At 69.7% G+C, this 49343-nt stretch carries 52 protein-coding genes; 17 read left to right on the top strand and 35 right to left on the bottom strand.

Features of this window, described 5'->3' with window-relative positions:
- Positions 1 to 98 precede the first annotated feature (98 nt).
- The 3 genes from glnK to C9J49_RS12000 form a co-directional block, all read right to left on the bottom strand.
- The gene (gene glnK / locus C9J49_RS12010; RefSeq protein ID WP_107182183.1) at positions 99 to 437 is read right to left on the bottom strand and encodes a P-II family nitrogen regulator; all 339 of its coding nucleotides are present in this window, start codon (positions 435 to 437) and stop codon (positions 99 to 101) included.
- Between the two features lie 146 nt (positions 438 to 583).
- Positions 584 to 1906, bottom strand: a complete 1323-nt coding sequence (locus tag C9J49_RS12005) for an ammonium transporter (RefSeq protein ID WP_107182182.1) — start codon at positions 1904 to 1906, stop codon at positions 584 to 586.
- A gap of 39 nt (positions 1907 to 1945) precedes the next feature.
- On the bottom strand, positions 1946 to 2284 hold the full coding sequence (locus tag C9J49_RS12000; RefSeq protein WP_016855902.1) for a P-II family nitrogen regulator: 339 nt from the start codon (positions 2282 to 2284) through the stop codon (positions 1946 to 1948).
- Positions 2285 to 2600: 316 nt separating this feature from the next.
- Between C9J49_RS12000 and C9J49_RS11995 the strand changes: the two genes are divergently transcribed.
- Both C9J49_RS11995 and C9J49_RS11990 read left to right on the top strand, forming a co-directional pair.
- Positions 2601 to 2960 carry an accessory factor UbiK family protein gene (locus C9J49_RS11995; protein WP_046078812.1) on the top strand — a complete coding sequence of 120 codons (360 nt, stop codon included), beginning with the start codon at positions 2601 to 2603 and terminating at the stop codon, positions 2958 to 2960.
- A gap of 85 nt (positions 2961 to 3045) precedes the next feature.
- On the top strand, positions 3046 to 4551 hold the full coding sequence (locus tag C9J49_RS11990) for a YifB family Mg chelatase-like AAA ATPase (protein ID WP_046078811.1): 1506 nt from the start codon (positions 3046 to 3048) through the stop codon (positions 4549 to 4551).
- Between the two features lie 19 nt (positions 4552 to 4570).
- On the opposite strand, the gene C9J49_RS11985 is transcribed toward C9J49_RS11990, so the two are convergent.
- Positions 4571 to 5071, bottom strand: coding sequence for a hypothetical protein (locus C9J49_RS11985; protein ID WP_046078810.1), 501 nt, complete (start codon positions 5069 to 5071; stop codon positions 4571 to 4573).
- The gene (locus tag C9J49_RS11980; RefSeq protein WP_035595179.1) at positions 5068 to 6051 is read right to left on the bottom strand and encodes an alpha/beta hydrolase; all 984 of its coding nucleotides are present in this window, start codon (positions 6049 to 6051) and stop codon (positions 5068 to 5070) included. The genes C9J49_RS11985 and C9J49_RS11980 overlap by 4 nt, the downstream gene beginning before the upstream one ends.
- Positions 6052 to 6280: 229 nt before the next feature.
- Between C9J49_RS11980 and C9J49_RS11975 the strand changes: the two genes are divergently transcribed.
- Together C9J49_RS11975 and C9J49_RS11970 are read left to right on the top strand one after the other, a co-directional pair.
- Positions 6281 to 8455, top strand: coding sequence for a malate synthase G (locus C9J49_RS11975; protein ID WP_107182181.1), 2175 nt, complete (start codon positions 6281 to 6283; stop codon positions 8453 to 8455).
- A 158-nt stretch (positions 8456 to 8613) separates the two neighbouring features.
- A complete protein-coding gene (locus tag C9J49_RS11970; protein ID WP_035595012.1) occupies positions 8614 to 9027 on the top strand; it encodes a PaaI family thioesterase in 414 nt (137 codons plus the stop codon).
- On the opposite strand, the gene C9J49_RS11965 is transcribed toward C9J49_RS11970, so the two are convergent.
- A complete protein-coding gene (locus tag C9J49_RS11965) occupies positions 9003 to 9395 on the bottom strand; it encodes a DUF423 domain-containing protein (protein ID WP_107182180.1) in 393 nt (130 codons plus the stop codon). The genes C9J49_RS11970 and C9J49_RS11965 overlap by 25 nt on opposite strands.
- Before the next feature lie 233 nt (positions 9396 to 9628).
- On the opposite strand from C9J49_RS11965, the gene thiS reads away from it, so the two are divergent.
- The 3 genes from thiS to trmB are packed head-to-tail and all read left to right on the top strand — an operon-like array spanning position 9629 to position 11444.
- Complete coding sequence (thiS, locus tag C9J49_RS11960; RefSeq protein WP_016855894.1) at positions 9629 to 9829, top strand: sulfur carrier protein ThiS; 201 nt, start codon at positions 9629 to 9631, stop codon at positions 9827 to 9829.
- Between the two features lie 33 nt (positions 9830 to 9862).
- The gene (locus C9J49_RS11955; RefSeq protein ID WP_035595017.1) at positions 9863 to 10660 is read left to right on the top strand and encodes a thiazole synthase; all 798 of its coding nucleotides are present in this window, start codon (positions 9863 to 9865) and stop codon (positions 10658 to 10660) included.
- 37 nt (positions 10661 to 10697) lie between these two features.
- A complete protein-coding gene (gene trmB / locus C9J49_RS11950) occupies positions 10698 to 11444 on the top strand; it encodes a tRNA (guanosine(46)-N7)-methyltransferase TrmB (RefSeq protein ID WP_107182179.1) in 747 nt (248 codons plus the stop codon).
- 15 nt (positions 11445 to 11459) lie between these two features.
- Here the strand turns inward: trmB and C9J49_RS11945 are convergent, their stop codons facing one another.
- Positions 11460 to 12488: a DMT family transporter gene (locus tag C9J49_RS11945; protein ID WP_082090854.1), complete on the bottom strand. Its 1029-nt coding sequence runs from the start codon at positions 12486 to 12488 to the stop codon at positions 11460 to 11462.
- Positions 12489 to 12576: 88 nt separating this feature from the next.
- Here C9J49_RS11945 and C9J49_RS11940 point away from each other — a divergent pair, with 88 nt between their 5' ends.
- Positions 12577 to 13461, top strand: a complete 885-nt coding sequence (locus C9J49_RS11940; protein WP_046078806.1) for a LysR substrate-binding domain-containing protein — start codon at positions 12577 to 12579, stop codon at positions 13459 to 13461.
- Between the two features lie 257 nt (positions 13462 to 13718).
- Here C9J49_RS11940 and C9J49_RS11935 read toward each other — a convergent pair whose 3' ends face one another.
- From C9J49_RS11935 to C9J49_RS11905, 7 genes are all read right to left on the bottom strand, one after another.
- Positions 13719 to 14633, bottom strand: a complete 915-nt coding sequence (locus C9J49_RS11935) for an AEC family transporter (protein ID WP_046078805.1) — start codon at positions 14631 to 14633, stop codon at positions 13719 to 13721.
- Positions 14634 to 14755: 122 nt separating this feature from the next.
- Positions 14756 to 15454, bottom strand: a complete 699-nt coding sequence (locus C9J49_RS11930; protein WP_046078804.1) for an FKBP-type peptidyl-prolyl cis-trans isomerase — start codon at positions 15452 to 15454, stop codon at positions 14756 to 14758.
- Positions 15455 to 15586: 132 nt separating this feature from the next.
- Positions 15587 to 16030, bottom strand: a complete 444-nt coding sequence (locus C9J49_RS11925; RefSeq protein WP_035595181.1) for a universal stress protein — start codon at positions 16028 to 16030, stop codon at positions 15587 to 15589.
- 24 nt (positions 16031 to 16054) lie between these two features.
- Complete coding sequence (locus C9J49_RS11920) at positions 16055 to 17341, bottom strand: TRAP transporter large permease (protein WP_046078803.1); 1287 nt, start codon at positions 17339 to 17341, stop codon at positions 16055 to 16057.
- Between the two features lie 28 nt (positions 17342 to 17369).
- On the bottom strand, positions 17370 to 17948 hold the full coding sequence (locus C9J49_RS11915) for a TRAP transporter small permease (RefSeq protein ID WP_046078802.1): 579 nt from the start codon (positions 17946 to 17948) through the stop codon (positions 17370 to 17372).
- Positions 17949 to 18130: 182 nt separating this feature from the next.
- Positions 18131 to 19153, bottom strand: coding sequence for a TRAP transporter substrate-binding protein DctP (gene dctP, locus C9J49_RS11910; protein WP_046078801.1), 1023 nt, complete (start codon positions 19151 to 19153; stop codon positions 18131 to 18133).
- Positions 19154 to 19254: 101 nt separating this feature from the next.
- Positions 19255 to 19770 carry a TIGR02444 family protein gene (locus tag C9J49_RS11905; RefSeq protein ID WP_107182178.1) on the bottom strand — a complete coding sequence of 172 codons (516 nt, stop codon included), beginning with the start codon at positions 19768 to 19770 and terminating at the stop codon, positions 19255 to 19257.
- 50 nt (positions 19771 to 19820) lie between these two features.
- Between C9J49_RS11905 and C9J49_RS11900 the strand changes: the two genes are divergently transcribed.
- A complete protein-coding gene (locus C9J49_RS11900; RefSeq protein ID WP_107182177.1) occupies positions 19821 to 21767 on the top strand; it encodes an ABC-F family ATP-binding cassette domain-containing protein in 1947 nt (648 codons plus the stop codon).
- Between the two features lie 9 nt (positions 21768 to 21776).
- Here C9J49_RS11900 and dtd read toward each other — a convergent pair whose 3' ends face one another.
- The 4 genes from dtd to thiD all read right to left on the bottom strand — a co-directional run bounded on the left by dtd (position 21777) and on the right by thiD (position 24713).
- A complete protein-coding gene (gene dtd / locus C9J49_RS11895) occupies positions 21777 to 22214 on the bottom strand; it encodes a D-aminoacyl-tRNA deacylase (protein ID WP_107182176.1) in 438 nt (145 codons plus the stop codon).
- A 65-nt stretch (positions 22215 to 22279) separates the two neighbouring features.
- The gene (locus C9J49_RS11890; RefSeq protein ID WP_035595050.1) at positions 22280 to 22858 is read right to left on the bottom strand and encodes a chalcone isomerase family protein; all 579 of its coding nucleotides are present in this window, start codon (positions 22856 to 22858) and stop codon (positions 22280 to 22282) included.
- An 88-nt stretch (positions 22859 to 22946) separates the two neighbouring features.
- A complete protein-coding gene (locus tag C9J49_RS11885; RefSeq protein ID WP_107182175.1) occupies positions 22947 to 23792 on the bottom strand; it encodes a universal stress protein in 846 nt (281 codons plus the stop codon).
- A 99-nt stretch (positions 23793 to 23891) separates the two neighbouring features.
- On the bottom strand, positions 23892 to 24713 hold the full coding sequence (gene thiD, locus C9J49_RS11880) for a bifunctional hydroxymethylpyrimidine kinase/phosphomethylpyrimidine kinase (protein WP_035595052.1): 822 nt from the start codon (positions 24711 to 24713) through the stop codon (positions 23892 to 23894).
- Between the two features lie 62 nt (positions 24714 to 24775).
- Between thiD and C9J49_RS11875 the strand changes: the two genes are divergently transcribed.
- Complete coding sequence (locus C9J49_RS11875; RefSeq protein WP_046078796.1) at positions 24776 to 25207, top strand: YqaA family protein; 432 nt, start codon at positions 24776 to 24778, stop codon at positions 25205 to 25207.
- Between the two features lie 299 nt (positions 25208 to 25506).
- On the opposite strand, the gene C9J49_RS11870 is transcribed toward C9J49_RS11875, so the two are convergent.
- From C9J49_RS11870 to C9J49_RS11845, 6 genes are all read right to left on the bottom strand, one after another.
- The gene (locus tag C9J49_RS11870; protein WP_107182174.1) at positions 25507 to 26610 is read right to left on the bottom strand and encodes a TRAP transporter substrate-binding protein; all 1104 of its coding nucleotides are present in this window, start codon (positions 26608 to 26610) and stop codon (positions 25507 to 25509) included.
- A gap of 180 nt (positions 26611 to 26790) precedes the next feature.
- Complete coding sequence (locus tag C9J49_RS11865; protein ID WP_046078794.1) at positions 26791 to 28194, bottom strand: TRAP transporter large permease subunit; 1404 nt, start codon at positions 28192 to 28194, stop codon at positions 26791 to 26793.
- On the bottom strand, positions 28194 to 28754 hold the full coding sequence (locus C9J49_RS11860; protein ID WP_035595067.1) for a TRAP transporter small permease subunit: 561 nt from the start codon (positions 28752 to 28754) through the stop codon (positions 28194 to 28196). Before C9J49_RS11860 ends, C9J49_RS11865 begins: the two co-directional genes overlap by 1 nt.
- Before the next feature lie 142 nt (positions 28755 to 28896).
- Complete coding sequence (locus C9J49_RS11855; protein ID WP_107182173.1) at positions 28897 to 29703, bottom strand: endonuclease/exonuclease/phosphatase family protein; 807 nt, start codon at positions 29701 to 29703, stop codon at positions 28897 to 28899.
- A gap of 1 nt (position 29704) precedes the next feature.
- Positions 29705 to 30334, bottom strand: coding sequence for a thiol:disulfide interchange protein DsbA/DsbL (locus tag C9J49_RS11850; RefSeq protein ID WP_035595074.1), 630 nt, complete (start codon positions 30332 to 30334; stop codon positions 29705 to 29707).
- 123 nt (positions 30335 to 30457) lie between these two features.
- Complete coding sequence (locus C9J49_RS11845; RefSeq protein WP_046078793.1) at positions 30458 to 31078, bottom strand: cytochrome c; 621 nt, start codon at positions 31076 to 31078, stop codon at positions 30458 to 30460.
- Between the two features lie 178 nt (positions 31079 to 31256).
- On the opposite strand from C9J49_RS11845, the gene yihA reads away from it, so the two are divergent.
- On the top strand, positions 31257 to 31871 hold the full coding sequence (gene yihA, locus C9J49_RS11840) for a ribosome biogenesis GTP-binding protein YihA/YsxC (protein ID WP_046078792.1): 615 nt from the start codon (positions 31257 to 31259) through the stop codon (positions 31869 to 31871).
- 195 nt (positions 31872 to 32066) lie between these two features.
- Here yihA and C9J49_RS11835 read toward each other — a convergent pair whose 3' ends face one another.
- The 7 genes from C9J49_RS11835 to argH are packed head-to-tail and all read right to left on the bottom strand — an operon-like array spanning position 32067 to position 38280.
- Positions 32067 to 32852, bottom strand: coding sequence for an HAD family hydrolase (locus tag C9J49_RS11835; RefSeq protein ID WP_107182172.1), 786 nt, complete (start codon positions 32850 to 32852; stop codon positions 32067 to 32069).
- Complete coding sequence (locus C9J49_RS11830; protein WP_107182171.1) at positions 32849 to 33769, bottom strand: tyrosine recombinase XerC; 921 nt, start codon at positions 33767 to 33769, stop codon at positions 32849 to 32851. The genes C9J49_RS11835 and C9J49_RS11830 overlap by 4 nt, the downstream gene beginning before the upstream one ends.
- Entirely contained in the window at positions 33762 to 34481 is a 720-nt protein-coding gene (locus tag C9J49_RS11825) for a DUF484 family protein (RefSeq protein ID WP_107182170.1), read from the bottom strand. Before C9J49_RS11825 ends, C9J49_RS11830 begins: the two co-directional genes overlap by 8 nt.
- Positions 34482 to 34524: 43 nt before the next feature.
- The gene (gene dapF, locus C9J49_RS11820; protein WP_046079329.1) at positions 34525 to 35358 is read right to left on the bottom strand and encodes a diaminopimelate epimerase; all 834 of its coding nucleotides are present in this window, start codon (positions 35356 to 35358) and stop codon (positions 34525 to 34527) included.
- A complete protein-coding gene (lysA, locus tag C9J49_RS11815) occupies positions 35358 to 36638 on the bottom strand; it encodes a diaminopimelate decarboxylase (protein WP_107182169.1) in 1281 nt (426 codons plus the stop codon). The genes dapF and lysA overlap by 1 nt, the downstream gene beginning before the upstream one ends.
- Positions 36638 to 36844 (bottom strand): lipoprotein, encoded by a 207-nt coding sequence (locus C9J49_RS11810; protein ID WP_046079331.1) that lies wholly within the window; start codon positions 36842 to 36844, stop codon positions 36638 to 36640. The genes lysA and C9J49_RS11810 overlap by 1 nt, the downstream gene beginning before the upstream one ends.
- Complete coding sequence (gene argH / locus C9J49_RS11805; protein WP_107182168.1) at positions 36844 to 38280, bottom strand: argininosuccinate lyase; 1437 nt, start codon at positions 38278 to 38280, stop codon at positions 36844 to 36846. The genes C9J49_RS11810 and argH overlap by 1 nt, the downstream gene beginning before the upstream one ends.
- 302 nt (positions 38281 to 38582) lie before the next feature.
- Here argH and hemC point away from each other — a divergent pair, with 302 nt between their 5' ends.
- The 4 genes from hemC to C9J49_RS11785 are packed head-to-tail and all read left to right on the top strand — an operon-like array spanning position 38583 to position 42987.
- Positions 38583 to 39515, top strand: coding sequence for a hydroxymethylbilane synthase (gene hemC, locus C9J49_RS11800; RefSeq protein WP_375700492.1), 933 nt, complete (start codon positions 38583 to 38585; stop codon positions 39513 to 39515).
- Entirely contained in the window at positions 39515 to 40303 is a 789-nt protein-coding gene (locus C9J49_RS11795) for a uroporphyrinogen-III synthase (protein WP_046079334.1), read from the top strand. The genes hemC and C9J49_RS11795 overlap by 1 nt, the downstream gene beginning before the upstream one ends.
- 6 nt (positions 40304 to 40309) lie before the next feature.
- Positions 40310 to 41734 (top strand): uroporphyrinogen-III C-methyltransferase, encoded by a 1425-nt coding sequence (locus C9J49_RS11790; protein WP_046079335.1) that lies wholly within the window; start codon positions 40310 to 40312, stop codon positions 41732 to 41734.
- A complete protein-coding gene (locus tag C9J49_RS11785; protein ID WP_035599865.1) occupies positions 41731 to 42987 on the top strand; it encodes a heme biosynthesis HemY N-terminal domain-containing protein in 1257 nt (418 codons plus the stop codon). The genes C9J49_RS11790 and C9J49_RS11785 overlap by 4 nt, the downstream gene beginning before the upstream one ends.
- Before the next feature lie 163 nt (positions 42988 to 43150).
- Here C9J49_RS11785 and ybiO read toward each other — a convergent pair whose 3' ends face one another.
- A complete protein-coding gene (gene ybiO, locus C9J49_RS11780; protein WP_107182167.1) occupies positions 43151 to 45448 on the bottom strand; it encodes a mechanosensitive channel protein in 2298 nt (765 codons plus the stop codon).
- A gap of 273 nt (positions 45449 to 45721) precedes the next feature.
- On the opposite strand from ybiO, the gene crcB reads away from it, so the two are divergent.
- Both crcB and C9J49_RS11770 read left to right on the top strand, forming a co-directional pair.
- Entirely contained in the window at positions 45722 to 46108 is a 387-nt protein-coding gene (gene crcB, locus C9J49_RS11775; protein WP_046079337.1) for a fluoride efflux transporter CrcB, read from the top strand.
- Positions 46105 to 46494: a CrcB family protein gene (locus tag C9J49_RS11770; RefSeq protein ID WP_107182166.1), complete on the top strand. Its 390-nt coding sequence runs from the start codon at positions 46105 to 46107 to the stop codon at positions 46492 to 46494. Before crcB ends, C9J49_RS11770 begins: the two co-directional genes overlap by 4 nt.
- A 118-nt stretch (positions 46495 to 46612) precedes the next feature.
- Here C9J49_RS11770 and pgi read toward each other — a convergent pair whose 3' ends face one another.
- From pgi to C9J49_RS11755, 3 genes are all read right to left on the bottom strand, one after another.
- Positions 46613 to 48280: a glucose-6-phosphate isomerase gene (gene pgi, locus C9J49_RS11765; RefSeq protein WP_107182165.1), complete on the bottom strand. Its 1668-nt coding sequence runs from the start codon at positions 48278 to 48280 to the stop codon at positions 46613 to 46615.
- A gap of 48 nt (positions 48281 to 48328) precedes the next feature.
- Positions 48329 to 48805, bottom strand: a complete 477-nt coding sequence (locus tag C9J49_RS11760) for a methylglyoxal synthase (protein ID WP_107182164.1) — start codon at positions 48803 to 48805, stop codon at positions 48329 to 48331.
- A partial coding sequence (locus C9J49_RS11755; RefSeq protein ID WP_258394048.1) for a pyruvate kinase occupies positions 48798 to 49343 on the bottom strand: 546 nt, incomplete at its 5' end. The genes C9J49_RS11755 and C9J49_RS11760, both read right to left, overlap by 8 nt.

Raw genomic sequence — 49343 nt, 5'->3', positions numbered from 1 at the left:
GCCGTCACCCCGTCACGAATCCGGATGACCTGCTCCAGGGCGGTGACGAAGATCTTGCCGTCGCCGATCTTGCTGCAGGGTCAGCGCGACCTGGGTGATCAGACGGCGTCCTTATCCGTCTCGCCGGTGCGAATCCGGATGACCTGCTCCAGGGCGGTGACGAAGATCTTGCCGTCGCCGATCTTGCCGGTGTTGGCGACCTGGGTGATGGCGTCGATCACCTGCTCGGCCATGGCCTCGTCCACGGCGACCTCGAGCTTCACCTTGGGCAGGAAGTCGACCACGTACTCGGCGCCGCGATAGAGCTCGGTGTGGCCCTTCTGGCGGCCGAAGCCCTTGACCTCGGTGACGGTGATGCCCTGGACGCCGATGTCCGAGAGCGCCTCGCGGACGTCGTCGAGCTTGAATGGCTTGATGATGGCGGTCACCAGCTTCATGGGTCTCTCCTCGCGTTGTTCGTGTCCGATGGCGCCACTCGCCATCCCTGACGGAGTCATTGTGCCAGAGCATACACCCACGGAGAGAAGAACGAAAAAATGGCCCCGCGAGGGGGCCATGTCGTGTTGCCGGCAGGGCGGGGCGATCAGGAGCGGGCGGCTGCCTGGGCCTGGCTCGCGCCCTCGCTGCGGGTACGGCCGGAGGCGCCACCACCACCGTGCACCTTGGAGACGGTGAACTCGGGGTAGGCCTCGAGGCCACACTCGGCCAGGTCCACGCCCTCGTATTCCTCTTCCTCGCTGACACGCACGCCCATGATCGCCTTGATGATCAGCCACACCACCAGGCTGGCGATGAAGACCCAGGCGAAGATGCCGATGATGCCGATGATCTGCGGGCCGAAGGAGGCACCGTCGTTGGACAGCGGCACCGCGAGCACGCCCCAGATGCCGACCACGCCGTGGGCGGAGATGGCACCGACCGGGTCATCGAGCTTCAGCTTGTCGAGGCCGACGATGGAGATCACCACCAGCAGGCCGCCGAAGGCGCCGATCAGGGTGGCGCCCAGGGCGCTGGGCGACAGCGGGTCGGCGGTGATGGACACCAGGCCGGCGATGGCGCCGTTCAGGGCCATGGTCAGGTCGGCCTTGCGGAACCAGGCCTTGGCCAGGATCAGTGCGGCGATCACGCCACCGGCGGCCGCGGCGTTGGTGTTCACCAGCACCTGGGCCATGTTGTTGGCGGAGCTCACGTCGGAGACCTTCAGCTCGGAGCCGCCGTTGAAGCCGAACCAGCCCATCCACAGGATGAAGGTACCCAGGGTGGCCAGCGGCATGTTGGCGCCGGGGATGGCGAAGATGCTGCCGTCCTTGCCGTACTTGCCCTTGCGCGGACCGAGCACCAGCACGCCGGCCAGGGCCGCGGCCGCGCCGGCCATGTGCACGATGCCGGAACCGGCATAGTCGGAGAAGCCGACCTCGGCCAGCCAGCCGCCGCCCCAGGTCCAGTAGCCGGAGACCGGATAGATGACGCCGGTCATCACCACGGCGAAGGCCAGGAAGGCCCACAGCTTCATGCGCTCGGCCACGGCACCGGAGACGATGGACATGGCGGTGGCCACGAACACCACCTGGAAGAAGAAATCGGCGCGCATGGAGTAGTAGGGCGCATCGTCGCTGCCCGCGGTCACCGCGGCCACGGTATTGTCGTCGCCCAGCAGGAAGCCCAGGTTGGGCAGGATGCCGCCGGCGTCGCCGGAGTACATCAGGTAGTAGCCCAGCAGCAGGTACATGGTGCAGGCGATGGCGAACAGGGCGATGTTCTTGGTCAGGATCTCGGCGGTGTTCTTGGACCGCACCAGGCCGGCCTCGAGCATCGAGAAGCCCGCGGCCATCCACATCACCAGGACGCCGCAGATCAGGAAGTAGAAGGTATCGAGCGCGTAGCTCAGCTCGGTCAACTCGTTCATGGCTGTCACTCCAGAAGGAAAGGGAGAGAGACGGTCGGCTTAGACGGCGTCGGCGCCGCGCTCGCCGGTACGGATGCGGATGACGTCCTCGAGGGGGGTCACGAAGACCTTGCCGTCGCCGATCTTGCCGCTGTTGGCGGCGCTGCAGATGGCGTCCAGCACGGTATCGAGGCGACCGTCGTCCACGGCGATCTCGACCTTGACCTTGGGCAGAAAGTCGACGACGTACTCGGCGCCACGATACAGCTCGGTGTGGCCCTTCTGGCGGCCGAAGCCCTTGACTTCGGTGACGGTGATGCCCTGGACCCCGTTGTCGGCGAGCGCTTCGCGCACGTCGTCGAGCTTGAACGGCTTGATGATGGCGGTAATCAGCTTCATCCCGGATCTCCCCATTGGATGAGCGCGGGCTGCTCCGCGCGGTGTGTGTGCAGGTTTCCCTGCATCTGCTTAAACCGTGCCATCGAACTGGATTTGCCATATTTTTCAGGGCGTTGATTGCCAATAGCGCCCCGGCAGAGAGAGGCTGGTGCAGGCGTGAATGGACGCCGTGCACTGAATTGATGCTGGTGAGCGAGCGCTTCGCACCATCCGAGGGCGAGGCCCGCGCCACCCGGGAATGCGCCCGCCGGGCGGCTTGCGTATCCTTGGAGTCAGCCCTATTCCCCTAAGGCCCATTCCACTCAGGAGAGACATCATGGTCAGCCAAGACCGCATCGGCCGCCTGGCCCAGCAGATCGGCGAGCGCCTGCAGGGCGCCTCCCAGGCGCCGGAAGACGTGCAGAAAGGCATTCAGCAGGTGGTGCGCGGCGCCTTCGACCGGCTCGAGCTGGTGTCGCGGGAGGACTTCGACATCCTGATGGACGTGCTACAGCGCACCCGCGGCCGGGTCGAGGCGCTGGAGAAGCAGGTCGCCGCGCTGGAAGAGGCCCTAGACGCCAACCGCGCGGGCGGCGAGGTGCCGGCCGTGGCGGATGAGGCCTCGGTCGATGCGGCCGCCGAGGCGCAGTCGTCCACCCCTGAGGAAGATGCCGGCGCCGGCGAGACCGGGCGCTGATTCCGAACCGTCACCGAGCGGGGCTCGTCGCGCTGAACTAGCTTTAGGACTTACCTGAGGAAAGGAACCGCGCGAGGGACCGCCGATGACCCTGTCGATCGTTCGCACCCGGGCCGGCCTCGGCCTCGAGGCTCCCGAGGTGCTGGTGGAAGTGCATCTGGCCAACGGCCTGCCCGGCATCACCCTGGTCGGGCTGCCGGAGACCGCCGTTCGGGAGAGCCGCGAGCGGGTCCGCAGCGCGCTGGTCAACGCCGGCTTCGACTTCCCGATGCGTCGCATCACCCTCAACCTGGCGCCCGCCGACCTGCCCAAGGAAGGCGGGCGCTTCGATCTGCCCATCGCCCTGGGGTTGCTGGTGGCCTCGGGCCAGATCGCCGCCGAGGCGCTGGCCGAGATCGAATGCGCGGGCGAGCTCGCCCTGGACGGCGCGCTGCGTCCGGTGCCCGGGATGCTGCCGCTGGCGCTGGCCACCCGCGGGGCCGGGCGGCGTCTGATCGTGCCCCGGGCCAACGCCGACGAGGCGGCGCTCGCGGGCGATCTCGAGGTGCTGCCCGCCGATCACCTGCTCGAGGTGGTCGCACACCTGCTGGGCCAGACGCCGATCGAGCCCCATCGGGCGTCGCGCCCCGCCGAGGCGCTGACGACGGGTGCCGATCTCGCCGAGGTACGTGGCCAGCACCAGGCGCGGCGCGCCCTGGAGGTCGCCGCCAGCGGTGGCCACAATCTCCTGCTGGCCGGTCCTCCAGGCACCGGCAAGACCATGCTGGCCAGCCGCCTGCCCGGGATCCTGCCGCCGCTGACCGAGAACGAGGCCCTGGAGGTGGCGGCGGTGCGTTCGGTGTGTGGCCTGCCGCTCGACGAGGACTGGGGGCGGCGCCCCTTCCGCTCGCCCCACCACACCGCCAGCGCGGTGGCGCTGGTCGGCGGTGGCTCGCGGCCCAGGCCCGGCGAGATCTCGCTGGCCCATCGGGGCGTGCTGTTCCTCGACGAGTTGCCCGAGTTTCCCCGCCAGGTGCTCGAGGTGATGCGCGAGCCCATGGAATCCGGGCGCATCCACATCGCCCGCGCCAGCCACGAGCGGCGCTATCCGGCGAGCTTCCAGCTGGTGGCGGCGATGAATCCCTGCCCCTGCGGCCATCTCGGTGACCCTCGCCGGGCCTGCCACTGCACCGCCGCCCAGATCCAGCGCTATCAGGCGCGGCTTTCCGGACCGCTGCTCGACCGTATCGACCTGCAGGTGGAGGTGCCGGCGCTGGCGCCGGAGCAGCTGACCGCCCGGGAGAGCGGAGAGCCCTCGGCGGCGGTACGCGAGCGGGTACTGGCGGCCCGGGAGCGGCAGTGGGCGCGCGGGGCGCTCAATGCCCGGCTGGGCAGTCGCGAGCTGGAGGCCGCCTGCGCACTGAGCGGGACGGATCGGGCCTGGCTGGCCGGGGTGCTGGAGCGGCTCAATCTCTCGGCGCGGGCCTATCATCGGGTGCTGCGGGTGGCGCTGACCCTGGCCGACCTGGCCGGCGAGCCGCACCCCGGGCGCGAGCAACTGGTCGAGGCGATCGGCTATCGTCAGCTCGATCGGCTGCTGCAGGGGCGTTGACGAAGCACGGCCCCCAGCGTCAGAGCGCGGTGGCGTCCAGGGCGCCATCCAGCCGCGTCTGCCACAACGGGGTGGCGTCGCCCGGGCGGCGCAGGGTCAGCTCCAGGCGATACGGCAGCAGGGTCCGGTCGGACAGTGCCAGCCGGGGGCCGGCGCTGACCAGCCGGCTGTCCAGCCGCCACTGGTTGGCCGCGGCGCCCGAGGCCAGCGCGGGCTGCCAGTCGAGCACCTGGGGCCCCTGGCCGAGGCCCAGCAGGGAGCGGGTCAGGCTTTCCAGCAGGCGGTCCTCGCCGACGCCGAGCGCGTCATCGACCTCGGGGGCGGCCAGCAGCAGCACCTCGTCGGAGGACGGTCGTGGCAGCGGTGGCGCCTCGGCCACCCGCTGCGCGGCGCGTTCGCCGAGGCCGAACAGGGCCTGGCGAACCGTCTGGGGAGCGTCCGGCGTGCCGACGGCGCAGCCGGCGAGCGGCAGCACCGTCAGCAGGAGGAGAGGCAGCAGCGGCAAGCGGCGACGGCTCATCGGCGGGAGACCCTGCGGGTGGTGGAAGAGGGAATGTCGGCCTCCTCGAGGCCGGCGAGGAACCGCGTGAGCTCCTCGAACAGCACCCGGCGGATCGGTTCGGCCTCGTTGACCAGGTGATGGCGGGCCTCGGGGTGGCGATGGATCTCGGCCCGCGGGAACTTGCGCGTCAGCACCTCCAGGTTCCATTCCCAGTCCACCGTCAGATCCTGCTCGCCCTGCAGGATCAGCGTCGGCAGCGGGCTGGCCGGCATGGCCAGCAGCCGCGGCATCCAGCGGCGCATGGCGTCCACCCACTCCATGGCCAGGCGGTCCGGCTGCAGCGGGTCGCTCTCGCGAAGGAAGGTGGCGAAGTCGCTGTCGGTGGAGTTCTCGCGGAAGCGGCGCGGCACCGAACGCACGAAGGGGCCCAGCAGGCGGTGCAGCCAGCTCGACTGGTTCCAGCCCCAGGGGCGCACCAGCGGCGCCAGCAGGGCCAGGCCGCTCCAGTGGCCGTCGTCGCCCCGGCGCAGGGCGTCGGTGGCCAGGATCGCCGCGCCGGTGCTCTGGCCGATGCCGACCCAGGGCCGGGGCGCCAGGTCGCGGGCGGTCAACTGGGTCTGCAGGTTGTCCAGGCAGCTGCCATAGTCATCGAAGTCGGCGATGGTGGCGCGGGGGCCGCTGGACAGCCCGTGCCCGGGCAGATCCCACAGCACCACCTGCCAGCCGCGCTCGAGCAGGCACTCGAGCAGGTGACGATAGAGGCCCAGATGATCGTAGTAGCCGTGCACCACGAACACGGTGCCGCGCGGCGATGGCGGGCGCCAGATCTGGGTCCACAGCCGGAAGCCGTGGGCGTCCACGTACCCCACCTGCAGGCCCACCCGCTCGGCGAGCAGCGGCGCCAGGCCGTAGTGGCCCAGGTAGCCCTGGAGCGGGTGGCCGGCGGGGTCGGCCGGGGCGATGGGGCCGAGCGCCTGCAGGGGGGTGAAGTCGGTCATCGAGTCCTCCGTGTGGATGCCCATGCTAGCGTCCCGTCGGGACGGTCACCAGCGTCGCCTTCCAACGTCTCCGGCCTCGTCTATTGGTCGAGTTCCGGGGGTGGTTCGCAGGCTTCGGGTTTACATGTGGAAGTATTTTCCACAATACTGAGGCCACGCAGTCACCATTGCCTGTCCGGCCGATTGGCGCTTGGGGAGCGCCGAAACGCCTCGCATAGGAGAACGACCCATGACCCAACGTATCACTCGCCACCGTCTGCAGGTGGCCGCCGAGCTGGACCGCTTCATCAATGAGCAGGCCCTGCCGGGCTCCGGCGTCGATCCCGAGGCCTTCTGGGCCGGCGTCGACGCCCTCTTTCATGATCTGACACCGAAGAACCGCGAACTGCTCGCCGAGCGCGATGCCCTGCAGGCCGAGCTCGACGCCTGGCACCGCGAGAATTCAGGCCCGGTGCGTGACATGGCCGCCTATCGCGGCTTCCTCGAGCGCATCGGCTATCTGCAGCCGGCCCCCGCCGAGGTCAAGGTCACTACCACCAACGTCGACCGCGAGATCGCCGTGCAGGCCGGCCCGCAGCTGGTGGTGCCGGTGAACAACGCCCGCTACGCGCTCAACGCCGCCAACGCCCGCTGGGGCAGCCTCTACGACGCGCTCTACGGCACCGATGCCATCGCCGACGAGGATGGCGCCGAGCGCGGCGACAGCTTCAACCCGAAGCGCGCCGAGAAGGTCATCGCCTACGCCCGCGGCGTGCTCGACCGTGCCGTGCCGCTGGCCACCGGCTCCCACGCCGAGGCCGTGAAGTACGCGCTGCGCGACGGCCACCTGGTGGTGAGCCTGGAAGGCGGCCGCGAGACCGGCCTCAAGGAGCCGGGCAAGCTGGTCGGCTACCTGGGCGAGACCGACGCGCCGACCTCGGTGCTGCTGGCCAACAACGACCTGCACCTGGAGATCCAGATCGACGCCACCCATCCGATCGGCAAGACCGATGCGGCAGGCGTCAAGGACGTGGTCGTCGAGGCCGCGCTGACCTCGATCATGGACTGCGAGGACTCGGTCGCGGCGGTGGACGCCGAGGACAAGGTCGGCGTCTACGCCAACTGGCTGGGCCTGATGGCCGGCGACCTCGAGGAGCCGATCGAGAAGGGCGGCAAGCGCTTCACCCGCAAGCTGGCGGCGGATCGCACCTGGACCGCGCCGGACGGCGGCGAGGTGACCCTGCCCGGCCGCTCGCTGCTGTTCGTGCGCAACGTCGGCCACCTGATGACCACCCCGGCGGTGCTGGACGCCGACGGCAACGAGCTGCCGGAAGGCATCCTCGACGCGGTCATGACCAGCCTGCTGTCCATCCGCGACCTGCAGAAGGGCGAGGGCGAGGCCCGCAACTCCCGCGAGGGCTCGGTCTACATCGTCAAGCCGAAGATGCACGGCCCGAAGGAAGTGGCCTTCACCAACGAGCTGTTCGGCCGCGTCGAGGACCTGCTGGGCCTCCAGCGTGACACCCTCAAGATGGGCATCATGGACGAGGAGCGCCGCACCTCGGTCAACCTCAAGGCCTGCATCAATGAGGCGACCTCGCGGGTGGTGTTCATCAACACCGGCTTCCTCGACCGCACCGGCGACGAGATGCACACCGCCATGCAGGCCGGCCCCATGGTGCGCAAGGGCGACATGAAGGGCGCCGCCTGGATCGGCGCCTACGAGCGCAACAACGTTCAGGTCGGCCTGGCCTGCGGGCTGCGCGGCCACGCCCAGATCGGCAAGGGCATGTGGGCCATGCCGGACCTGATGGCGGCCATGCTCGAGCAGAAGATCGGCCATCCCAAGGCCGGCGCCAACACCGCCTGGGTGCCGTCGCCGACCGCCGCCACCCTGCACGCCCTGCACTACCACCAGGTCAGCGTGGCCGAGGTGCAGCGCGAGCTGGAGGCCCAGGGCGAGCCGGACCTGCTGGACGAGCTGCTGACCGTGCCGGTGGCCGAGAACACCGACTGGTCCGAGGACGAGCTGCAGCAGGAGCTGGACAACAACTGCCAGGGCATCCTCGGCTACGTGGTGCGCTGGGTCGAACAGGGCGTCGGCTGCTCCAAGGTGCCGGACATCCATGACGTGGGCCTGATGGAAGACCGCGCCACCCTGCGCATCTCCAGCCAGCACGTGGCTAACTGGCTGTACCACGGCGTGGTCGACGAGGCCCGCGTGCGCGCTACCCTGGAGCGCATGGCCAAGGTGGTCGACGAGCAGAACGCCGGTGACCCGGCCTACTCGCCGATGAGCGCCGACTTCGCCGGCTCCTACGCCTTCCAGGCCGCCTCGGACCTGATCTTCAAGGGCATCGAGCAGCCCTCCGGCTACACCGAGCCGCTGCTGCACCACTGGCGCGCCGTCCACAAGGCCGGCTGATCGCCTCTCGCCAGCATGCCGTTCGCCGCCCCCTTCATGGGGGCGGCTTTCGTTGGGGGCGAGAAAGCGAGAGAAGGGAAAAGGGAGATGCCCCGGGTGTGCGTCGCGCGCGGGCTGGGCTATCTTGTGGCCATCGTTCAGCCGCAGGGAGCGCGCCCATGACCGTGATGACCGCCGCCGCCATCGAGGAATTCCTCGACGAGGTGTTTCCCCAGCGTGCCGGCACCATCGAGGGCGTCGGCGAGGGCCGCGCCACCATGAGCCTGGCCATCGAGGACGAGCACCTGCGTCCCGGTGCCAGCGTCTCCGGCCCGACTCTGATGGGGCTGGCCGACGTCTGCCTCTACGTGGCGATCCTGGCCCAGATCGGCCCCGAGCCGATGGCGGTCACCAGCGACCTGCACTGCCGCTTCCTGCGTCGCCCGCGGGGCGATCGCGACTTGATCGCCAACGCCCGGCTGCTCAAGCTGGGGCGACGGCTGGCGGTGGGCGAGGTGCAGCTGTTCTCCGACGGCGAGGAGGCGCCGGTGGCGCTGGTCACCGCGACTTATGCCTTGCCCGATGCCGACTGACTGCGCCAGGCCGCCACGGCCAGCGCCAGCCAGCCGAGGATCAGCAGCCCGCCGCCGATCGGCGTGATGGCGCCGAGCACCTTCACGCCGCTGATCGCCAGGGCGTAGAGCGAGCCCGAGAACAGCGTCATGCCGGCCAGCCACAGGCCAAGGACCCAGCGCTGGCCGGCCAGCGGCCGTGCGGCGCGCCAGGCCAGCACGGCGAGCATCGCCAGGGTGTGCCAGGCCTGGTAGCGCACCCCGGTCTCGAACACCGTCATCAGCCTCGGCGTCAGGGTGCCGTTCAGGGCATGGGCGCCGAAGGCCCCGGCCATCACCGTCAGGGCGCCGCACAGCGCCACTGCCATCCACCAGCCGCGATCCCGCATGCTGTCTTTCTCCCGTTGGGGTGTGTTCCCGTGATGTCTGAGCAGGGGCTGGGGACAGGCCAGAGCGGGGTTTTTGCCAGGGACGGCAAAAGGTAGCGCCCAGGGATGGGGTCACAGCGCCCCGCGGCGGCCTGTTGCCAGATCGGCCCCGCCAGGTCTGCGCCATACCGTACCCGGGGGCGCCCCGAGGCGCTACAATATGGACCCGCGAAATCGCAGCCCCGGAGGATGCCATGCAGATCCAGCTCAACGGCGAGGCGCGCACCCTGGAGGCCGAGGCCTCCGTGGCCCAGCTGGTCGAGACCCTCGGCCTGGCCGGACGGCGCATCGCCGTGGAGGTCAACGAGGAGATCGTCCCCCGAAGCGCGCACGGCGAGACGCGTCTGGCCGACGGCGACAGGGTGGAGATCGTCCATGCCATCGGTGGCGGCTGAGCCGCGAGACCCCCGCATAGGAGCCACAATACAATGACCGACTTCTTCCAGGACGCGCCGCTGCGCGTCGCCGGCCGTGAATTCGCCTCGCGCCTGCTGGTGGGCACCGGCAAGTACCGCGATGTCGACGAGACCGGCGAGGCCATCGCCGCCAGCGGGGCCGAGGTGGTGACCTTCGCCGTGCGTCGCACCAATCTGGGCCAGGACGCCTCGGCGCCCAATCTGCTCGACGTGGTGTCCCCGGAGCGCTATACCCTGCTGCCCAACACCGCCGGCTGCTACACCGCCCAGGATGCGGTGCGCACCTGCCGGCTGGCCCGCGAGCTGCTCGACGGCCACAACCTAGTCAAGCTCGAGGTGCTGGGCGATGACACCACCCTGTATCCCAACGTGGTGGAGACCCTGGCCGCCGCCGAGACCCTGGTCAACGACGGCTTCGACGTCATGGTCTACACCAGCGACGATCCCATCGTTGCCCGCGAGCTGGAGCGTCTCGGCTGCTGCGCCGTGATGCCGCTGGGCTCGCTGATCGGCTCCGGCCACGGCATCCAGAATCCGCACAACATCCGCCTGATCATCGAGCAGGCCAGCGTGCCGGTGCTGGTGGATGCCGGCATCGGCACCGCCTCCGAGGCCGCCCAGGCCATGGAGCTGGGCTGCGACGGGGTGCTGATGAACTCCGCCATCGCCCACGCCCGCCAGCCGGTGCTGATGGCCGGCGCCATGAAGCGGGCCGTGCTGGCCGGCCGCGAGGCCTTCCTTGCCGGACGCATGCCGCGCCGCCAGGGCGCCGAGCCGTCCTCGCCGCTGGCCGGGCGTATCAACGCCTGATCCTGTCTTTCGACCTTCACGAGTTTCAACGCCGCGCATGAACGACGAACAACGCCCCGACACGCCCTCGACCGACGCTCCCGAGGGCCCCGACGCCCCGCTGCATCGCCGCGGGATCAAGAGCTACGTGCTGCGCGCCGGGCGCATGACCGCCGCCCAGACCCGCGGCCTCGAGGAGGTGTGGCCGCGTCTGGGGCTGACCCTCGAGGACGGCCGCCAGGACCTCGAGACGCTGTTCGGGCGTCGCGCTCCGGTGGTGCTGGAGATCGGCTTCGGCATGGGCGGCTCGCTGATCGAGCAGGCCGAGACCCATCCCGACACCGACTTCATCGGCATCGAGGTGCATGCGCCCGGCGTCGGCAAGCTGCTCGACGAGGCCGACAAGCGCGGCCTGACCAACCTCCGGGTCTATCGCGAAGACGCGCTGCTGGTGCTCGAGCAGTGCCTGCCCGAGGGCAGCCTCGGCACCCTGCAGCTGTTCTTCCCCGACCCCTGGACCAAGAAGAAGCATCACAAGCGGCGCATCGTCCAGCCGGCCTTCGTCGAGCTGGTGCGCACGCGCCTCAAGCCCGGCGGCACCCTGCACATGGCCACCGACTGGGAGGCCTACGCCGAGTGGATGGCCGAGGTGATGGTCGAGGCGCCGGGCTACCAGAACACCGCCACCGACGAGACGGCCCCCTACGTGCCGCGCCCCGAGTTCCGCCCGCTGACCAAGTTCGAGCAGCGCGGCGAGAAGCTCGGCCACGGCGTCTGGGACCTGATCTTCCGTCGCGCCGACTGATTCCTTCCCGCGCGCTCAGCCTCGCCGCGTGGTCGGGGCGTTCGGTCGGACCCGTCGACGCGCTTCCCGCTCCGTGACCGGGCGGGCCGTGGCGACATGGCCGCCGGCGCCTCGCCCGCGGCGCCGACCGCTCGCCAGGGCGCTCACGGCGCCGAGCAGCCCGAGGGCCATGCCGGCGGCGCCCAGCATGCCCGGCCATTCGCCGAACATCAGCGCCGTGGCGGCCAGGGTGGCGGCCGGTGTCAGGGCCACCAGCGCGGCGCTCTGGCTGACCCCGAAGCGCTGCAGGCTGGCGTTGAAGAAACCGTAGCCGCCGAAGGTTGCCAGCAGGATCAGCCAGGCCAGGGCCGCCAGGGTCTCCGCCTCCAGCGCCGGGGCGGGCAGTCCTTCGCCGCTCAGCCAGGCGGCGAGGGCGAACACCAGGGTGGCCGCCGCCAGCTGGGCGGTCAGGCGCGTCGCCATGGGCAGGGTCGCCGGCCGCCCGGCGCTCAGCACGCTGCCGAGGCTCACCGCGATCACCGCCAGCAGCGGCAGTCCGTAGGCCCAGAGCGGTGCCCCGCCGACGCCGCCGAGATCGTCCATCACGCTCAGCCCCGCCCCCAGGGTCGCCACGCCCAGTCCCAGCCATTGGGCCATCCGCGGACGCTCGCCCAGCAGGCGGCCGGCCATCAGCGTCGCGGCCAGGGGCTGCAGGGCGCCGATCAGGGCCGCCACGCCGGCACTGACGCCGCTTTCCACCGCCAGCAGCATGGCCAGCAGATAGCCGCCCACCGTGAGGCTGCCGACCAGGGCCTCGTGGGCCAGGGCGCCCGGTGCTCGAGTGCGTTGCGCGCGGGTCGCGATCAGCGTCCACAGGCCGGCCAGCAGGGTGGCCAGCGCGAAGCGCCAGGCGTAGAGCGAGAGCGCCGGCGACTCGGCGGCCACGGCCAGACGGCTGCCCACGAAGCCGCTGCTCCAGCAGATCACGAAGCCCACAGCGATCGCCAGGCTCCCCAGCTGCTGCGGCTGGGGCGGTGCCCACTGAACCCATTGTCTCGCCAGCATGTCGGTCTCCTCCCGCGAACTTGCAGGGGCGAGTCTGCGCCGGCTAATGTCTTCAGTGAATCGCAACTTTTTTTAGTGAGTGTTCAGTATGGTTGAAGTCTCTTCCCAGACCCTGGACCTGGAGGCGCTGCGCAGCTTCGTGGCGGTGGCGCGGCTGGGCTCGCTGGCCGCGGCGGCCGAGCAGCGCCACCGCACCGTCAGTGCCCTGAGCATGCAGATCAAGCGCCTCGAGACGCGCCTGGAGGCCCGGCTGCTGGTGCGCGGTGCCCGGGGCATGACGCTCACCGCCAGCGGCGAGGCGCTGCTCGGCGAGGCCCGGGAGCTGCTGCGCCATCACGACGGCCTGGTGGCTCGGATCAGCGGCCGCGGCCTGTCCGGCCGGGTCAGCTTCGGTATGCCCGAGGACTACGCCAGCCGCCTGGTAGGGCGCCTGCTGCCGGACTTCCTGGCCCGCCATCCTGACGTGGTGCTGGAGGCCGTGACCGCGACCAGCGGCGAGCTGGCCCGCCGCCTGGAGCGGGGCCAGCTGTCGCTGGTCGTGGCGCTGGACCGTCCTCATCGACTCAGCGGCGGTGAGCCGCTGTGGCGTACCTCGCCGGTATGGGCCGGCGCCCGGGACCTGGCGCTGGCGCCGGAGGCCCCGTTGCCGCTGGCGCTGCATCCGGTGGACTGTCCCTACCGCCAGCTCGGCATCGAGGCCCTGGAGGCCGGCGGGCGCCCCTGGCATGCGGTCTTCACCAGTACCAGCATCCATGCGCTGGAGACTGCCGTGGAGGCGGGGCTGGCGGTGAGCATCCTGGAGCGTGATCGCCTGACGCCGGCCATGCGCGAGCTGGGTGAGGCCGAGGGCCTGCCGCGGCTGGCGGACTGCCAGGCCGAGCTGCATTACGGGCGAGGCGTCAATGCGGCCTCTTGGCCGGCGGTGGAGGCGCTGGGAGAGATGATCAAGGCGCGCCTGGGCCAGCGGAGCTGACGCACGCGTGCGGTGAGGGCACGTCATGGTGCCGCGGGCGCTCGGAGCCAGTGCGGAAAGGTCGCGCGCAAAAGAAAGCCGCCCTGGGCGGGGCGGCGAAAGACCGTGACTAGCAATGAGGAGGAGAATCCCCCGCGGAGGACTGGCAGGGCCCCGCGGGTCTGACACGCACCTCGGCGATGCCATGAATGAAAGGTAAATCATTCTCATTTGATGCGTCAAGCGTAACGAGAATATTTTTTATTTGATGTCGCTGGCTAGGCGATCAGGCGCAGCCACAGCGGCAGGCTCAGCATGGCCAGCAGGGTCTGGACGGTAATCAACGCGGCCATCAATTCGGCGTCGCCGCCCAGCTGTCGCGACAGGATATAGGCCGAGGTGGCGGTGGGCAGGGCGGCGAAGAGCAGCGCCACGTCGCGGCTCACCGCGTCCAGGCCGAGCAGGGTGGTCAGCCCCAGCACCAGGGCCGGCAGCAGCGCCAGCTTGATCAGGGTGGCGGTCCAGAGGCCGCCGTCCCGGCGCAGCACCGCCTGGGGGCGGAGCGCCACGCCCACCGCCACCAGGCCCAGCGGCAGCGCCGCCCGGCCGAGCAGGGCCACCGCGTCGTGGCTCCAGCCGGGCAGGCCGATCCCCGAGAGGTTGAGCCCCGCCCCGGCCAGGCAGGCCAGGATCAGCGGGTTGCGGGCCAGGGCCCGGAGGCTGGCGCCCACGCCGCCCTTGCCCAGGGTGCCGGCAGCGAGGAAGGTCAGCACGCACAGTACGTTGACCAGCGGCACCATCAGCGCCACGGCGACCGCCGCCACGGTGGCGCCGGCCGGGCCGTGCAGGGCGGCGGCGCCGGCCACGCCCACGTAGGTGTTGAAGCGCAGCGCGCCCTGGAAGACCGAGGTGAAGGCCGGCATGCCGAGCCCCAGCCGCGGCCGCAGCGTCCACAGGCCGACGGCCAGCAGCAGCAGGCCACCGAGCAGCACCAGGGCGAGGCGGGCGACCGGCACCGCGCGGATGTCGGCCTCGGCCAGGGTGGCCACCAGCATCGCCGGGAACAGCAGGTAGTAGATCAGGCCCTCGAGGCGCGACCAGAAGTCGCCGCCGGGCCAGGGACCACGGCCCAGCAGGGCGCCGAGCAGGATCAGCAGGAACAGGGGCCCGAGGGCGCCGATGATGCTTTCCATGACGATGCCATTCCCTGGTCGAGAGGTGAGCGCGGCGTGTCAGGCCGCGCAACGCAAGGCGGCCGGCCCCGAGGGAGGCCGGCCGCCGGTCGCGCCATCGAGGCGCGCTCGCCGTGGGGCGATCAGCCTTCGGCGTTGTCCGGGTTCACATCGAGCAGCTCGACCTTGAACACCAGGGTCTCGTTGGGGCCGATCGGGCCCTGGCCGCGGCTGCCATAGCCGAGTTCGGCCGGGATCACGACTTCCCAGGTGTCGCCGACGCTCATCAGCTTCAGGGCTTCCTGCCAGCCTTCGATGACCTGGCCGACCTGGAAGCTGACCGGCTCGCCGCGCTCGTAGGAGCTGTCGAAGACGGTGCCGTCGATCAGCTGGCCTTCGTAGTTGACCTTGACGGTGTCGCCGTCGCTGGGCGAGGCGCCGTCGCCGGATTCGATCTCGCGATACTGCAGGCCGGAGGCGGTGACGGTCACGTCGTCCTTCTCGGCGTTTTCGGCCTGATAGGCCTCGCCGGCGGCCTGGTTCTCCTCGGCCAGCTGCTGGGCCTCGGCGGCGCGCTGCTGCATGGCCTGCTGCTGGAAGGCCTGCATGGTGGCGTTCATCTCGTCCTCGGTCATCTCCAGCTCGTTGTCGTCGAAGACATCGCGAACGGCCTGGGTGAAGGCGTCGACATCGAGATCGGAGACGTCCTGCTGGATGCTCTTGCCCAGGGTCACGCCGAGGCTGTAGCCGAGCTTCTCGCCGTCGGTCTCGGGGGCGGCCAGTGCCAGCGGGGCAGCGGTCAGCAGCGCCGTCAGGGATGCGGTGGTCAGCAGTCGCTTCATGAAAATGCCTTGTACTCCGGCGCCTTGGCGCCATCGGTGAATGGGGTTCTTGGGACTCTAACAGGGCCGGATCGGTTCCGCACCCGTCTCGACGGCGCGGAAACCGACCCGGCAGGAGGCGCGCCGGCGGCACTAGACCACGAGGGTTGGGCAGTGGGCCGAGCCCGCCACCCGCTGCGACACGCTGCCCAGCAGCAGACCCTTGTCGCCGTTGGTGCCCTGGGCGCCGATCACGATCAGGTCGCAGTCGCGCTTGCGGGCGAAGCGCACGATGGTGCGCGAGGGGCGGCCCCCCTTGACGAAGGCACGCACCCTGTCGGCGGGCACGCCGAGCTCGGCGGCGTGCGCCTTGGCCTGCACGGCGATCTCGGTGGCGTACTCCTTGAGGGCATCGTCGGGGATGTCGAGCTTCTCGGGCCTGATCATGGACAGCGAGGCCTCGAGCAGGCTGTGATGCTTGAACACGCACAGCAGGTAGAGTTCGGCGCCGGTGAGCCGCTGCAGCGCGACGGCCTTGTCCAGTGCCTTGATGGCGCCCTTGGAGCCATCCACCGGTACCATGATCCGCTTGAACATCATGAGCTCTCCTTTGGGTCCCGGTCAGCCGCTGAAGGCCAGGTCGCGCAGGAACAGGGCGATCTGCGGGAACATGATCAGCAGGGCGGCGGCGAGGATCAGCAGGAACACGAACGGCGGCGTGCCCTTGATGACGTCCAGGTAGGGCCGCTTGAAGATCGCGATGGCGGTGAAGATGTCGCAGCCGAAGGGTGGCGTCGCCGAGCCGATGGCCACCTGCAGGGTGATCAGGATGCCGACCAGCACCGGGTCCAGGCCGGTGGCCTCGATGGCGGGGGCGAAGATCGGCGTCAGCACCAGGATCACCACGATGGGGTCGACGAACATGCAGGCCACGAAGAAGGCGATGCAGATCGCGATCAGCACCCCGGTGGGGCCGGCCTCGTTGATGCCCACCGCCTCGAGGATCGCCTGGGGAATCTGGGCGAAGGAGATGATCCAGGAGAAGCCGTTGCCGACGGCGACCAGGATGAACACCACGGCGGTGATCAGGCCGGTGGACTTGGCGATGGCGTAGATGTCATTGATCTTGAGCGAGCGGAACACCACGAACTCGAGCAGGATGGCATACAGCACGCAGGCCGCGGCGGCCTCGGTGGGGCTGAAGATACCGCCATAGATGCCGCCGACGATGATCACCGGGAAGCCCAGCGGCCACAGCGCCATGCGTACCGCGCCCAGGCGTTCGCCCCAGCCGGCCTTGGGCTCGGTGGGCACCTTGCGGATCACGGCGTAGGCCACGCAGTAGGCGGAGAACATGGCGAGAATCAGCAGGCCGGGCCCGATGCCGGCGATGAACAGCTCGCCGATGGAGGTGCCGGAGATCACCCCGTAGATGATCATGCCGATGCTGGGCGGAATCAGGAAGGCGATGTCACTGGCGTTGATGATCAGCGCCAGGGTGAAGGAGTCCGAGTAGCCGGCCTTGAGCATCCGCGGGCGCAGGGGCGAGCCCACCGCCACCACGGTGGCCTGGGTGGAGCCGGAGACGGCGCCGAACAGGGTGCAGGAGGCCGCGGTGCTGACCGCCAGACCGCCCTTCACGTGGCCGATGAAGGACATCACCATGTTGATCAGGCGCTCCGCCGACTGGCCGCGGGTCATGATGTCGGCGGCGAGGATGAACATCGGCACCGCGATCAGCGAGGCTGGCCGGATGCCGGCCATCATCTGCTGGATCAGCGTCTCCATTTGGCCCAGGCCGTTGAACATCATGAAGAAGCCGATCACCGCCGCGGTGATCAGCGGGATCATCATCGGAAAGCCCAGCAGCAGCAGGGCGATCATGGTCACCACCATTATTGTCGTCATCGTGCGTTCCCCCGGGTCGTGCCCATCATCAGACTTCCGTTTCCGTATCCTTGTACCCGTCGAGCACCGAGGTCGACAGGTAGACGTCGCGGGACGTCATGTTCTTGATGGCGGTGAGCAGGTACTGGATGCCGGTGATCAGAAAGCCCAGCGGCACCCAGACGTAGATGATCCAGATAGGGAAGCCGAGCGCCGGCAGGATGCGGCCCTTGTCGTGCAGGTCGAGGATGTAGAGCACCGAGAAATAGAGCAGGAAGAACATCACCAGGGAGGTGAACAGCGAGATCGCGATCATCAGCGCGCGGCGCCCGCCCACCGGCAGGGCATCGTAGATCGCCGACATGCGGATGTGCCGGCCGTGGCGCGCCGCATAGCCGATGCCGGCGAAGGTGATCATGATGATCAGGATGCGGTTGATCTCGCCGGAGAAGAAGATGCTCTCGCCGAAGACGAAGCGGCCGATGACGTTGGCGATGGTGTTGGCGGCCATCAGCAGCACGCCGAGGGCGAGGATCACCGCCTCGACCTTGCTGATGAAGGTGTCGATGACGCCGAGAAAGCCCGGCAGTCCGGAACGATAGTGCTTTTCGGAATCTTCGTCGGTCATGGGCGTAATTCCCTGGAATCGTGGCGAACGGCATGACGCGCGAGCGACATCCCTATGGAGCAGCGTAACGGCTGGAGGCCATGCCATAGGCCCCGCGGATCAACGTTGGTTGAACGTTGCCCGGGCGGAAACAAAACGGGGGCAGCCAGGCTGCCCCCATCGTGCCGGTCGGGTGATCGCGATCACTCCTCGGCTTGCTGCACGGCCTCGAGGTCGGCCTTGAACTGCTCGAGCAGCGCGGCGCCGTCCTCGCCGGTCATCTCGAGGAAGGCGTCCTCGACCTGGGGCGCGCGCTCCTTGAAGGTGGCGATCTGCTCGTCGTTCAGGCGCGTCACGGTGCACTCGTCGCAGGCTTCCATGATCTTGTCGAGCGAGTCCTCGGCGAGGCCCTGGATGTGCTCGATGGTGTGGTCATAGGCCGCGTCGGTGGCGTCCTGCACCAGCTGCTTGTCCTCGTCGGACAGGCCTTCGTAGAAGTCCTGGTTGGCCATCATGGCGGTGGTGAACCAGCCGTGACCGGTGAAGGTCAGGTTCGGAGACACCTCGTAGAGGCCGCCGGACTCGATCCAGAAGATCGGGTTCTCCTGGCCGTCGATGATGCCGGTCTGCAGGCCGCCGTACACCTCACCCCAGGGCAGCGGGGTCGGGGTGGCGCCGAAGGCGTTGTAGGTCTCGGCGAGCAGCGGGTTGGTCATCACCCGGATCTTCTTGTTGTCGAAGTCCGCGGGTTCGGTGATCGGCTCGTCGGCGGTGACCACCATTTCCCCCTCGGGGAACATCTGCAGCAGCTTCAGGCCGTGCTCGGCGTAGAGCTCGGGGAACATCTCGTTGATGGCCTTGCTCTCGTCGAAGAACTCGAGCACGGTGTCCATGTCGGTCGGCATCAGATACGGAATGAAGAAAATCTGGGCCGCCGGGATCAGGGCGCCGGTGAAGCCGGGGGACTGGTCCACGAACTGCAGGATGCCGTTCTGGGTCTGCTCCATGATGTCGTCGGACTCGCCGAGCTCACCGAAGCGATAGACTTGCACGTTGTGGTCGGAATTCTCCTCCACGTAGCGCTTGAATTCTTGGGCGAAGACGTCCTGTACGTCGCCCTCGTACTCCTCGTGAGCGTAGCGCCAGTTGTCCGAGAAGGCGGACGTCGACATGCCCAGCATCAGGGCACCGATGCCCGCGGTGGCCAGCAGCTTTTGTGACTTCATTGATGCGCTTCCTCTGCAGGTTCTGCCAGCAACATCACGATGATATTGCTAACGAAAAGAACGTTTTGTTTTTGCAGCGTTTGTTCAGGCTAGTGGGGCGATCATGAAGGGTCAAGTTGGTCATTCAACCTTCCTAGCGCCGCAAGATGAGACGGTTTTGTCAGTCGGGAATAAAAAGGCAGTGCATCTCGCAGGTCATCGCCGGGTGATAGAGGCCGATGAGTGGCGTTGTCGTCGAGGCTATGCGCTTCCAGCCGCGCCAGGGCCTCACGCTCGGCGTCGAGCTCGCAGGCCTTGATCCGCTGGCGCAGCGAGGCGACGCTCTCGCGCTCGGTGGCCTCGGCCTTGAGCGAGCGGCGCAGCCGGCGCAGCGGCGCGGTCACCTCGGCCTGCCAGCGGGCCACCGCATCGGGCATCGGGCCGGCGGCCAGCCCGTGGCGGAACAGCCACAGCCGCCACAGCAGCTCGATCACCTCGACGCCGGCGTCGTCCTGCAGGTGCAGGCAGGCGGCTTCCGCGCCGGGGCGGGCGTAGAGCGCCAGGGCGACGTCCCATAGCGGATCGGCGGCGAGCCGGGCCCGCAGAGCGGCCGGCAATTCGGTAGAATCGGGCGTCATGATTCGGCTGTCGTCACGGCGGCGGCCCTATGCCTTCCTGTGGAGCCTTCATGATTGCACTGCGCCAAGTTTCCCTGCAACGCGGCACCCAAGCGCTGCTCGAGGACGCCGACCTGACCCTGCACGCCGGCCACAAGGCGGGCATCGTCGGGCCCAACGGCGCCGGCAAGTCGAGCCTGTTCGGCCTGCTGCGCGGCGAGTTCGCCCCCGATCGCGGCGAGCTCGAGATGAGCGGCGGCCAGCGCATCGCCCACATGGCCCAGGAGGTCGAGGCCCTCGACCGCAGCATCCAGGACTACGTGCTCGACGGCGACCGGGCCCTGCGCGAGGCGGAAGCCGCGCTGGCCAGGGCTCAGGCAAACGGCGATGTTCACCGCGAGGCCGAGCTGCACGGCACCATCGAGGCGCTGGACGGCTACAGCGCCCCGGCCCGGGCGGCCCAGCTGCTGGTCGGGCTCGGCTTCGACCAGGGCGACCTCGCGCGGCCGCTGTCGGACTTCTCCGGCGGCTGGCGGATGCGCGTCAACCTGGCGCGCACCCTGTTCATGCCCTCCGACCTGCTGCTGCTCGACGAGCCCACCAACCACCTGGACCTCGACGCCCTGCTGTGGCTCGAGCAGTGGCTGACCCGCTATCCGGGCACCCTGCTGCTGATCTCCCACGACCGCGACTTCCTCGACGCGGTGTGCGATCACATCGTGCACTTCGATCGTCGCTCGCTGGTGCTGTATCGCGGCAACTACTCCACCTTCGAGCGCACCCGGGCCGAGAAGCTGGCCCTGCAGCAGGCCGAGGCGGCCAAGCAGCAGGCGCGCAAGGAGGAGATCGAGCGCTTCGTGGCCCGCTTCCGCTACAAGGCCACCAAGGCCCGCCAGGCCCAGAGCCGGCTGAAGATGCTCGAGCGCATGGGCGAGATCGCCGTGGCCCACGTCGATTCGCCCTTCCACTTCACGCTGCCGTCCGCCGACCGCACCTCGCACCCGCTGCTGGTGCTGGACGAGGCGCGGCTCGGCTATCGCGGCGAGGACGGCGAGACCGTCCAGCTCGAGGGCGTCGACATGACCCTGCAGCCGGGGCAGCGCATCGGCCTGCTCGGCCCCAACGGCGCCGGCAAGTCGACGCTGATCAAGTCGCTGACCGGCGAGCTGCCGCTGCTCGGCGGGCGTCGGGTGCCCGGCGAGCACCTGGCCATCGGCTACTTCGCCCAGCATCAGCTCGAGGGGCTCGACCTCGCGGCCACGCCCTTCATCCACGTGCAGCGGCTCTCGCCGCGGGCCGCCGACCTGGACATCCGCAACTTCCTGGGCGGCTTCGGCTTCAAGGGCGACGACGCCTTCGCCGAGGTGGGGCGCTTCTCCGGCGGCGAGAAGGCGCGGCTGGCGCTGGCGCTGGTGGCCTGGCAGAAGCCCAACCTGCTGCTGCTCGACGAGCCGACCAACCACCTGGACCTGGAGATGCGCGAGGCGCTCACCGAGGCGCTGGCCAGCTTCGAGGGCACGGTGATCGTGGTCTCCCACGATCGCCACCTGCTGCGCGCCACCGTGGACGAGTTCTGGCGGGTCGCCGACCACCGGGTCACGCCCTTCGACGGCGACCTCGACGACTATCGCGCCTGGCTCAAGACGCGGCTCGAGAACGAGCGCCGCGAGGCCCGGGCCCAGAAGGTCGAGCGTCAGGAGGCCGCCGAGGCGCCGAAGGAGGATCGCAAGGCCGCGCGTCGCGCCGCCGCCGAGCTGCGCGAGAAGCTGCGCCCGCTCAAGCGCGAGCGCGATCGCGCCGAGCGCGAGATGGAGAAGGTGCAGGCCTCGCTCGGCAAGGTGGAGGACGCCCTGGGCGACGCCGAGCTCTACACCGACGAGGCGCGCAAGGACGAACTCTCCCAGCGGCTCGCCGAGCAGGCCGAGCTGGCGTCGCGGCTCGGCGAGCTGGAGCAGGCCTGGCTGGCGGCGGAGGAATCGCTGGAGGCGATGGAAGCGGAGCTGCGCGAGGCGACCTGAGGCGCCGGTTCAGCTCTCGAGCAGGAAGGTCACCGGACCGTCGTTGACCAGCGCCACCTGCATGTCGGCGCCGAACTCGCCGGTGGTGACCTTCGGCCAGGCGACCCGGGCGCGCTCGACCAGCGCCTCGAACAGCCGCTGGCCCTCGGCGGGCGGCGCGGCGCTGGAGAAGCCGGGGCGCAGCCCCTTGCGGGTGTCGGCGGCCAGGGTGAACTGCGACACCAGCAGCAGGCTGCCCTCGGCCTGCTGCAGGTTGAGGTTCATCTTGCCGTCCGGGTCGGAGAACACCCGGTAGTGCAGCAGCTTGTGCAGCAGCCGCTCGACGCTCTGCTCGTCATCCCCCTTCTCGACGCCGATCAGCGCCAGCAGGCCGTGGTCGATGGCGCCGGTCTCGCGGTCGTCGACGGTGACGCTGGCGTGGCGAACGCGCTGGATCAGGGCTTTCATGGTGCCTTCCTTCTTCTTCCCGCCCTCGGCGGCTGGCAAAAGCCGGCAGCCTAGCACGCCGGCGGTCAGCGCCCCAGCAGGTCGTCCCGGAAGCCGTCGCCCAGCGGCGCCTCGCCGAGCCAGATGCCGAACAGGGCATCGGCCAGCGCCGGCTCTGGCCGCGCATAGAGCGACTCGCCGTTCAGGGCCAGGCTCAGGGTCTCGCCGTCCCAGGTCAGGGCGTAGCGGTCGCCCGGCGAGACGTCGCGGTAGCGGGCGTTGAAGGCCGACAGCGCCGGCTCGAGCGATCGGAAGTCGGCCGCGCCGAGCTGGTCGCGGAGGGTATCGCGGGTGACCTCGGCGAAGTCGCCGGCCTCGATGGCGTGGAAGTACTCGAGTTCCAGGCGCCGCGGCACGTTGCCCGACTGGGGCGCGGGCCGTGGAAAGCCTTCGGCCTGGTAGTAGGCGCCGGCGTAGGCGTCCCAGATCATGTAGCGGAACAGCCCGTGGCCGATCATCCGGAAGGGGCGCCCGTCGACCTGCTGGACGGCGGCGAAGCGGGCGTTCTTGACCACCACCTCCGCGCCGGCGGGCATGGCGGCAAGGCCCGTGGCCAGCGCCAGGGCAAACATGAGGGCGGCGAAGGGCAGGCGCAGCATCGGCATGAAGACATCCTCCAGAGTGGCTATCGCTCATACCGACACCGCTTTTCTGTAATGGTTCTGTATAACTATGGCCCTTCGCGTGAGGCCGTTACCAGCTGCGGCACAGCATGACGTCACAGTGCGGCTCGGCCAGGAGTCGCTCGGTGATCTGGCTCTGGCGGCCGAGCTGGCCGCGGCTGCCCAGCGCCAGCAGCTGGGGCGGCTGGCGGCGCAGGCGAGTCAGCAGCACGTCCAGCGGGTCGCCCTGTTCGAGCTCCAGCTCCACCTCGGGCACGCGCTCCAATTCGCCCATCAGCTGCTCGGTCTCCTGCTCCAGGTGGCGGCGCAGCGTGGCGACCTCACGGTCGCGCCAGCGGGCGTAGTCGCTCGACGAGCCCAGCTCCCGCTCGCCGGGGATGTTCCAGGCGTGCAGCAGGGTCAGCCGGCTCTCGGGGAAGCGCTTGAGGGTCTCGCGCAGGGTGCGGCGGCAGGTCAGCGAGAAGTCGACCGGCACCAGGATGTCCTGCCACGACTGGGTGGCGGGGTGGCTCACCGAGAGCACCGGACAGGGCGCGCCGCGTAGCACTCGGGCCAGGGTGGTGCCGGTGACCAGGTCCGGCTGGCCGCGCTTGCGGTGGGCGCCGAGGATGATCATGTCGGCCTCGCGCTCGTGGGCCTCGCGGATGATCTCGGCGTAGGGCGCGCCGGCCACGGTCTGGATCAGGTTGGCCGGCTCGGCGAGGGCGTAGTCCTCGCGGATGTCGGTGAGGGTGGCGGCGATGTCCGCCACCACGGCTTCCTCGAGGTCGTGCAGGACCCGCCGGGGCAGGTAGGGGTCGAGCACGTGGACGACGTCGAGCCGGGCGCCGGTCTCGTTCGCCAGCCGGATGGCGCGGGCGAAGGCGGCGCGGTTCTCGGCGGAGAGATCGCAGGCGAACAGCAGGGTGCGGGACATGGCACAACCCTCGTACGGCCGGAAGATGACCGTTTCAGGATGGGTGGCTGCCGCCGCCCCTGCAAGCTGGGTTTTTCGGTACTGCCCGGTTGCGCCTCGTTACCACAGGGCGTGGAAGTGATGCACCGGCCCGCGGCCCTGGCCCACCGTCAGCTGCGGGCTGGCATCGAGGGCGGCATGCAGCCAGCGCTTGGCCTCGCCGATGGCGCCGACGATGGCGTCGCCGTCGGCGCCGGGCGGGAGATGCGCGAGCTGCGCGGCGATGGCCGAGGACAGCGCACAGCCGGTGCCGTGCAGGTTCTCGGTGGCGATGCGCGGCGCCGGCAGCCACTGGCTGCGTTCGGGCGTGGCCAGCAGGTCGGGGCAGGTCGCGCCGCTCAGGTGGCCGCCCTTGAGCAGCACGTAGGGCGCCTCGAGGGCCTGCAGGGCGGGCAGCATGGCCTCCATGGCGTCCGGGCTGCGCGGCGTCTCGGCGTCGAGCAGCACCGCGGCCTCGGGCAGGTTGGGCGTGATGACATCGGCCAGCGGCACCAGCACGTCGCGCACCGCGGCGATGCCGGCGGCGTCGACCAGGATGTCGCCGCTCTTGGCCACCATCACCGGGTCGAGTACGATCCAGCGCGGGCGGCGGCGGCCGAGCACCTCGGCCAGTGTCTCGGCCACGGCTCGGTCGGCGACCATGCCGATCTTCACCGCGTCGATGCGCACGTCGTCGAGCAGGTTCTCGAGCTGCTCGCCGATCACCGTCGCCGGCACCGGGTGGACGGCGGCCACGCCCCGGGTGTTCTGGGCGATCACCGCGGTGATGACGTTGGTGGCGTAGGTGCCCAGCGCCGAGAGCGTCTTGAGGTCGCCCTGCAGGCCCGCGCCGCCGGAGGGGTCGGAGCCGGCGATGGTAAGCGTATGGGGAATGGAGGACATCGTATGTCGTCTCGTGGCGTGAATCCGGCGCCTAGCATACGCCAGCGGCCGGGCAGGCGGCCATGCTGAGCCTCTTTATGATCGCCCTGGCCAGTGCCACCCTGCTGCCGGGCGGCTCCGAGGCATGGCTGGCCCGGCAGTGGTGCCAGGGCGGGGCGCTGCCGGCGCTGTGGGCGGCGGCAACCGCGGGCAACGTGCTGGGCAGCCTGATCAACGTGGCGCTGGGCCGCTATGCCCGGCACTTTCAGGATCGCCGCTGGTTCCCGGTTTCGCCGCGGGGCCTGGCGCGGGCGGAGCGCGGCTACCGGCGCTTCGGCGAGGCCAGCCTGCTGCTCTCGTGGGCGCCGGTGATCGGCGATCCGCTGACCGTGCTGGCAGGCATCTTCCGACTGCCCTGGTGGCGGGCCACGCTGTGGATCCTGGTCGCCAAGGGCGGGCGCTATGCGCTGGTGCTGGCGATGGCCGAGGCCTGGCTGGCGTCCTACTGCGGATAGTCTGGACCCTTCAAACGCAGCAGGGCCGCCCGAAGGCCGCCCTGCTGGGAAGAGGTGTCATCAGGACGGGCGCCGGGGACAGGTTGTAGAGGGGGTTTTTGCCATGGGTGAGGCGAGCCTCGCCGAACGGGCTGGCCACGGATGGCCAGCACCGGTCTTGCAAGCGAAGCAGGATGCGAGAGCGTCGCAGGGCAAAAGTTAGCGCCCATGGACGGGTTTACAGCGCCCCTCGCAGACCTGTCGCCGGATCAGCCCGTCTGATGCGCCCGGTCGCCGTGATGGTGACCGGGCCGGCGGCCTTACTCCGCGCTGGTGGTGTCGCCTTCCGGGTTGCGGGCGTTGTAGTAGGCCTGCTCGGAGATGGTGTGGTAGTTCTCCACCTTCTCCTGGAAGGCACGGTAGGACTCGTAGATCTTGCCGGCCATCTCGCTGGACTCGGCCAGCTCGGCGACCACGTCCGCGGAGTGCTCCTTGGCCTGGGCCAGCACGTCGTCCGGCAGACGGCGAAGCTCGACGTCGTGCTCGTTGATCAGCGTCTCCAGGGCGTCGTTGTTGCGGGCGGTGTACTCGTCCAGCACGTCGGCGTTCACGTCGCGGATGGCGGTGCGCAGGATCGCCTGGAGATCATCCGGCAGCGATGCCATGGCCTCGTCGTTGACGATCGCCTCGAACATCACGGTCGGCTCGTGCCAGCCCGGATAGTAGTAGTAGTCCGCGGCCTGGTGGAGGCCGAAGGCCAGGTCGTTGTAGGGGCCGATCCACTCGGTGGCATCGATGGCGCCGGACTGCAGCGAGGTGAAGATCTCGCCGCCGGGCATGTTGACGATCGCCACGCCCATGCGGTTCATGACCTCGCCGCCCAGGCCCGGCATGCGCATCTTCAGGCCGTCGAGATCGTCGACCGAGTTGATCTCCTCGTTGTACCAGCCGCCCATTTGCACGCCGGAGGCACCGGCGGCCATGACGTCGACCCCGAACGGCTCGTAGAGCTCGTTCCACAGCTCCAGGCCGCCGCCGTAGTGCAGCCAGGCGTTCATCTCCTGGGCGTTCATGCCGAACGGCACGGCGGCGAAGAACTGGGCCGCCGGCGCCTTGCCCTTCCAGTAGTAGGAGGCGGAGTGGCCCAGCTCGGCGGTACCCTCGGACACGGCGTCGAAGACCTCGAAACCCGGCACCAGCTGGCCGGCGCCGAACACCTCGATGGTCAGCCGGCCGTCGGACATCTGGTCGACCAGCTCGGCGAGGCGCTCGGGGCCCTGGCCGACGCCGGGGAAGTTCTTCGGCCAGGAGGTCACCATCTTCCACTCGAAGGTCTCCTGGGCCTGAGCCTGGGCTCCGACGAGCAGTAGGCCGGTGGCGGCACCGGCGAGGGTAATGGCGTTGGCGAGTGACGTGCGTTGCATGCTTGCTCCCTAGATCTGTTGTGGCGTTGTTGAACCGGGGATTCCGGCAGGGCAGGGCTTGCACAAGGCTCGGCCGGGCCGAGCCGTCGTGGGAAGGACGGTGAGTCGCTTCCGACACTGTAGTCGTCGGCGCCCGCGTCTCGTCCACGGGGCGCCAACGCTGCGCTGGGGCCGGTGCCGCTAGAACTGCTGCGGCAACCAGGTGGCCAGCTGCGGGAAGAACGACAGCGCGATGAGCATCGCCAGCTGCAGGGCGATGAACGGCATCACGCCGCGGTAGATGGCCGAGGTCGGCACCGAATCCGGGGCCACCCCGCGCAGGTAGAACAGCGCGAAGCCGAACGGCGGCGTCAGGAACGAGGTCTGCAGGTTGATGGCGATCATGATGCCCAGCCACACCGGGTCGAGGCCCATGGCCAGCAGGATCGGGCCGACGATCGGCACCACCACGAAGGTGATCTCGATGAAGTCGAGGATGAAGCCGAGCAGGAAGATCACCAGCATCACGATGATGGTGGCGCCGACCACGCCGCCGGGCATGCTCTCGAACAGGTGGGTGACCAGCTCCTCGCCGCCGTAGGCGCGGAACACCAGCGAGAACAGCGCCGCGCCGATCAGGATCAGGAACACCATGGTGGTGACGTCCACGGTGGAGCGCAGCACCTCCTTGAGGGTGGCCATGTCCAGGCGGCGATAGGCCAGGGCCAGCACCAGCGCGCCGAAGGCGCCAACCGCGGAGGCCTCGGTGGGCGTGGCGAAACCGCCGAGGATCGAGCCCAGCACCACCACGATCAGCACGATCGGCGGCACCAGCCCCTTGAGCAGCAGCAGGCCGAGGCCGCCCTGGTGGCCGAGCTCCTCCATCAGGTCGCGGCGATCGACGGCCGGGGCGGAGGCGGGCTTGATCCAGGCGGTCACGGCGACGTAGACGATATACAGCCCCACCAGGATCAGGCCGGGCACCAGCGCGCCCATGAACAGGTCACCCACCGAGACGGTCTTGGGACTGAAGATGCCCATCGACAGCTGGGCCTGCTGGTAGGCGGAGGACAGCACGTCGCCCAGCAGCACCAGGGCGATGGAAGGCGGGATGATCTGGCCCAGGGTGCCGGTGGCGCAGATGGTGCCGGTGGCCAGCGGCATGCTGTAGCCGCGCTTGAGCATGGTCGGCAGCGACATCAGGCCCATGGTGACCACGGTGGCGCCGACGATGCCGGTGGAGGCGGCCAGCAGCATGCCGACCACGGTCACCGAGATGCCGAGGCCGCCGCGCAGCGAGCCGAACAGCAACGCCATGGCCTCGAGCAGCGTCTCCGCGACCCGGGATTTCTCCAGCAGCACCCCCATCAGCACGAACAGCGGCACCGCCAGCAGCGTCTGGTTGCTCATGATGCCGTAGAGGCGGTTGGGGAAGGCGGCCAGGTAGCCGCCGTCGAAGTTGGCGTCGACGCCCAGCGCCTCGAGGCCGAAGCCCAGGCCGGCGAAGGCCAGGGCGGTGCCGGCCAGCGACAGGGCGACCGGGTAGCCGAACATCAGGACGGTGCAGATCACGGCGAACAGCACCAGTGGCATGAACTCCAGCATCACAGGTGCTCCTCGTGGTGGTCGGGGACGTCGGCCTCGGGATCGATGCGGCCGATCAGGATCAGCAGGTTACGCGAGGCCTCGACCAGGCCCTGCAGGATCATCAGCCCGGCGAACACCGGGATCAGGGTCTTGAGCAGGAAGATGCCGGGGATGCCGCCGGTGTCCGGCGAGGTCTCGAGGATCGCCCAGGACTTGCTGACGTAGCCCAGGCTGGACAGGATCACGAAGGTCATGAAGGGCAGCAGCAGGAACAGCGTGCCCAGCAGATCGACCAGCGCCTTGCGCTTCGCCGTCATGGCCCGATAGAAGATGTCCACCCGTACGTGGCCGCCGTGGCGCAGAGTGTAGCCGGCGGCCAGCATGAACACCGTGGCGTGCATGTACATCACCGATTCCTGCATGGGGATGCTGTTGATGCTGAAGGCATAGCGCAGCACCACGATCAGGAACTGGACCAGCATCATCAGCAGGATCAGCCAGGACAGGCCGCGGCCGAGCCACTCGGAGAAGCGGTCGAGCCGGGCCAGGAGGCTCGGGAGCTCGTGGGTGGAAGGCATGGGCGATCGCTCGAGGTTGCAAGGATGTCGAGATATTAGCGCCGTGCGTTGAAACGGCCCAGCCGACTATACGGGAATTGGTCAACGCCTGTCAGAAGGCCGGGTGGGACATTGGTCTTACCCCTGTCCCGATGCCGGGGCGCTAGGCGCGGCCCAGGCTGGTGCGGCAGGCGTCGGGCAGCTGGATCTCGATCGCCACCGGCAGGTGGTCGGAGAACAGGTGCTCCAGCACCTCGACCCGGTCGGCCTCCAGGGAGTCGGAGAGCAGGATGTGATCCAGGGCGCGGCGGGGCTGCCAGGAGGGATAGCTCAGCGGTGGGCGCACCGGATGCAGCGGCAGGGCCTCGCGGAAGCGCGAATGGGCGTGGATCTGGTCCGGCGTGCAGTTGAGGTCGCCCATCACCACCACGTGGCGCAGGGGCTGGATCAGCTCGCTGAGGTAGTCGAGCTGGCGCACGCGGCCGCGATGGCTCAGTGCCAGGTGGGCGACGAACACGTGCAGGGCGTCGGGGCCGTCGCCGAAGCGGGCGTGGATGGCGCCGCGGCCGGGCAGGGTGCCGGGCAGGCGGTGCTCCTCGATGCGCGCCGGGGTCAGCTTCGACAGCAGGCCGTTGCTGTGCTGGGCCACGCGACCCAGGTTGCGGTTCAGCTGCTGGTAGTGGTGGGGGAAGCCGGCGTGGCTGGCCAGGTATTCGACCTGATTGACGTGGCCGGAACGGAAGCTGCCGCCGTCCACCTCCTGCAGGCCGACGATGTCGAAGCCGCCGAGCACCTCGCCCATGGCGTCGAGGCGCTCGCCGCGGCGGGGGTGGGGCAGCAGGTGCTGCCAGCCCCGGGTCAGGTAGTGATGGTAGGCCGAGGTCTGGATGCCCACCTGCAGGTTGAAGGTCAGCAGCTTCAGGGGCTTCCCCTGCAGGGCCAGGCCCCTGTCCTCGGCCGGATGGGTCATGTTATTCGGCCCGCTCCTCGCGCACCTGGTCGACCAGGGCGCCGGCGATCTGCGGCATGTTGTCGAGGCTGCCGGCGGTGCTCGGGCTGACCACGAAGCGGCCGTCGACGATCAGCGCCGGCACGCCCATCAGCTTCATGCTGCGCATCCGCGCATGGGCGCGGTTGACCTGGGACTTCACGCCGAAGGCGTCCAGGGCGTCGAGGGCCTCGTCCTCGCTGACCCCGTACTGGCTGAAGAAGGCCGCGATGTCCTCGCTGTCGGTCAGCTGGGCGCCCTGCTCGTGGATGGCGTCGAAGAAATCGCTGTGCATCTGCTGCTGAATGCCCAGCTGCTGCGCCGCATAGAAGGCGGTGGCGTGGCGGTTCCAGGCGCCGCCCATGGTGGCCGGCATGCGCTGGAACTCGACGTCCTCGGGCAGTTCGTCGACCCAGGCGTTGAGGCTGTCTTCCAGGGCGTAACAGTGCGGGCAGCCGTACCAGAAGGCCTCGGTGACCTCGATCTTGCCGTCGGCGACCTGGGTCTGGACCGGCTCGTCGAGCACGGTGTAGTCCTGGCCGGCGACCGGCGCGGCGGAGGCGAAAGTGGACAGGCCGAGGCCGGCCACGGCGACCATCAGTGACTTGAGCATTCGGGGAGTCTCTCCTTGATATGACGTGTGCCTGGCGCCGTCGTTCGAGAACGGCGTTCGCGACCTTGGAGTCGCCGCCGGGCCAGGGGTTCCCTGGCGCCGGCGGTCTCGACGCGGCCAGGCTCAGTGCAGCCCGTGCACGTAGTTGGCGACCGCCTCCATGTCGCGCTCGCTCATCTTGGCCGCGATGTCGCGCATGATAGCGCTTGGATCGTTGGCGCGCTCGCCGGCGGCGAAGGCCTGCAGGGTGGTGACGACATAGTCGCGCTGCTGGCCCGAGAGGGCCGGGTAGCCGGCGCTGCCGATGCCCGCGCCGGTCGGGGTGTGGCAGGCCGCGCAGGCCGGCAGGCCTTTCTCCATGTCGCCGGCGCGGTACAGCTCGCGGCCGCGCTCGACCAGGGCGGGATCGGGGTCGGCCTGGCCCAGCGCCGGCTCCATGCCGGCATAGTAGGCGGCCACGTCCCAGGCGTCCTGATCGGAGAAACCGTCCACCTGGCCAACCATCTGCGGCACCTGGCGGTTGCCATCGCGGATGTCCATGATCTGCTTGGCCAGATAGGAGGCCTGCTGGCCTGCCAGGTTGGGAAAGGCCGGGGTGATGCCGATACCGTCCTGGCCGTGGCAGGCGGCGCAGGCCGCGGCCTTGTCGCGACCCGCGGCGGCGTCGGCGTCGGCCAGGGACGCGGCATGGGTGGCGCCGGAGGCGCCCAGGGTAATGGCCAGGCTTGCCAGAAGCTTTCTCATCGCGAATCCACACTGCCGTTTTGGAGTGGAGCGGGCGGGGTCGCCTGTCGCTGGCGTTGGGTGCACGGTGTATACTGCCGCCCCCGGCCGCAGACAAAATCGACTGCAGTATAAAAGGAACACCGGAATCGCGGAAATGCAACCCGCGACGCCCTTGATCGACGTCAGGAACCCCGCCATGTCGCGCCTCAATTATCAGGCAGCCAGCTTCATCACCAGTGCGCCGACGCTGGCGAAATGTCCCGCCGATGCCGGGGCCGAGGTCGCCTTCGCCGGCCGTTCCAACGCCGGCAAGTCCAGCGCCATCAACGCCCTGACGCGCCAGAAGGCGCTGGCGCGCACCTCCAAGACCCCGGGCCGTACTCAGCTGATCAATTTCTTCTCGCTGGACGAGGGCGACGAGCATCGCCTGGTCGACCTGCCGGGCTACGGCTATGCCAAGGTCCCCGAGCAGGTGAAGCTGGAGTGGCAGCGTCACCTCTCCGATTACCTGCGCCGGCGTGCCTCGCTGCGGGGGCTGGTGCTGCTGATGGACGTGCGCCATCCGCTCACCGAGTTCGACCAGACCCTGCTCGGCTGGGCCGACGAGGCCGACATGCCGGTGCATATCCTGCTGACCAAGGCCGACAAGCTGAAGCGTGGCGCGGCCAAGAACGCCCTGCAGCAGGTGCGCTCGCGGCTGCGCGAGTGGGAGGATCTGGTGACCGTGCAGCTGTTCTCGTCGCTCAAGAAGGACGGCATCGAGGAGGTGCATCAGCGCCTCGACGACTGGCTCTTGGCCGAACCCCGGTAAAAACGGACTGCGCTTGGCCAGGCGGCGTTAACCGCCGCCTTAGAATGCTCATTGACTGCTCGTAAACTCCGCTTCTGCGGCGTCGGTTGCCTTGACCCACAGGGAGGTGGGAAATGCGTATGTCCGCCGGGAGCGGACATAGCCCTGGCCGTCACTCGCCGCGTTTTTCCTCGGGGTTCCCATTTCCCGCGCGGATCACGCTCGCCCCAGCCTCTCCAGCAGCGCCGGCAGCTCGCGGATATGCGAGAGCCGGTGCACGCCGGCGGGCATCGCCTCGCCGTGGGGCGTGTCGCCGGCGATCCAGGCCGCCTGCATGCCCAGCCGCACCGCCGGCAGGATGTCCTCCTGCCAGGAATCGCCGATATGCATCGCCCGCTCGGGTGTGGTGCCGAGCTTGGCCAGCGTCATCAGGAAGCAGCGCGGGTCCGGCTTGGGCGCGTGCATCTCGCCGGCGGCGATCGAGACCTCGAAGTGGCGCGACAGCTCGAGCCGGTGGAAGGCCAGGTTGCCGTTGGTGATCGAGGCCAGCCGGTAGCGGCTGCGCAGGTCCTCGAGCATCGGCTCCACCTCCGGATAGGGCGAGACGCGCAGGCGCAGGTGATGGAAGTGTTCCATGGCCGCCAGCGCCCACATCCAGGCCGCCGAGCGCGGCAGGCCGAATTCCTCCAGCAGTGCACACAGCGCCTGCTCGCGAATCCAGGTGAAGTCGCCACGCCGCAGCGGATGGCGCTCAGCCAGCTCGCGCCGGCGGCGCTGGTAGGCCTCGATCGGCATGCGCTCACTGAAGCGGCCCAGTTGATGCTCGCCGTGTTCGGCGAGCCAGGCGGCGAGAGACTCGTCGAGCCAGGCGTAGTGGCCGTCCTCGGTGAGGGTCATCACGCCCTGGTTGTCCCACAGGGTGTCGTCGAGATCGAAGGTCAGGGCCTGTAGCGGGCGCTGGCCGGGGTGGTGGCCGGGGTGGTGGAGAGGGCGTCGGGTCATGGGGAAGTGTCGCTGTCGTCGGGGCGGCGTCGCGCCCGGGGGTGTGCCGCGTCGTACCCGGTGGCCAGATGCTGCCAGTCCAGCCGGGTGTAGACCTGAGTGGTAGACAGGTGGGCATGGCCCAGGAGTTCCTGGACCGCGCGCAGGTCCTGGCTGGATTCGAGCAGGTGGCTGGCGAAGGAGTGGCGCAGGCGGTGCGGATGCAGGTGTTCGTCGAGGCCGCGCCGGCGGGCCAGCTGGGCCAGGCGCTGCTGGATCGCCCGATGGCCGAGGCGACGGCCGCGGGCGCCGACGAACAGCGCGCTCTCGCCGTCGCCCGCCAGGGCGCCGCGCCCGCTTAGCCAGGCGTCCAGGGCCTGGCGGGCGCGTCCGCCCACCGGCACCTGACGCGGCTTGCCGCCCTTGCCCAGCACCCGCACCCGCTGGGGCTGAAGGTCGCTCAGGTCCAGCGCCGCCAGTTCGGCCAGGCGTAGCCCGCTGGAGTAGAACAGCTCGAGCATGGCCTGGTCACGCACCGCCAGCGGCGAGCCGTCGTGGGGCGTGTCGAGGAAGCGCGCGAGGGCGTCCACGTCCACCGGGCGCGGCAGGTCCTTGGGCGCCTTGGGCGTGCGCACCAGTTCCGTCGGGTTGTGGGCCAGCCGGCCGTCGCGGCGCAGCCATTCGGCGAAGCGCGCCACGGCGGCACGGCGGCGGGCCAGGCTGCGCGGTGCCAGGCCGCGGGCCCGCTCGCCGCCGAGGAAGCGCCGCATCAGGGCCACGTCCAGCGCGCCGCCGTCGTCCACGCCCTGGGCGTCGAGGAAGTCGGTCAGCGCCGCCAGGTCCTGCCGGTAGGCGCTCACCGTGGCCGGGCTCGCGGTGCGGGCGAGCTCGGCGAGACAGGCCGCGACCTGACGCGCCAGCAGGGTGTCGTCAGCCATGGCGGGCGGGTGCCAGCTGCACCAGCAGGCGGGCGACCACGTCACCGACGTACTCGGTGAACAGGGTGTCCATGCTGGCGCGGAAGTGGTCCGGGTCGGGGCTGGCCAGCACCAGGTAGCCCATGGGCTCGCCCAGGGTCAGGCGCGCCAGGGCGCAGGAGCCGGCCTGTTCGGGCGCCGGCGCATGGGGCAGCAGGCGCTTCCAGTCGCCGGGCGTGAGCCGTACACAGCGGCTGGTGCGGCCGTCGAGCAGCGCATTGAGGCGCCGGGTCGCGTGATCGTCGAGCACCTGGCGGGGGGCCTGGGGCGGGGTCGGCTCGTCGTCGGTGAGCGAGGCCGGGCACCACAGCGCCAGCGCCGGGGTCTGGAAGCGTTCGCTGAACTGGGTCGCCAGCGCCTGACCGAGGGCGTCGCCGTCCTCGGCCTCGAGCAGCGCCAGCACCAGCTCGCGGGTGCGCCGGTACTGGGCCTCGTTGTGGCGGGCCGACTCGAGCAGCTGCTCGAGCCGGTCTTCGGCCTGCTCGGCGCGGCCGCGCAGGTCGTGCACCAGGCGTTCCAGCAGGGAGGTGGCGCCCCGGGCCTCGGGATGCGGCACCCGGAGCTGCTGCAGCAGGCCCTCGCGGCCGACGAAGAAGTCCGGATGGCGGGCCAGCCACTGGGCGACGACGTCGGGGTCCAGGGTCTTGCGCGGCTCGGGGGCGGCTTGGCTCATGGGCGATCTCTCCTCTGCGTTGGGCGCGCGGTGTTGTCGGTCTTTATGCCAGGGGCACGCGTCCCTCGAAGACCCGCGTGGCGGGTCCGGTCATGGTCAGGTGGGCGTCGTCGCCGGACCAGGCGATCTCCAGGTCGCCGCCGGGCAGGTGCACGGTGACCGGGCTCTCGAGCCAGCCCAGGCGGATGCCGGTGGCCACCGCGGCGCAGGCGCCGGTGCCGCAGGCCAGGGTCTCGCCGCTGCCGCGCTCGTACACCCTCAGCCTGATGTCATGCGGCGACACGACCTGCATGAAGCCGGCGTTGACCCGTTTCGGGAAGCGCGGGTGATGCTCGATGAGCGGGCCCAGGCGCTCCACCGGGGCGCCGTCGACGTCGTCCACCCGCAGCACCGCGTGAGGATTGCCCATTGATACCACGCCGACCTCGAGGGTCTCGCCCTCGACGGTGAGCGCGTGTCGCGGGCGATCCTCGTCGGCCTCGAAGGGCAGCGCCTCGGGGGTGAAGCGCGGGGTGCCCATGTCGACGCGCACCCGCTCGTCCTCCTCGACCACCAGGGTCAGGGGGCCGCCGGCGGTCTCGACGCGGATCTCGTGCTTGTGGGTCAGGCGCTGGTCACGCACGAAGCGGGCGAAGCAGCGGGCACCGTTGCCGCAGTTCTCCACCTCGCTGCCGTCGGCGTTGTAGATCCGGTAGCGGAAGTCCATGTCGGGGTCGCGCGGCGGCTCGACCACCAGCAGCTGGTCGAAGCCGATGCCGAAGCGGCGGTCGGCCAGGGCGCGGATCTGTTCGTCGCGCAGCCGCGCCCGCTGGCTGATCAGGTCGACCACCATGAAGTCGTTGCCCAGCCCGTGCATCTTGGTGAACTGCAGCAGCATCAAGGCGTCTCCGCGCTGTCGTCCGGCAGCACCGCTTCGCCGGCCCACAGGTCCTCGAGCCGCTCGCGGCGGCGCACCAGGTGGGCGCGATCGCCGTCGACCATGACCTCGGCCGGGCGCGGGCGGCTGTTGTAGTTGGAGGCCATGACGAAGCCGTAGGCGCCGGCGGAGCGCACCGCCAGCAGGTCGCCCGGGGCGATGGCCAGCTCGCGGTCCTTGCCGAGGAAGTCGCCGGTCTCGCACACCGGGCCGACCACGTCGTAGGTGTCGCTGGCGCGCTCGCCGGTGGTGTCGACCGCCAGGATCGCCTGCCAGGCCTGGTACAGCGAGGGCCGGATCAGGTCGTTCATGGCCGCGTCGACGATGGCGAAGTTCTTGGTCTCGCCGGGCTTGAGGAACTCGACGCGGGTCAGCAGCACGCCGGCATTGGCGGCGATCGAGCGGCCCGGCTCGAACAGCAGGGTCAGGCGCTCGCTGCCCGGCCAGCACGACAGCCGCTCGAGCAGCGCGGAGGCGTAGTCGAACGGCTGCGGCGGGCGCTCGTCCTGGTAGGTCACGCCGAGGCCGCCTCCAAGGTCCAGATGCTCGATCTCGATGCCGTCCTCGCGCAGCTTCTCGAGCAGCACCAGCAGGCGGTCGAGGGCGTCGAGGAAGGGCGTGGTGTCGGTGAGCTGGGAGCCGATGTGGCAGTCCAGCCCGGCCACCCGGACGTGTTCCATGGCGGCGGCCTGGCGGTAGACCTCGTAGGCCTCGTCCACCGGGATGCCGAACTTGTTGTCCTTGAGCCCGGTGGAGATGTAGGGGTGGGTGCCGGCGTCGACGTCGGGATTGACCCGCAGCGAGACCGGGGCGACCTTGTCCATGCCCCGAGCCACGGCCTCGAGGCGCTCAAGCTCGGCCCGCGACTCGACGTTGAAGCACTTGATGCCCACCGACAGCGCGCGCTCGAGCTCGTTCTCCTCCTTGGCCACGCCGGAGAACACGATCCTGGCCGGATCGCCGCCGGCCACCAGCACCCGCTCCAGCTCGCCCACCGAGACGATGTCGAAACCGGCACCGAGCCGCGCCAGCAGGTTGAGCACCGCCAGGTTGGAGTTGGCCTTCACCGCGTAGCAGATCAGGTGCGGGTGGCTGCCCAGGGCCTCGGTGTAGGCGCGGAAGTGACGCGCCAGGGTGGCCTTGGAATAGACGTAGCAGGGCGTGCCGAATTCCTCGGCCAGGCGCGGCAGGGCCACGTCTTCCGCGTGGAGCACGCCGTCGCGATATTCGAAATGGTCCATCAGTCTTCCTCGGCGCTGCGTGTGTCGTCGGCGTTGGCGTCGTCGCCCTGGGCATCGTCGTTGCCCTGGGCGTCGTCCTGCGGGTCATTCTGGGGCGCGTAGCGCTCCGCGGCGGCCTCGTCGCCGGGCAGGTAGAGCGGGCCCTTCTGGCCGCAGCCGGCCAGCAGGGCGAGCGTCAGCAGGGCGAGGGGGGCGAGGCGGCGCATCAGCCCTCGCCTCCCGGGGTGTCGGCAGCGGTCAGCGCGGCCAGGGCCTCGCGGGCCCGCTGGGCGGCGGCGCGTACCTGGTCCGGGGCGGTGCCGCCGATGTGATTGCGGGCGGCCACCGAGCCCTCGAGGGTCAGCACCTCAAACACGTCCTGCTCGATGACGTCGGAGAACTGGCGCAGCTCCTCGAGGCTCATGTCGGAGAGGTCCTTGCCCTCGCGCAGCCCGTAGGCCACGGACTGGCCGACGATCTCGTGGGCGTCGCGGAAGGCCACGCCGCGGCACACCAGGTAGTCCGCCAGGTCGGTGGCGGTGGAGAAGCCCTTGCGCGCGGCCTCGCGCATGCTGTCGGCCTTGGCCTCGATGGCCGGCACCATGTCGGCGAACGCCTTGAGGCAGTCCTGCACGGTGGTCACGGCGTCGAACAGCGGCTCCTTGTCCTCCTGGTTATCCTTGTTGTAGGCCAGCGGCTGGGACTTCATCAGCGTCAGCATGCCCATCAGGTGGCCGTAGACGCGGCCGGTCTTGCCGCGCACCAGCTCGGGCACGTCCGGGTTCTTCTTCTGCGGCATGATCGAGGAGCCGGTGCAGAAGCGGTCGGGCAGGTCGATGAAGTCGAACTGGGCGCTGGTCCACAGCACCAGTTCCTCGCTCATGCGCGACAGGTGCATCAGCAGGGTGCTGGCGAAGGCGGTGAACTCGATGGCGAAGTCGCGGTCGCTGACGGCGTCGAGGCTGTTCTCGGCGGGGCGGTCGAAGCCCAGCAGCTCGGCGGTCACGTGGCGGTCGATCGGGTAGGTGGTGCCGGCCAGGGCGGCGGCGCCCAGCGGCAGCACGTTGACCCGCTTGCGGCAGTCGAGCAGGCGTTCGTGGTCGCGGGCGAGCATCTCCTGCCAGGCCAGCAGATGGTGGCCGAAGGTCACCGGCTGCGCGGTCTGCAGGTGGGTGAAGCCGGGCATGATGGTGTCGGCCTCGCGGTCGGCCAGCGCGATCAGCCCCTGGCGCAGGCGGGCGAGTTCGGCGGCCACGGTATCGATCTCGTCGCGCAGGAACAGGCGGATGTCGGTGGCCACCTGATCGTTGCGCGAACGGCCGGTGTGCAGCTTCTTGCCGGTGATGCCGATCTTGTCGGTGAGCCGCGCCTCGATGTTCATGTGCACGTCCTCGAGGTCCACCGACCACTCGAAGGTGCCGGCCTCGATCTCCGCCTGGACCTCGTCGAGGCCTGCCAGGATGGCGTCGCGCTCGTCCTCGGTGAGCACCCCGACCCGTGCCAGCATGGTGGCGTGGGCGCGCGAGCCCTGGATGTCGTTGTGGGCCAGACGCTGGTCGAAGCCGACCGAGGCGGTGAAGCGGGCGACGAAGGCGTCGGTGGGCTCGCTGAAGCGGCCGCCCCAGGACTGGTTGGTGCTATCGTTCGTCGGGGTTTGGCTCATCGGGCTGGCATCCTGCATGACGGTAAGAGGGAGGCGGCGAGCGGCGGGCCGTGCCGGCTTGACATGGCGGAAAGTGTACCAGAGTCCGCGGGTCAGGCGAGGGGGCCGGGCGCTTCCCCGGCCGTCGCCCCGGCGCCCCGCGCATGCCTGGCGGCGACGATCGGAAGGCGGTCCTGGCGGGGCGGCGATTTTCCTGGCCTGCCGGGTCCTTTATGATGAAGTGATATCAGAGATCACCGGGCGCCCGCGCGATGGGAGGCGCCGGCGCTATGAACCGGGACGGAGAGAAGCCTGTGCAAGCCATGACAACGTTGCGTATCGCCACCCGCAAGAGCCAGCTGGCCCTGTGGCAGGCCGAATACGTCCGTGACCGCCTGATGGCGACGCACCCCGAGCTCAAGGTGGAGCTGGTGCCGATGTCCACCCGCGGCGACAAGATCCTCGACACGCCGCTGGCCAAGGTCGGCGGCAAGGGGCTGTTCGTCAAGGAACTCGAGGAGGCGATGCTCGACGGCCGCGCCGACATCGCGGTGCATTCCATGAAGGACGTGCCGATGCATTTCCCCGAGAGCCTGGGGCTGTCGGTGATCCTCGAGGGCGCCGAGCCCACCGACGCCTTCGTCTCCAACCACTACGCTTCCCTGGACGAGCTGCCCGAGGGTGCGCGCATCGGCACTTCCAGCCTGCGCCGCGGCCTGCAGATGCGCGAGGCGCGCCCCGACCTCGAGGTGCTGAGCCTGCGCGGCAACGTCCAGACCCGCCTCGGCAAGCTCGATGACGGCGAGTTCGACGCCATCCTGCTGGCCACCTCCGGGCTCAAGCGCCTGGGGCTCGGCGACCGCATCACCATGGAGCTGCCGCCGGAGGTCTGCCTGCCGGCCTGCGGCCAGGGCGCGCTGGGCATCGAGTGCCGCATGCACGACGCCGAGCTGATCTCGCTGCTGGCGCCGCTGGACGATCCGGCCACCGCCACCCGAGTGCGCGCCGAGCGCGCCATGAACACCCGCCTCGAGGGCGGCTGCCAGGTGCCGATCGGCGGCCATGCGGTGTTCGAGGACGACGGCCAGACCCTGTGGCTGCGCGCCCTGGTCGGCAACCCCGAGGGCACCGAGGTGCTGCGCGCCGAGGGCCGCGGCTCGATCCACGAGCCCGAGGCGCTCGGCATCCGCGTCGCCGAGGAGTTGCTCGAGATGGGCGCCGGCGACATCCTCGCCGAGGTCTACGGCGCCGGCTGATGGCGAGCGCGCCGGTGCTGATCTGTCGCCCCGGCCCCCGGGCCGCGGCGCTGGCCGAGGCCATCGCCTCGCGGGGCTTCGCCGTCGAGCACGGCGAGGCCATGGCCCTGGAGGCTCTGCCGGAAACCGCCGAGCAGCGGGCCGCCTGGCTGGACTTCGATCAGTTCCGGCGGGTGGTGGTGGTCAGTCCCTTCGCCGCCGAATGCCTGGCCGAGGCGCTGGACCGCTACTGGCCGCAGCTGCCGGTGGGCATCGACTACTATGCCGTGGGCGCGGCCACCGCCGAGGTGCTGCACCGCGAGCTGGGCGTGCGCGTGCATGTGCCGCCGGCCGGCGGCGGCGATACCAGCGAGGCGCTGCTCGGCCTGGGGTCGCTCGCGCGACTCGACGAGCAGAAGGTGCTGCTGGCGGCGGGCGAGGGCGGCCGGGCGCTGCTCGGCGAGACGCTCGCCGAAAGGGGGGGGCGACTGACCCGGCTGGCGCTCTATCGCCGCCGCCTGCTCGACCCCGACGCGGCGTTCGCCGGCCGGCTCGCCACGGGCGACTATCGCGCCCTGGTGGTGACCAGCGGAGAAATCCTCGAACATCTGGCAAGATGGTGCTCGCGCGCCGCCTTGCACCAACCGCTAATCGTGTCCAGTACCCGGTTGGCTACACTGGCCGGCACGCTGGGGTTTCGTCGCCCCGTGGTGGCGGCGGGAGCCACGCCCGCCACGCTGGCGAAGGCCGTGGCCGAGGCAGACCCGGAGAGGGCCGATGTCGATCATGACGATCTCGAAAAGGGCTAGCGACAGATGAGCAAGCAACAAAACGATCAGGACGAACAACAGACGCCCTCCGGCGCCGGGAATGGCGCCGACTCGTCGCCCCAGGTCGAGGCCGAGGCGAACCCGAGCAGCGGCACTTCCTCACGCCGGTCCCGGCGTCGTGGCAAGGGCGGCGGCGCGGCCAAGGGCAGCGAGTCGAACGGCGACAAGGCATCTTCTCAGCAGGCGTCCGCCAAGCCCGACGCGTCCGGTGGAAGCAAGGCCGATGCCGCCGCGCCGGCCAAGGACACCGCCTCCGCCGGCAAGAGCGGCGGGGCTTCCTCTTCAGGCAGTGCGAAGACGGGCGCGGCAAGCAGGCCGGCGTCGGGCAAGTCCGGCGGCAACGGCGGCGCGGCCAAGGCCGCCGGCGGGAGTGACGGCTCCGGCAAGGGCGGCGGCAAGGCCGGCGCCGTGGCGCTGGGCCTGGTGATCCTGCTCGGCGCCGGCGGCGCCTACTTCGGCTGGCAGGTCTGGCAGCGCCTCGACGCCCAGCGCCAGGACCTGGCCGCGCTGCCCGAGCAGCCCGCGACCCAGGGCGCGCTGGATGACCTGGCCTCGCGGCTGGAGAACGGCCAGAGCGAGCGCGATGCCGCCATCAGCGACCTGCGCAGCGAGTTCTCCGACTACCGCGGCAGCGTCGACGACGCCCTCGACCGGGTGCTCGAGGAGCTGGCCAGCGAACAGCAGACCGACGAGCGCGACTGGCTCCACGCCGAGGCCGCCTATCTGCTGCGCCTGGCCAACCAGCGCCTGCAGCTCGAGCGTGACGTCGAGGGTGCCATGGCGCTGCTGCGCACCGCCGATGCCCGGCTGCGCGAGGCGGACAACCCGGCGCTGCTGCCGGTGCGCCGCGAGATCGCCTCCGAGCTGGCCGCGCTGGAGGCCGTGCCCCGGGTCGACCGCACCGGCCTCTACCTGGCGCTCAACGCCCAGCAGGAGCGGATCGCCGGGCTGCCGCTGGCCCAGGACATCGAGGAGATCGCCGCCAACTCCACCATCGAGGAGGCGCCGAGCGGCGGCTGGCAGCAGCAGCTCTCGCGCTTCGGCGAGGAGCTCAAGGACCTGGTCACCGTGCGCCAGCATGGCGAGGCGATGGAAGCGCTGATCACGCCGGAGCAGGAGTCCTACCTGCGCCAGAGCGTGCGGCTGATCCTCGAGCAGGCCCAGCTGGCACTGCTCAAGGAAGAGCAGGAACTCTACGACGCCAGCCTCGACAAGGCGTTGACCCTGATCGACGGCTACTACGATACCGACGACGAGGGCGTGCAGGCGGTCCTGAACCAGCTCGAGGCGCTCCAGGGTCGCACCATCCGCCCCGAGCTGCCGGACATCAGTGCCTCCCAGCAGGCGCTGGCCGAGTTCGTCGATCGTCGCTTCGAGGCTAGCGGCAACGGCCAGGGAGGCGCGTCATGAGAAAGCTGATCCTGCTCATCGTCGTCGGGCTCGCGGTGGGGGCCCTGTTCGGCCAGCTGATGATGTCGGTGCCCGGCTACTGGCTGGTGCGGGTCGGCGACACCTCCTACCAGACCTCCTTCTGGTTCGGCCTGGTGCTGCTGCTGGCCGCCTTCATCGTGCTGCACTTCGCGCTGCGCCTGCTGATGCGCCTGTCGCGGCCGGTGTCGCGCTTCAAGGTGTGGAACAGCCGCTCACGCAACCGCACCGCCATGAAGCGCACCGTGCGCGGCCTGGTGGCGCTGGCCGAGGGCCGCTGGAAGCGCGCCGAGAAGTCGCTGGTCAAGGCCGCGGACGATTCCAGCACGCCGCTGGTCAATTACCTCTCCGCGGCGCTGGCGGCCCACTACCAGGGCCGCTACGAGCAGGCCGACACCCTGCTCAAGCGCGCTCACCTCAGCACCGAGGGCGCCGACACCGCGGTGGGCATGATGCAGGCCCAGCTGATGCTGGATCGCCAGCAGTACGAGGAGGCGCTGGCCATCCTCACCCGCCTGGACCGCCATCTGCCCAATCACCCGCAGGTGCTCAAGCAGCTCAAGCAGGCCTACATCAGCCTCAGCGACTGGGACGGCCTGCGCCGCCTGATGCCGCGGCTGGGGGCCCAGCAGCTGATCTCGCCGGAGGAGCGCGATCAGCTCGAACTGCAGGCCTACCGCGAGCTGATCGGCCGCGAGGCGCGTCAGCCGGGCGATATCGAGCGCGTCCGCAACCTGTGGGCCGACATGCCCGAGCCGCTGCGCAACAACGTCGAGCTGATCGTGCTCTACGCCGAGGCGCTGGTGCGCGGCAACGAGCAGGGCATCGCCGAGCGCCTGCTGCGCCACTCGCTCAAGGAGCAGTGGGACAGCCGCCTGGTGCTGCGCTACGGCCTGCTCGAGGTGGACGCCGCCCGCCAGCTGGTGGTGGCCGAGAAGTGGCTGCAGGAGCGGCCCAATGATCCTGACCTGCTGCTGACCCTGGGGCGCCTGTCGCTGCGCAACGCCTACTGGGGCAAGGCCCAGGAGTACTTCGAGGCCAGCCAGCGTCAGCGTCCGAGCGGGGTGGTGTGCGCCGAGCTGGCGCGGCTCTACGCCAACCTGGGCGAGCATAACAAGAGCCAGCTCTACTACCGCCAGAGCGTCGAGATGCTCGACAAGTCGCTGCCCTCGCTGCCTCAGCCCACCGAGCCCGAGGACACCCTGGCGCGCAACGGTAGCCGCCAGGCCTCCTGAGCGAGGTGCCACCCGCCGGCCGGTGTCGGCGGGGCAGGCAACAATAGAGCAGGAAACGAAAGAAGGGGCTGCCGATCGGCAGCCCCTTCTTCGTGGTGCGTTCTGCAACCTGTAACAGAGCGCGGGTAGGGCCCGGGCGGCGTCCGTGGACGCCGCCCGGGGATCACTCCGTGTCGTCCTGGTTGTGGACCTCCTGGGAGGCGCCGGTATCGGCCGGGCCGAAGTGGGCGTCGTGCTGACGCTCCTCGGGCTTGGCGACCTGCTTGTCGAGGATGCGCAGGTTGGCCGGCGGCGCGCTGCCGTCCTTGTTCTCCCCGAAGTAGAGCGTGGTGTGCGGGAAGGGGATCTCGATGCCGGCGGCGTCGAAGTGCAGCTTGACCAGCCGGTTGTAGGCGCGGCCCACGGCCCACTGGTCGCCCGGGGTGGTCATCAGGCGCACGCGGATGTTCACCGAGCTGTCGGCCAGCGCGATCACCCCGGCCACTTCCAGCGGCTCGAGCAGGCAGGGCTTGATGTCCTCGTCGTTGGACAGGTCGTCGAAGGCATCGCGCAGCGCCTGGATCGCCTCGTCGATGTTCTCGCGGTAGGCGATGCCGTACTCGCCGACGTGGTAGGCGAAGTCGCGCATGTAGTTGGAGACGGTGTCGACGCTGGAGAAGGGCACCACGTGATAGGTGCCGGAGAGGTCGCGGATGCCCACCGAGCGGATGCTCAGCTTCTCGGCCACCCCGGTGATGCCGCCCACCGTGATCACGTCGCCGGTGTTCATGGCGTTCTCGATCTGGATGAAGACGCCGGTGATGATGTCCTGCACCAGCTTCTGGGCGCCGAAGCCGATGGCCAGGCCCAGCACCCCGGCGCCGGCGATCAGCGGCCCGATGTTGATGCCGATCTCGGACAGCACGATCATCGCCGTCAGCGTGACCAGGGCGATGGCCAGGGCGTTGCGGAACAGCGCCAGCAGCGTCTGGGCGCGGGCCGAGGGCACGCCGCCGGTCTCGGGGTTCAGCTTGTGCTCGATCAGGCTGGCCAGCCCCAGCCAGGCGGCGGCGGCCACCAGCAGAATCACGAACACGCTGAGCAGCTTGCCGAGCAGGCTGCGGCCCGCCTCGGAGGCGTACCAGGCGGCGAGATCGAAGGCGCCCCAGGCATTCAGCACCAGCATCACCACTGCGACCAGGATCACCGCGCGTATCACCCGCAGGGCGGTGGGCACGTAGCTGTTGAGGCGCGCCTCGAGCAGCGGCAGCTTGCGGCGTAGCTCGTCGCTGAGCCGGATGCGGCGGCCGATGGTCTGGGTCAGGAAGGAGGAGATCAGCATCCCCGCCAGCACGGTCACCAGCGTCTTGAGCGTCGCCAGCATGACGAAGGGCAGGGCGGTCTCCGGCTTGGTCAGGGTCAGCACCAGCACCACCGTGAAGTAGGCGAGGGCGAACAGGTGCCAGGTGCGGGCGAACAGCTGCAGCGAGACCCGGCTGGCGGTCATGGTGGTCTGGCCGGCCTTGTGGTTCAGCGCCTGGCGCAGATTCTGGCGATTGCGTATCACCACGGCCACGGCGTAGACGTAGGCGCCGAGCATGATCAGGGTGCCCACGGCGCTGCCCAGCGACGGCGACAGGTAGGCGTTGACCAGCGGCACCACCACCATCAGCCCGTAGCCGGCCAGGCCGATCAGCCGGGCGATCCAGCGGTTCCAGTAGCGGGCGCTGTCGGCGCCGATGGGCAGCAGCCGCAGCCCCTCGTAGTGCGAGGCGAACAGCATCCGCACCGCGGCCTTGAGCAGCTCGATGACCAGGAAGGCGTTGAGGAACAGCGAGGCGCGGGTCGACAGCTCGCCGCTCTCGCCCACCGCGAAGGTCGCCACCAGGTTGCCGCCGACGTAGGCCAGCGCCACCACCAGGGCGTCGATCAGCGCCGCCACCGCAACGCAGATCACCAGCCGCAGCAGCGGCTGCAGGCCCTGGCCGTTCAGCGACCACTGGCTGAGCCGAGTGAAGAATGGCCGGGCGAGGCGGCGGATGGCGAGGAACAGCACGAAGGTCGCCAGGATTACCAGGCCCAGGTTGATGGCGGCGCTGGTGACGGCGCTCATGTCGAAGCCGCCGTCATCGACCAGGTTGCCGCCGAACAGGCCGGCCAGGGTATCGACCGCGCCGCCGATCTGGCCGCCTAGCTCATCGACGATGTGGCTGGTGGCGTCGGCCAGCTGGCGGGGCAGCGAGGGCTCGCTGGCGACGTCCTGGGCCGCCTCGGTGGCGGCCTCGGCCGGCGCCTGGGCCTGGGCGCGCAGCTGGTCGATCAGCTGCTGACGGGTCTCGGGGTTCTCCAGCAGGCTGGCCAGGGTGGCGTTGGCCGCCTGCTGGCCCTCGGGCGACTGCGCCTGCAGCGGGCCCGAGACCAGCAGCAGGCAGGCCAGCAGCCAGCCGCTGATCAGATAGAGGGTTCGTCTGGGGAGCGTCACGCGATGGGCCTCCTTGTCGTGGCGTGGGTGTGAAGCATGGCAATAGTCGGCATCTTCCCAGTCTGGGGGAAAGGCGTCGAGTCTCGGCGGTATTACAATGGTGTACGAGAGTTGTACATATGTCGAATATTGTGTCACCTTGGTCTTCAAGCCTGAACGGCGACGTTTCCTGCAAGCAAGCATGACGTTGCGCCATCCCTCCCCGGGGTGGCGTTTTTTGTGGTGCCTTCTCGGCTCGGCTAGCATGGTCGCGAATTCACGCGGAGACGCACCATGAGCGTCGGTATCCTGGGGCTGGGCCTGGTGGCGATGGGAGGCGCGCTGGGCGGCATGGCCCGTCTGGCGGTGGGCGAGCTGGCGGCACGCTGGCTGGGGCGCGGTTTCCCCTGGGGCACCCTGGCGGTGAACGTGCTGGGCTGTCTGGCGATCGGCGCCCTGGCGCCGGCGCTGGGCTGGCCGATGACGGCATCGCCCGCCTGGTCGCTGCTGGCGGTCGGCGGGCTGGGCGGCTTCACCACGGTGTCGTCCTTCAGCCTGCAGACCCTGACCCTGTGGCAGGAAGGGCGCCCCGGCCCGGCCGCGGTCAACGTGCTGGTCACCCTGATCGCGGGCGTGGCCGCTGCGGCGCTGGGCTGGTGGCTGGCCGGAGGCGGCGCATGACGGGCTGGCGGAGCTATCTGGCGGTAGGGCTCGGCAGTGGTCTGGGGGCGCTGGCGCGCCATCTGGTGGGGCTCGGCGTGATGCAGGCGCTGGGCAGCGCCTTCCTGTGGGGGACGCTGGCGGTCAACCTGATCGGCTCCTGGCTGATCGCCGCCTTCGCCGCCCGGGCGGCCCGCCGCCTCACCGGCCATGCTGCCCGCTGGCAGCCCTTCCTGGTGGCCGGCTTCTGCGGCGGTTTCACCACCTTCTCGCTGTTCGGCCTGGAGACGCTCTATCTGCTGGAGACGTCGCGCCCCGGGCTGGCGCTGGCCTATGGCGTCGGCAGCGTGCCGCTGTGGCTGGGCGCCGCCTGGTGGGGGCAGCGGGTCGGGCGCGGCGCTTTATAGGCGCCCGCCCCCCGCGTCTGAGGTTATAGGCGCCCGAAGCAACGCCTCAGGTCACCGGCGTTCGCCCCATGTCTGAGGATCATAAGCGCCCGAAGCCCTGCTTCGGTTCATCGCGGCATCAGCTCGAGGCCTTGTTGCGCTTGGGTTTCGGTTCCGGCTTGGCCTTGGGGGCCTCGCCGGCGTCGGCCTGGCGCTTCTGGCTCGGGAAGTGCTCGCGCACCAGGGTCAGCAGGCCCTGGGTGGAGCCGTCGAAGTCCTGGCTGTGCTCGTCGATGCGCTCGCTGATCTCGCCGGCGATGCGCTTGCCCAGCTGCACGCCCCACTGGTCGAAGGAGTTGATGTTCCAGATCACCCCCTGGACGAAGACCTTGTGCTCGTACAGGGCGATCAGCGCGCCGAGGTTCTTCGGCGTCAGCTCGTCGAGCAGCAGGGTGCTGGAGGGGCGGTTGCCCGGGCAGCTGTAGGGGTCCAGGTCGCTGCCCTTCTGGCTGCCCTCCATGAAGGCGTTGGCCTGGGCCAGCATGTTGGTCAGCAGCGCGAAGTGGTGGTCCTCCATGCCGGGCTCGGGCTTGAGCGAGGCGATGAAGTCGATCGGCACGTAGCGGGTGCCCTGGTGCAGCAGCTGGAAGAAGGCGTGCTGGCCGTTGGAGCCGGTCTGGCCCCAGACGATCGGCCCGGTCTTGTAGTCGACCGGATGCCCGAAGATGTCCACCGACTTGCCGTTGGACTCCATGTCGAGCTGCTGCAGGAAGGACGGCAGCTGATGCAGCGCCTGATCGTAGGGCACGATGGCGTGGGTCTCGGCGCCGGCGAAGTTGATGTACCAGATCCCGATCAGCGCCATCAGCACCGGCATGTTGGCGTCGTGGGGCGCGTTCAGGAAGTGCTGGTCCATCTCGTAGGCGCCTTCGAGCATCTCCATGAAGCCCTCGAAGCCCACGGCCAGGGCGATCGGCAGGCCGATCGACGACCACATGGAGTAGCGCCCGCCGACCCAGGCCCAGAATTCGAAGACGTTCTCCTCGCGGATGCCGAACGCCATCGCCGCCTTGCGGTTGGTGGAGGCGGCGACGAAGTGCGCGCCCACGTCGGCGTCCTCGCCGGCGTGCTCCAGGAACCAGCGCCGCGCGGTCTTGGCGTTGAGCAGCGTCTCCTGGGTGGAGAAGGTCTTGGTGGAGACGATGAACAGCGTGGTGGCCGGATCGAGACCGCTGAGCACCTTCTGGATGTGGGCGCCGTCGACGTTGGAGACGAAGTGGAAGTTGAGCTCCGGGTGGCGGTACTTGAGCAGCGCGCGGCAGGCCATGTTGGGGCCCAGGTCGGAGCCGCCGATGCCGATGTTGACCACGTCCTTGATGCGCTCGCCGCTGTAGCCCTTCCACTCGCCGCTGCGTACCGCCTCGGAGAAGCGCTGGATCTGCTCGCGGGTGCGCTGGATCTCCGGCATCACGTCCTGGCCGTCGACCATCAGCGGCCCTTCGCCGACGTTGCGCAGCGCGGTGTGCAGCACCGGACGGTCCTCGGTGACGTTGATGATGTCGCCGGAGAACATCTGGGCGCGGCGCTGGACCAGCGCCGAGTGATCGACCAGCTCGAGCAGCTTCTCCAGCACCGCCTCGGAGATATGGTGCTTGGAGTAGTCGAGGAACAGGCCGCCGACGCGCAGGCTCATCTTGTCGAAGCGCTGCGGATCGGCGGTGAAGTAGTCGGCGATGCGATCATGGGCTGTGTCGGCATGCAGACGCTTCAGGGCCTGCCAGGTGACGCTGCGGGTGAGCTGAAACATGCAAGGTGTCCTCGTTATGGTCGTTCTCGTGTCGCTTCTTGGCGGCGATTAGTCGGTGCGCGCGGAGATCCAGCCGCCGGCATCGGGGATGTCGATCTCGACGTCGCGGTCGAGCGAGGGCGAGCTGAGCAGGAAGTCCGCACTGGCCGGGTTGCAGGCCACCGGCACGTTCCACAGCGCGGCCAGGCGCAGCAGCGCCTTGACGTCCGGATCGTGCGGCTGGGGCGCGAAGGGGTCCCAGAAGAATACCAGCAGGTCGAGGCCCTGTTCGGCGATGCGCGCGCCGATCTGCTGATCCCCGCCCAGCGGCCCGCTCATCAGCGGCTCGATCTCGAGCCCCAGCTGCCGGGCCAGCCGTGTCGCGGTGGTGCCGGTGCCGACCAGTTCGTGGCGGGCCAGGGTGTCCTGCCAGCGCTTGGCCCAGGCCAGCATCTCCGGCTTCTTGCCGTCGTGGGCGATCAGCGCGATGCGCTTGCGGGCCGGCAGGGTGCGGCGGATGTCCCGCCGCGGGCGTGTCTCATTCATGCTGGGCTTCCACCTCGAGAATCCTCAGGGTATTGGTGCCGCCGTGGGCGTTCATGTGATCGCCGCGGGTGAGGATCACGTGATCCCCCTGGGCGGCGATGCCCTGAGCCACCACCCGGGCCAGGGCCTGGTCGTTGAGCTCGTCGGCCGACATCTCGCTGGTGTCGAAGGGCAGCGAGATCACCCCACGATACAGCGCCATGCGCCGCTGGGCGACGGGGCTGTGCGCCAGCCCGACGATCGGCAGCCCGGAGCGGATGCGCGAGGCGATCAGCGGCGTATAGCCGGTCGAGGTCATGCAGGCGATGGCGGCCACGCCTTCCAGGTGGTTGGCGGCATACATCGCCGACAGGGCGATGGTCTCGTCGATCTGCGAGAAGCCCTCGTGGATGCGGTGGCCGGAGGACTGGGCGATTCGCTCGCGCTCGGCGCCCAGGCACACCCGGGCCATGGCCTCCACGGTCTCCACCGGGAAGTCGCCGGCGGCGGTCTCGGCGGAGAGCATCACCGCGTCGGTGGCGTCGAGCACGGCGTTGGC

This window comes from Halomonas sp. SL1 (assembly GCF_003030865.2).
In the GTDB taxonomy this organism is placed as follows: Bacteria; Pseudomonadota; Gammaproteobacteria; order Pseudomonadales; family Halomonadaceae; genus Halomonas; species Halomonas halophila.
Note: the sequence above shows the minus strand (reverse complement) of the source record. Positions and strands in the feature narration are given on the sequence as shown.

Coding starts and splice junctions, on each gene's coding strand:
- glnK (WP_107182183.1), bottom strand. CDS start 437: ATGAAGCTGGTGACCGCCATCATCAAGCCATTCAAGCTCGACGACGTC.
- C9J49_RS12005 (WP_107182182.1), bottom strand. CDS start 1,906: ATGAACGAGTTGACCGAGCTGAGCTACGCGCTCGATACCTTCTACTTC.
- C9J49_RS12000 (WP_016855902.1), bottom strand. CDS start 2,284: ATGAAGCTGATTACCGCCATCATCAAGCCGTTCAAGCTCGACGACGTG.
- C9J49_RS11995 (WP_046078812.1), top strand. CDS start 2,601: ATGGTCAGCCAAGACCGCATCGGCCGCCTGGCCCAGCAGATCGGCGAG.
- C9J49_RS11990 (WP_046078811.1), top strand. CDS start 3,046: ATGACCCTGTCGATCGTTCGCACCCGGGCCGGCCTCGGCCTCGAGGCT.
- C9J49_RS11985 (WP_046078810.1), bottom strand. CDS start 5,071: ATGAGCCGTCGCCGCTTGCCGCTGCTGCCTCTCCTCCTGCTGACGGTG.
- C9J49_RS11980 (WP_035595179.1), bottom strand. CDS start 6,051: ATGACCGACTTCACCCCCCTGCAGGCGCTCGGCCCCATCGCCCCGGCC.
- C9J49_RS11975 (WP_107182181.1), top strand. CDS start 6,281: ATGACCCAACGTATCACTCGCCACCGTCTGCAGGTGGCCGCCGAGCTG.
- C9J49_RS11970 (WP_035595012.1), top strand. CDS start 8,614: ATGACCGTGATGACCGCCGCCGCCATCGAGGAATTCCTCGACGAGGTG.
- C9J49_RS11965 (WP_107182180.1), bottom strand. CDS start 9,395: ATGCGGGATCGCGGCTGGTGGATGGCAGTGGCGCTGTGCGGCGCCCTG.
- thiS (WP_016855894.1), top strand. CDS start 9,629: ATGCAGATCCAGCTCAACGGCGAGGCGCGCACCCTGGAGGCCGAGGCC.
- C9J49_RS11955 (WP_035595017.1), top strand. CDS start 9,863: ATGACCGACTTCTTCCAGGACGCGCCGCTGCGCGTCGCCGGCCGTGAA.
- trmB (WP_107182179.1), top strand. CDS start 10,698: ATGAACGACGAACAACGCCCCGACACGCCCTCGACCGACGCTCCCGAG.
- C9J49_RS11945 (WP_082090854.1), bottom strand. CDS start 12,488: ATGCTGGCGAGACAATGGGTTCAGTGGGCACCGCCCCAGCCGCAGCAG.
- C9J49_RS11940 (WP_046078806.1), top strand. CDS start 12,577: ATGGTTGAAGTCTCTTCCCAGACCCTGGACCTGGAGGCGCTGCGCAGC.
- C9J49_RS11935 (WP_046078805.1), bottom strand. CDS start 14,633: ATGGAAAGCATCATCGGCGCCCTCGGGCCCCTGTTCCTGCTGATCCTG.
- C9J49_RS11930 (WP_046078804.1), bottom strand. CDS start 15,454: ATGAAGCGACTGCTGACCACCGCATCCCTGACGGCGCTGCTGACCGCT.
- C9J49_RS11925 (WP_035595181.1), bottom strand. CDS start 16,030: ATGTTCAAGCGGATCATGGTACCGGTGGATGGCTCCAAGGGCGCCATC.
- C9J49_RS11920 (WP_046078803.1), bottom strand. CDS start 17,341: ATGACGACAATAATGGTGGTGACCATGATCGCCCTGCTGCTGCTGGGC.
- C9J49_RS11915 (WP_046078802.1), bottom strand. CDS start 17,948: ATGACCGACGAAGATTCCGAAAAGCACTATCGTTCCGGACTGCCGGGC.
- dctP (WP_046078801.1), bottom strand. CDS start 19,153: ATGAAGTCACAAAAGCTGCTGGCCACCGCGGGCATCGGTGCCCTGATG.
- C9J49_RS11905 (WP_107182178.1), bottom strand. CDS start 19,770: ATGACGCCCGATTCTACCGAATTGCCGGCCGCTCTGCGGGCCCGGCTC.
- C9J49_RS11900 (WP_107182177.1), top strand. CDS start 19,821: ATGATTGCACTGCGCCAAGTTTCCCTGCAACGCGGCACCCAAGCGCTG.
- dtd (WP_107182176.1), bottom strand. CDS start 22,214: ATGAAAGCCCTGATCCAGCGCGTTCGCCACGCCAGCGTCACCGTCGAC.
- C9J49_RS11890 (WP_035595050.1), bottom strand. CDS start 22,858: ATGCCGATGCTGCGCCTGCCCTTCGCCGCCCTCATGTTTGCCCTGGCG.
- C9J49_RS11885 (WP_107182175.1), bottom strand. CDS start 23,792: ATGTCCCGCACCCTGCTGTTCGCCTGCGATCTCTCCGCCGAGAACCGC.
- thiD (WP_035595052.1), bottom strand. CDS start 24,713: ATGTCCTCCATTCCCCATACGCTTACCATCGCCGGCTCCGACCCCTCC.
- C9J49_RS11875 (WP_046078796.1), top strand. CDS start 24,776: ATGCTGAGCCTCTTTATGATCGCCCTGGCCAGTGCCACCCTGCTGCCG.
- C9J49_RS11870 (WP_107182174.1), bottom strand. CDS start 26,610: ATGCAACGCACGTCACTCGCCAACGCCATTACCCTCGCCGGTGCCGCC.
- C9J49_RS11865 (WP_046078794.1), bottom strand. CDS start 28,194: ATGCTGGAGTTCATGCCACTGGTGCTGTTCGCCGTGATCTGCACCGTC.
- C9J49_RS11860 (WP_035595067.1), bottom strand. CDS start 28,754: ATGCCTTCCACCCACGAGCTCCCGAGCCTCCTGGCCCGGCTCGACCGC.
- C9J49_RS11855 (WP_107182173.1), bottom strand. CDS start 29,703: ATGACCCATCCGGCCGAGGACAGGGGCCTGGCCCTGCAGGGGAAGCCC.
- C9J49_RS11850 (WP_035595074.1), bottom strand. CDS start 30,334: ATGCTCAAGTCACTGATGGTCGCCGTGGCCGGCCTCGGCCTGTCCACT.
- C9J49_RS11845 (WP_046078793.1), bottom strand. CDS start 31,078: ATGAGAAAGCTTCTGGCAAGCCTGGCCATTACCCTGGGCGCCTCCGGC.
- yihA (WP_046078792.1), top strand. CDS start 31,257: ATGTCGCGCCTCAATTATCAGGCAGCCAGCTTCATCACCAGTGCGCCG.
- C9J49_RS11835 (WP_107182172.1), bottom strand. CDS start 32,852: ATGACCCGACGCCCTCTCCACCACCCCGGCCACCACCCCGGCCAGCGC.
- C9J49_RS11830 (WP_107182171.1), bottom strand. CDS start 33,769: ATGGCTGACGACACCCTGCTGGCGCGTCAGGTCGCGGCCTGTCTCGCC.
- C9J49_RS11825 (WP_107182170.1), bottom strand. CDS start 34,481: ATGAGCCAAGCCGCCCCCGAGCCGCGCAAGACCCTGGACCCCGACGTC.
- dapF (WP_046079329.1), bottom strand. CDS start 35,358: ATGCTGCTGCAGTTCACCAAGATGCACGGGCTGGGCAACGACTTCATG.
- lysA (WP_107182169.1), bottom strand. CDS start 36,638: ATGGACCATTTCGAATATCGCGACGGCGTGCTCCACGCGGAAGACGTG.
- C9J49_RS11810 (WP_046079331.1), bottom strand. CDS start 36,844: ATGCGCCGCCTCGCCCCCCTCGCCCTGCTGACGCTCGCCCTGCTGGCC.
- argH (WP_107182168.1), bottom strand. CDS start 38,280: ATGAGCCAAACCCCGACGAACGATAGCACCAACCAGTCCTGGGGCGGC.
- hemC (WP_375700492.1), top strand. CDS start 38,583: ATGACAACGTTGCGTATCGCCACCCGCAAGAGCCAGCTGGCCCTGTGG.
- C9J49_RS11795 (WP_046079334.1), top strand. CDS start 39,515: ATGGCGAGCGCGCCGGTGCTGATCTGTCGCCCCGGCCCCCGGGCCGCG.
- C9J49_RS11790 (WP_046079335.1), top strand. CDS start 40,310: ATGAGCAAGCAACAAAACGATCAGGACGAACAACAGACGCCCTCCGGC.
- C9J49_RS11785 (WP_035599865.1), top strand. CDS start 41,731: ATGAGAAAGCTGATCCTGCTCATCGTCGTCGGGCTCGCGGTGGGGGCC.
- crcB (WP_046079337.1), top strand. CDS start 45,722: ATGAGCGTCGGTATCCTGGGGCTGGGCCTGGTGGCGATGGGAGGCGCG.
- C9J49_RS11770 (WP_107182166.1), top strand. CDS start 46,105: ATGACGGGCTGGCGGAGCTATCTGGCGGTAGGGCTCGGCAGTGGTCTG.
- pgi (WP_107182165.1), bottom strand. CDS start 48,280: ATGTTTCAGCTCACCCGCAGCGTCACCTGGCAGGCCCTGAAGCGTCTG.
- C9J49_RS11760 (WP_107182164.1), bottom strand. CDS start 48,805: ATGAATGAGACACGCCCGCGGCGGGACATCCGCCGCACCCTGCCGGCC.